The sequence below is a fragment of the Candidatus Eisenbacteria bacterium genome, from assembly GCA_005893305.1.
GTDB lineage: Bacteria > Eisenbacteria > RBG-16-71-46 > SZUA-252 > SZUA-252 > WS-9.
In genome coordinates this window covers 1-57,671 of the sequence record VBOZ01000030.1, presented here as the reverse complement: position 1 = coordinate 57,671, position 57,671 = coordinate 1, and the positions used below count along the sequence as shown (strand labels likewise).

Genomic DNA, 57,671 nt, shown 5'->3' with positions numbered 1-57,671 from the left:
GACCGCTACGGACCCGGAAGGGGACGCCCTCACATACTCCTGGACGCCAAGCGGCGGCAGCATCACTGGGAGCGGCGCGAGCGTCACCTTCACACCGCCACGGGTGCCCACGGTGACGACCTTTACATTCTCGATCGCCGTGACCGACGGCCATGGCGGAACCACCACCGGCAACACCTCGGTCAAGGTCTCGCGCCAACACAACGCGCCACCCCAAATCATGACCGCGCCCGCAGCGAGTCCGGACTCCATCACCGATTTGCAAACGAGCGCGATCACGGCTGGCGCGACCGATGCGGATGGTGACGCACTGACCTATAGCTGGACGGCCAGCCGGGGAACATTCTCCGGGAGCGGATCGAGCATCACCTTTACCCCCGCCGCGGTGGATACGCCGACCGACGTCACGATCTCCCTCGCGGTGGGCGACGGACATGGTGGCACAACGACCGGCCACGTCATGGTCAATGTGAGGCGGGAGCACAACACGGCTCCGCAGCTTGCGTCGGGACCGATAGCCAACCCCAACTCGATCAACTCGATGCAGAGCTGTATGATTACCGTAGATGCCACAGACGCTGATGCCGAGTCGGTGCTCTTCTACGCGTGGACCGCGAGCGCAGGAACGCTCACGGGCGGAGGTGCCACCGTGTCGTTCAAGCCGCCGGATGTGACCGCGCCCACGCCGTTCACCGTCTCGGTACTTGTCACCGACCCGATGGGAGCGACGGTATCGGGTGACGTGGTGGTGAACGTCTCACAGGCGCCCGTTACGGGCGTGGGGGACACCGGCGGGGAGCTTGTCACCGGATTCAGGCTCCGGAGCGCCAACCCAATTCACGACCGCGCCGAATTTGCCTTCACGGTCGCGCGGGAGGGACACGTTTCAGCGATCGTCTATGACTTCCATGGACGGGTCGTCGCGGTAATTGTGGACGAGCGGGCGCCGCGTGGCGTGCGTGCGCTCCATTGGGACGGCCGGACCGTCTCGGGACAGCGGGCTGCCTCGGGGACGTACTTCGTGCGGGCACAACTCGACGGCCGGACGATTACAACCACCCGTCTCACCATCCTCCGCTGAGAAGCCGGAAAAAGTTGCAAGGCGCTTCACCGGTGCCGATCTTGATGTGGAGTTGTTCCACTTGGGGGACTCCTTCATGACGTCGACACGACGCGCGCGGCGCACGCTTGCCGCTCTGAGCTTGGCGATCGTAGCTCTGTGCTGCGCGATTCCAGCCGCGGCTCAGTCGGACGCCACGCTTTTGGTCTCCTGGACCGCGACCGGAGACGACGGATCGAACGGACAGGCGTGGCAGTATGATCTCCGGTACTCGACAAGTCCCGTCGGCAGCTCGATCGCGGCGTGGTGGAACCAGGCGACTCACGTGATTGGTGTACCCCAGCCCTCGATGCCCGGCGCCCTCGATTCCGTGCTCGTGACGGGCCTCTCTCCCGGAACAACCTACTACTTCGTGCTTCGGGTCGCGGACGAAGCTCTCAATTGGTCCAGCTACTCGAATGTCGGCTCGGCGCAGACGACGGGAACTCCTCCGCCTCCTGGTTCACCTCTGGCGCCGGGCACCGAAGAAGCATCGGATCTCCGTGCCTTTCCAAACCCTGCGCCATCCGGCCCGATACGATTCGAGCTCCGCGTCGGCGGCACGGAGCCGCGGCTAGTCCGAATTCGCGTCTACGATCTGAACGGACATGTCATCGCCGACGTTGCCGACACGACCTACCCATCGGGCATCACGTCGATCACTTGGGATCGGCTCGCAACCTCCGGGAACCCGGTCGCCCCGGGCTATTACGAAGTCCTCGGAACGGTCGGGTCTTCCCGGGTGCGTGAGCGGCTCCTCCTCCTGCCCTAAGAACCGCCACCCTTTCTCCGCCTCTGCCCCTAGACCCGTCGACGGTGATCCATTGCCCCGCCGAAGGCCCGATCAGAGTACGTTCGAGGCAGATCCCGCCCGACGCGTGTCAGGAGAAAACCAAGTGAAGCTCTCGCGAAACCGTCTCGCCCCCATCGTGGCGCTCGAGCCATTGCTCGCTCTCTCGCGAGCTGCGCGGGCGCAAGTCCAGACGGCATCCCTCATGTATCATGAGATCCTGCCGGACGAAGACCCTCATGACGCTTGGACCGTGGTTCGAGAGACGGCGTTTCGGGCCCAGATGCTCTATCTCCGCGAGCGGTTTGATATCCTGAGCCTCGACGAGCTGCTCCGCCGGATGCGGGAACCCGGAAGGGGCAGGCGGTGCATGGCCGCAGTGACCTTCGATGACGGATACAAAGGGAACCGGGACGTCGTCTGGCCCCTCATTGAGAGGTTGGAGATTCCAATTACGATTTTTGTCGCCACGGGAGCCATCGAGGGCAATACCTCCCATTGGTTCGACCGCGTTATCGCGGCCCTTCTGTCGGAAGGCGCCGAAGAGATCGACCTTCGCGCATGGGGGCTGGGGACATACCGGCCCGGAGACGCCGGCGAGGGGGAGAGCAGATGGGTCGAGATTCAACGCGCCCTCGCCGACCTCAAGGGGCTTCCCCCCGCGGATCTGGATCCGGCGGTCCTGGACGTCCTACGCCAGGCGGGCGTTCAAGGGACACTCCCGCCGCTTCCACTGCTGTCCGTTCCCGACATCCAAGAAATGGCGCGGTCCCGGTTCGTCACGTTCGGTGCCCATTCGCACGGGCACGAAGTCCTACCCCTGCTCTCCCACGATGAAGTGCACGATAGCGTCCTCAAATCCAAGAAACTACTCGAAGAATGGACCGGAAAGTCCGTTCGGCACTTCGCCTACCCGCACGGAATGTTCACCCCTGAGATCGCGGGTATCGTCCGGGAGTGCGGCTTTGACAGCAGCCAGGCGACGCGACCGGGGCTCTGGAGAAAAGGGGATTCCGACCTCGCGGTCCCGCGGGTAGCGGTCGGGCGGTACGACTCGCTTGCTCTCTTCCGGATGCGGGTTAGCGGGATGCCTGGTTGGTGACCCCGGATCGATGAACGTTCTTTTCGTCATCGACTACTACGAGCACCCAAACGGCGGCACGGAGGGCCAGCTCCTGGAATTGATCCAGGGTCTCGCCCGCGCCGGGGAATCCCCGCGGCTCGCCGTGCTTCGACCGTCCCCGTTCACGCGGGAGCAGGGGAGTCGGATCTGCCCCATTTCGACGCTCGATGTCGGGCGCGTTCTCAGCGTGAAGACCCCGATCCGCCTGATCCGTTTCGCGCAATTCCTGCGTCGCGAGCGCATCGACCTCGTGCACGTCTTCTTCAATGACGCGGCCCTGATCGTTCCCATCTTCGCCAAGCTTAGCGGATGCAAGGTGATCGTCTCCAGGCGTGACATGGGCCTTTGGTACTCTCCCGCCAAGCTATTCCTGGCGCGCCTGGCCAATCCGTTTGTGGATCGCATCGTCGCGAACAGCCGCGCCGTGGCGGATCACGCCGTTCGGCACGAAAAGGTACCGCCGAAGCAGGTGGAGGTGATCTACAACGGCTATTCCACGCCCCGCATCGCCGAGCCGGCCCAGCCGGACCTGCGGGAGCGGCTCGGGATCGGCAAGGACGATCCAATCGTCGGGATGGTCGCGAACCTCAGACCCGTCAAACGTCCCGCCGATGCGATCCAAGCATTCGCGAGGGCTCATCACGATCACCCATCGGCGCACCTCGTTCTGATCGGGGAAGGCACGCTCGAGGCCGACCTGGAGGCGCTGGCGGAGAGACTCGGCGTGCGCCCGTTCCTGCATCTGCTCGGGAGCCTGCCGGACGTAATCCCCGTCGTGAAACACTTCCGCGTCGGCCTCCTCTGCTCCGAATCCGAGGGGTTCTCGAACTCCTTGCTTGAGTACATGGCGTGCGGCGTCCCCCCGGTCGCGACCCGAGTGGGGGGCAACGAGGAGCTGATCGAGGATGGCAGGACGGGTTATCTCGTCCCGACCGGCGACGTGCCGGCGCTCGCTTCCCGGATAAGCGCTCTCCTCGCGGATGGAAACCTCCGCGATCGCATGGGGGCGGATGCGCGTGCCTCCGTGGAGCGATTCAGTATCGGAGCCATGGTCTCCGCGCATCTCGCGACCTACCGGCGTCTCCTGGCCGGAGCCAAGCCCTGATGCTTCGCGTCGAGCGGGCTGACGTGGACCGGCTCCGTGAAATTCGCGCGGAGTGGAACGGCCTCGTCGCGGCCATGGCCCGCCCGTCGACCTTCTCCACCTGGGAATGGATCGAGGCCTGGTGGAGGCACTTCGGGGACGCCTACGAGCCCGTGCTGCTCCACTTCTATCGGGGGGAAACACTCGTGGGGATCCTCCCCCTCGCTTCCCGCTGGATGATCGTGGAGGACGCGGCTCTCCCAACACGGACGCTCCTCTACTGTGGAAGCCGGGAGCTCGGGTCCGACCACATCGACCTCATCGCGTCCGCGTCGGACGCGGCCGAATGTCTGGCTGCCGCCGGGACCTACTTGCAGTGGGAATTCCGCGATTGGGACCTGCTTCATTTCTCCCACGTCGCCGAGGATTCGCGTTTGCTGGAATGGGCAGAGGGAAACACGGTTCCGTTTCCCGTGGACTCGCGGGTCGTGTCCGCCGCTCCCTACGTCGACCTGAGCGTTGGCTTCGACTCGTATCGCATGAGCCTTCGGAAGAAGAAACGAAAGCACCTGGAGGGCCTGGCCGGCCAGCTTTTCGGCGGAATGGGCGTGGAGTACTGGAAGTGCGATCCGGTTGAAGCCAAGAACGCGGTGCGACAACTGTTCGATCTCCACCGCCTGCGCGCTGCCAGCTTGAAGAGGGCCACGGTATTCGAGGGAGAGCGGCTGATCCGATTCCATGAGGATATCGCGGTTCGGCTCCAGCAGCAGGGGCAGCTGCGGCTCCGATTCCTACGCCAGCGCGGAGTTCCTCTCTCCGCTTGGTACTGCTTCGAGTGCCACGGGCGGGCCTTCGCCTACCAGACGGGCATGGATCCGGCGTGGGAAAAGTACGGCGCTGGAAATCTCCTCTTGTACGAGGTCATCAGGGAATCCTCCGAAGAAGGACTGAAGGAGGTCGACCTCCTGCGAGGCGGCCACTACAAGGGCCGATGGACGAAGCGGAGCCGCGCGCTATCGACCATCAATATGTACAACGACACGGCACTCGCGCGTCTCGCGAGATGGGGCGCCAGGTGGCGAACAGACTTCGTTCATGCAGTGAAGCAGAGATCGCGTCGGCCCACCCCCCAGAACCGCGAGGGCGAGATCGCGCCTGAGGAGATGTAGGACTCGCCTCGCCTGATGTAGTCCTTCTGTACCCGCTCGTACGGCGCGCGTACGAAGACGACTCCCCGAGGCCGGTGCCGATCGGCGCCCCCCTCGTGCAGTCCTGCCCGTCCGCAACTGCAAATCTGGCCGTGCCCGTTGCACACAACAGCACTGACGCGATGTAGGTGCACGTGAAGCCCATCGGATACGACCCGAAGCGGCCATGCGCAACGCAACATGTTGTGTGGCATGGATCGTGCTCGACAGCGAATCGGGGAAGGGCTTACCGCAATCCATGTTCAGAGCAAACTGTCTGAAAGGGCAGGGCGCAGAGTCACGGGGCTAACGGTCGCGGGCTTCGGGAACAAGCCCGGAAACGACCCACGCCGGCCGGACCGCCATGGATCACAGGGGTCAGTGGCGGCCTGGCTACGGGAGCCGGACGCCCCTCCGGATGGGGAGGACAACATGCGCCAGCACCGCTCCGCAAGCTTCACCACCCCCGGCCACGCCGGGAGCACATCACTCTGGTACCTCATTGCAGCGTACATGGCCGGGTTGGTCCTGCTGTGTTTGATCGCGCCGACGGAAGCGCGCGCTCAGACCGCGGCCGATTCGACCGCCGTGCTTCGCTGGACCGCGCCGGGAGACGACGGAACGGTCGGACGCGCGACGAGCTACGCGCTTCGCTACCGGAACGCCGCGATCACGGGCACGGACACGCTTGGATGGTGGAACGCGGCGACGCAGGCTACCGGCCTTCCGGTACCCGGCGTCTCCGGCTCCACGGACTCGGTGCGCGTCCGCGGGCTCACTCCGCTGACGACGTACTACTTCGTGGTCCGGACCGCGGACGAAGTGCCGAACTGGTCGGGATTCTCGAACGTGGCCGTCGTGACCACGTCGGGCGACGCGACCGCCCCGGCCGCGATCGCTGACCTGTCGGTCACCGGCTCCACCGGAAACAGCCTCGCGGTTCGCTGGACGTCGCCCGGTGACGACAACAACACGGGTACCGCCACGTCCTACGACATTCGCTACTCCACCTCACCCATCACCTCGACCAACTGGACTTCCGCGACGACGGTAACCGGTGAGCCGACCCCGCTGGTCGCGGGCACGGTCCAGACCTACACGGTCACCGGCCTTCAGCCGAGCCAGACCTACTACGTGGCCATGCGGGCGTCCGACGAGCGAAGCAACGTATCGAGTCTCTCCAACGTGGTGAACGGCTCGACGCTCGACACGGTCCCGCCCGCTCCGGTTCGGGATCTCTCGTACGGGGATCTGGGCTCCTGGACCACCGAGCAGATCGCTTCGGCCGACTTCGAGGGGATGAGCAACCGCGATGCACGGTAAGAAGCGGTATCGACACCTGAACCTCGTTCCGCGGACGCTTGGAGCCGCGATCGCACTCGCGATCGCGCTCCTTGCCCCGCGGGCATTGAACGCGGCTTCGATCGCGCTCCGCTGGACCGCGCCCGGCGACGACGGCAACGTCGGACGGGCCGCCAACTACGAGCTGCGATACTCGGAGTCCACGGTCGCCTCCGCGGACACAGCCACCTGGTGGTCCGCCGCGACGTCGGCAGGAACGCTTCCGACTCCCAGAATCGCCGGGAGCCAGGAATCGTTCACGGTAGCCGGCCTCGACTCGGGGAAGACGTACTACTTCGTCATTCGCACCGCCGACGAAGTGCCCAACTGGTCGGGCTACTCGAACGTGGCGGCAAGGTCGACGGGCACCGGCGGGGGAGGCCTCCCGACGCCCGCGAATTTTGCCGGGGTTCCGGTGACCGGAGGGGTCCGCCTCACGTGGAACGCGGTGACGACCGGGGGCGCAACCGGCTATCACGTATATCGCGGAGCGGCCGGCGTCACGATTGGTACCCTGATCCACACCGCGACGATCACGGAGACAGCCTGGATCGACACCACGGCCCTGAGCGGTCAGGCCTACAAATACAGCCTGACGAGCTACGCCGGCGCCAATGACAGCGCCCCGACGGAGTACAACGTCTCGGTACCCGCGGACGGCGTTGTCGCGGCCCCAGGGGAATTGCTCGGGTACCCCAACCCGGCGAGCGGGAAAGTGACGCTCCGCTTCATGGCCGGCACGGCCAGCGGCGCTTCGGGCCGAGTTCGCCTCGTGATCTACGACCTGACCGGACACCTGATCAGCGAGCTGATCAACGAAGACATGCCCGCGGGGGAAACAGCGGTGGACTGGCTCTGCCAGTCCGACCACGGCAACAAGGTGGCTCCCGGTCTCTACAACGCGATCCTCGACACTCCGCTCGGACGTAAGGTCACGCGACTCGCGATCGTGCCGTAAGCGCGAGCGGCCGCACCGGCCGCGGCCGAGTTCGTCCTTCCACGATCCTCCCTCCAAACGTATGCTTCAGGCTGCGTGCCCGAAGCTCCGTTCGCATTCAGCGTCGACGTAGAGGACTATTTCCAGGTGCAGGCCTTCGCGCACATCGTGCCGAGGGAGACCTGGGAGAGCTGGCCGTCGCGCGTGGAGCAGAACACCCGCCGGATCCTCGAGCTTCTCGATCGGGCCGGTTCCCAGGCCACGTTCTTCACCCTGGGGTGGGTGGCCCGTAGACATCCCGCGCTCGTGAAGGAGATCGCATCCCGGGGCCACGAGGTCGCTTCCCACGGCATGTTCCACCAGATGCTCACCGAGCTCACTCCGGAGACCTTCCGCATGGACGCGCGTGACTCGAGGGCGGCCCTCGAGGATGTCTCCGGAGTCCCCGTGATCGGCTTTCGCGCCCCGAGCTATAGCGTCAACCGATCGACGCTCTGGGCGATCGACGTCCTGGCGGAATGCGGCTACGAGTACGATTCGAGCGTCTATCCGATTCGCCGGAGACGATATGGCTACCCGGACGGGCCGACCCGGCCGGGCGTCCTGCGCGGCGCCCGGCACTCGCTCGCGGAGTTTCCTCTTCCCACCGTGGGGTTGGGGCCACTTCGCATTCCCGTTCTGGCCGGGGCGTATCTCCGGCTCCTGCCGTCCGTCGTCTCCGTTCAGGCGGCACGACACCATCTCGGGAGGCACCTGCCGCTCGTCGTGAACGTCCACCCCTGGGAACTCGATCCGGGGCAGCCCACGGTGGGACCAAGCCGCGGCCCCTGGACCCACTATGCCCGGCTTGGTCGCACCGAGGCGATCATCCGGCGCATCCTGGCGTGCGCCCCGTTCCGAAGCGTGGCGACACGATTGCGTGAGATCGGCCTCCTCGCCCCGGCACCCGCGCGTGAGAGGGAAGGGGCCCGGTGAGCTTCGACATCCTCATCCTCGTATCGGGTGGGATCCTCGCGATACTCGGTGGAGGACTCCTGGTCTTCATGAGCCCGGGACGATACCCATCCCTCATCGCCGCAGCGGCGCTGGCCTCCCTTGGGCTCTTGCAGTTCGGTTGGGCACGGGCGATCTACGACGTCCTGGGCCCAGGCGGGGAATCGTGGTTCGAGCTCTCGCTCGCTCTCGCCCTCCCGGTCTCCCTCTGCTGGATGCTCCTGTCCCGCACGCTCGGCGTCGGGACGAATCCCGGCCAGCTCGGCGGCTGGCGGTACTACATCGTCGCGCAGGCACTCCTCTCGATTTGCGGTCTTGTCGCGGTCGGCGCATTCCCGCCGCGCGCGACGCTTGCATTCGATCTGAACGGAACCAGCTTCCCGCTTCGACCGATCTGCACCGGGATGCTCGTCGCGATCCTTCTCAACCTGATCCTGCTCACGGCGAGCTTCGAGTCGACGTACCTCACCTTCCCACGCGCGCAGCGCCACGCGTTTCGCCCCGGCCTCGCGGGGATCCTCCTTGCTTCCGGATTCTTCACCTATGCCTCGGTGAGCAGCGTTCTGGCGGGCCGGGTGACGGCGGCCGACCTGAGCCTCGGCGCGATCCCGATCGCGTGCCTCTCACTCCTCCTTCCGGTATCGCTGATTCACGGTCGGATCGGGGAGGCGCGCACGCGGCGGGCCGATCGCTCCCTTACGAGGACGGCGTCGCTGACGATCGCGGTGGGATACCTGGTCGCCGCCACCGCGCTGATCGCGATTACCCGCGCCACAGGGTGGAGCGTGGCGCGGGGCCTCTGGCTCCTGGTCGCCCTCGGAGGCGCCTTGGGAACCGCCGCTCTAGCGGTGTCAAATCGGCTGCAGCGCAGGGTCAGGCGGCTGGTCGACCCCCACCTGCTCGCCAGGCGGGGCGAGTACTACACGCTCTCGGCACGCGCGGCGGAGTCGGTCCAACCGACCCGGTCGATCGCCGAGCTTTGCGACCTGATCCCTCCAAACGCGCGCGAGCTGGTCGGGGCGGATCCGGTCACGCTCTTCCTTGCCGACGAGCAACAGGCTCGGTTTGTCGTCGTAGCGAGCACCCTGGACCCGGCTCCGGCCGTGTCCGTGAGGGACTCCGACCCGCTGGCGAGGGAGCTCATGCGGACCGGCCGGTCCATCCAGCTTCGGGGACGAACCGACGATCTCGAGTTCATCCCCATCTACGTGGAGAATGCCGCACAGATCGCCGCCTGCCGGGCGACCTCCGCCGCGCCGATCACACGGGAGGAGGAACTCTATGCGTTCCTTCTCTGCGGCGATCCGGCAGGAGGGGAGGGGATCGCCCGCCGGCCGCTCCTGCCGCTGCTGGACCTGGTCTGCCGCCGGTACTCGGCTCAGGTAGATCGGCTGGTCCCGGGTGGCTTCCGGAGCCGCCCATCTCCAGACGAGGATATCTGACGGTTATGTAACGTAGTGCGTGCAAATATGTTGAGCCGCTACCTGGACGCATCACTTGAAGGCTCGCCCCGCCCTGCCCGGCCGCCTTGACACCCCGACCGTAGCACCCTATGGTCTGAGCGCATGATTCGCTCCAGAAACGCTGGTCTACTCGTCCTCGCTGCCCTCGTCGCTTCCTTCCCGCATCCCGCGTCAGGACAGGCCCAGGGGGGAAGCCAAACCCCCAAGCCTGGCCAGGCCTCAGCCGATTCGAAGGTTCGGGGGGCAGGGGTCCTGACCCTGGTCACGGAGCCAAAGGGCGCGATCCTGTCCCTCTCCGGCTCATCCGGCATCACGGGACGCACGCCGATCGACATCCCCGCGTCGATCAGCGGCCGCTACAAGATTGTGGTGCAGGGGGCCGGGTTCTCTCGAACGCAGGGGGCGATCTACATCCCCAACGGAGCGCTACCGTCCGTGGCGTCGGAGCCGCGGGGGATCTCGCCAGGACTCATCCTGAGGGGCTTGAACTATCCCGGCCTCCCGGACATCACGAGCGGTCACCAGGCGCGCGGCGCAGCGCTCGGGATCGCCGGCACGAGCGCCCTGGTCATGGCCGGCGTCTCGCACTTCACCTATCGTAGGCGCCTCGACGACGTCGGGAGGCTGGCCCTTGATCGCGCTCAGGAGGCGAGACGGTTCCGGGACGCCTGGGTCGTATATGGGGCGGCGGTGCTGAGCGCCTCCGCATTCGATTACTGGATTCGATCCCGGATCGATCTCAGGGAAACAACCCCGACTCGCCTGACGTTGGACGTGCCCACGGTGACCCGTGGCGGTGCCGTCTGGCGCTCGTTATTCCTCCCTGGAGCGGGGCAGGAGTTCGCGAATCACCGGACCCGCGCCGCCGCCTGGCTCGGAGTGGCTCTCGTCACAGGCGCGGGCATTGTCGTCGCGGACAACAAGGTTCAACAGGACGCGACCGACTTGAAGTGGGCCAAGATCGACCTGAGCAACGCCGCGCCCTCGCAACAGGCCCAGAGCCAGCTCGAGGTGGATCAGGCGCGCCGGAATCTCCAGGCGAGCGACGATCTCCGCCGCGGATTCGTGACGGCCACGGTCGCACTTCACGTTCTGAGCCTACTCGACGCCATGGTCATGCCCGTTACGCCCACGGCGGCGCCCGCATCGAAGACGTCCTCCATCGCCCCGATTCTGAGTCCAAGCGCGGCAGGCATAGCCGTTAGCGTTCGCTTCTAGCGCCCGCAGCAGCACCAGCCCCTCGGCCTCTTCCTGCCATTCGGCGTTCGCATTTTGCTGGCCAAGTTCGTCCGATGAATGATGCGATCTGCCCGCGATCAGAATTCCTCGCCAGACGATTGCCCCTGCACGGATTTCCCACTGTTCGAGCGTGCGGAATGAGATTCCGCTCCGGCACGGTACCTGCTCAAACACGCCTACGTCCCCCCGCGTATGTCCTACACCGCGTCGGGGAGAACTACGGGAACGGGACCGCAGCCAGGGGGAAAACATCATGCGAAGGCCACTCCCAGGGGTTTTGAGAGCGAGGCGCCCACTCTCCACGGGCCTCCTCGCCCTTAGCCTCTTCGCCTCAACCTTGTACCTGGGCGTACGCCCAGCGTACTCAGACGTCTCCGTCGGCGGCAACTCGGGCAGCTTTTTGCAGTTCGAAATTGGGGGCCGCCCCAGCGGAATGGGTGGCGCGCAGGTGGGGTCCGCGGCCGGCATCATGGCTCAGTACTGGAACCCGGCCGCCCTCGCGTCGCTCGAGCAACAGCAGGTGGGCGCCATGCACGCCGCGTGGCTTCAGGACCTCAAGTACGAGTGGCTCGGCTACGCGCGGCCACTCAGCCCCAAGCTCGGCGTCGGATCGGTGAGCCTCGCTTATTTCCATCTGCCCAGCATCAACGGCACGGATGCCTTCGGAAATCCTACCGGTGACTTCAAGGTCTACGACATGGCCTTCACGATTGGCCTCGCGCGAAACCTGGCGCGAGGGATCTCGGTCGGAGCGAACGTCAAGGCGATCCGCCAAAACCTGGCCTCGGTCTCCGCGATGGGACCGGCCGTCGATCTCGGCGCCATGGCCACGTGGCGTGGCACCTCGTTCGGCGTCGTGGAGCAGAACATAGGCCCGAGCCTCTCGTTCGACGGCTCGACCTCGTACCCACTCCCGCATCAGCTCCGGCTCGGCCTGAGCCGCTCCGTCGCGGAAGGACGCGTGCTCCTCGCGACGGACTACAACATGCCGAGCGACTACTACAAGGATGTGAGGGTCGGCGCCGAGCTCAGGGCGCACCCGAACATCTCGCTTCGTCTCGGCTATCGCCGTGAGATCGGAGCAGGGGACGACCCCGGGAACGGGATGTCGTACGGCCTTGGAATCAACTTCCGCCAGATGAACATCGACTACGCGATGACGCCGGACAATCAATTCGCGGACGTGCACCGGCTTTCGTTCGGATACAGCTTCGGAAGCGGCGCGACCGAGAAGGAGCCCAAGCCGAAGAAGAGGCCTGAAGACAAGAAGCCCGCGCCGCCGGCACCAACCGGTCCTCCGGTGATCGCCGAGGTCGTACCCAAGCCGGTCGAGCCAAAGCCGGTCAAGGCGACGGAAGTAACGCCGAAGACGGTGGCACTCGCGACGCCGACACCCAGCCCGATCGCCCAATCTCCGGCGGCCTCGGCCCCTCCGGCGGCGTTCTCGGACTTCGTGATCGTGCTGCCCGGGTTCTCCTCGAAGGAGACCGCGCAGGCCGAAATCAAAGCACTCGATCTTCTCGGCTTCAGGACAAAGGATGCCCGCATCGAGAAGGATGCGAGGCGGGGCGGCTACTCGATCACGCTGACGCGAATGAATTCGAAGGGGAAGGCCGACGAAATGGCGGCCTCGCTCCAACGCATGTCCTTCCGGGCCGTCGTAGACCTGGCTCAGAAGTAGTAAACAAAGAGCGACGCTTCACGTCGCACTGTTGACGGAAGGCGAGGGGGAGATTGCCCCCCTCGCCTTCTCGTTTCATGGCTGTAACACGAACAGTCAAGGGAAGATACCATCGCCCTTGAAACCCGCCGCCTGCTTTGGTAGACTTCGTTCGTTGGTGGGGGGCGTGCGAAGGCGCGGTATTGCCGCGTTGGCCCCGCGAAGTCTCACCGTCATCTCCACCACCCAGCCCCGATCGGTGCCGGTGCAGCGTGAGGGGTTGCGCCCAAGCTCTCGCCCGTCCTTCAGACGGCTGCGATCTTAAGGCCACAAGAGCAAGGCCACCGGCGCAACGAATAGGATGTGACGGCGTTGAGCATGATGATCCTTCCATCGGAGCTGATTGCCAGGCGCAAGCGCTCCGAAGACCGCTCGGAACCACCTCGCCGTTTACTCAAAAGAAGCTTCGACTTGATCGTTGCGGGCCTCGGCATGGTGATCTTGGTGCCGGTCCTCGCGATCATCGGCACGCTCATCATCCTCGACAGCCGGGGGCCTATTTTCTATACGCAAGAGCGCATAGGAGTGAATCGGCGCCGGTCCCGAAACGGCGGCCCGCCCACCGGGACCGAACGGCGCAGAGCCGACGGCTTCGGCAGGCCATTCACGATCTACAAACTGCGCAGCATGGTGGTCGACGCCGAGCGGCACACCGGACCGATCTGGGCAGCAGCGAAGGATTCGCGGGTGACGCGCGTGGGCCGATTCTTGCGCAAGACCCGCCTGGACGAGACGCCCCAGCTCTGGAACGTGCTCCGCGGCGACATGAGCCTCGTCGGGCCGAGGCCGGAGCGCGCCGTGTTCATCCACTCGTTGGTCGAATCGCTGCCGGAGTATCCGAAGCGCTACCAGGCGCTGCCTGGAATCACCGGCCTCGCGCAGGTGAAATCGAGGTATGACTCCTCGATCGAGACCGTGAACCGGAAGCTCCAGTACGATCTCTATTACGTCCAGCACCGCCGACTTCTCCTCGACCTCAAGATCATGGTGGCCACGTTGAAGGTCGTCGCTCGCGGCGAAGGCGCGCACTAGAGAGCCCGCACGAGCCATTCACTCGGCGTCCAGATGGCCCGCCCCCTCGGCGGGCCTTTTGCTTGACCCCCGTCCGCGCCGGATGCTAGCGTGCGCGCGGGTCAACACCCGCAGAGGGAGCCTCCCGCTTTTGTTCGGGCGACGCCCCCGCCGGGCCCGGCCCCCCCAGCCCGTGAGAACGCCCACACGCCCGACCCAGACCCAGCGCGCCGCGTACGAGCGCCTCTGGCGCCGCGCCGAGGAGATCCGTCTCCTCTGCGGGCTGCCCCCGCTCTCGGGACTTGAGCCCGGCGCTCCGGACGGCCCCGACCCGCTCTCCCTCGAGGCGTTGGTCGAGCTTCTCCTTCGCGACCTCGAAGGCAACTTCCGGCGCGAGCTCGCGACCCGCGTGCAGCTCAAGGGCCTCGGCGAGCTCATGGCCTTTGCGGCGCTCGGCGCCGAGCCGGGGCAGTCGTACCGAATCCTCGTCAACTACCTCGCGCGCGCGCTCGATGAGCCGCGCCTCTGGCTCGGCGTTGTCGACGGGAACCCGCCCGCGTTCACCCTCTACGTGCCGGGAGATCCTGCGATCGTCGACGTGCGTCCCGAGCGGGTCCACGCGCAATGGCTCCAGCCGGACTGGCTCGAATGGGTCGCGCTTGGGCGGGGAAGCTCCCCGCTCTGGGTCGGCCCGACCGGATCTCGGGGTGGGGGACCGTGGCATCCGATCCCGATCCGCGGGGAGCTCGCCCCCGACCGGTTCACGGATCAGCTTCCACCGTGCCCCGGGACGATCTCCACCGGCGCGCTCTGCGCGCTCTCGGGGGCGCCGCTCGAGGAGATGGCCGGGGGGCACAGGGCCTGCGGCCGTTGTGAATTTCGGCACGTCGTCGGTCTTCTCGGGGTTGAAGGCCCCGACGCTCCCGACCGGATCGCCCCGCTCGAGGCGGTCGTTCCGTCACTGGGAGCGATCCTGGTCAGCCTCGGTCTCAAGGAGGCCCTCGACTTCGAGGCGCGTTTCCGCGACGAGGTAATCGAGAACCTTCCGCTCGGCGTGGTCGCCATCGATGCCCGGGAGCACGTTCTGGCATGGAATCGGGCCGCGGCGGCGATCATCGGGCTCTCTCGCGATGAGGTCCAGGCCCAACCCACGGCGCCCGCGCTCCGGGGACGGTCGTGGCACGACGCCTTGATCCGAAGCCTCGAGCAGGGGACCGAGGAGGGGAGGGAGCACCAGGTCTCGCGACCCGACGGGACGTCGTCTCCGGTCGAGGTTTCCACGGCCCCGCTCCGCGACGCCGAGGGCACGGTCCGCGGCGCGGTCGCCACCCTGGTCGACGTGTCGAGCATCAAGGGCATGGAGGAGCGGATCCGCCAGCTCGACCGCCTCGCCGCGCTCGGCCGGTTCGCGTCGAGCGTGGCCCACGAGATCAGGAACCCGCTGACCGGCATCGCGACCGGAGTGCAGTACTTGAGCCGCGGGTTCCCGGAGGGCGACGAGCGGAACGAGAGCGTGTCCTTCATTCTGCGCGAGGTCGTACGGCTCAACACGATCATCCAAGATCTCTTCACCGCGAGCAGGCCCCGGGATCTGAAGCTCGGGGCGGTAACGCTCGCGGAGGTGGCGGGCAGGGTGCTCCGCGGCCTCAAGCCGGCTCCGGAGGAGGCGGGGGTCACGATCGAGCTCGAGCATGCCGATACATGGCCCACGGTCACGGCGGACGCCGATCAGCTCCAGCAGGTCCTGCTCAACTTGATCCAGAACGCCGTTCAAGCCACCGCCGCGGGCGGCCGGGTGGCGATCCGGGCGCGCACCGAAGGGAACGGCCACGTGATCGAGGTGGAAGATACGGGGGCGGGAATCGCGCCCGAGCACCTGCCGCGGATCTTCGATCCGTTCTACACGACGCGCCCCAAAGGAACAGGGCTCGGCCTCTTCGTCGCGCATGCTATCGTCCAGCGGCATCGCGGCTCGCTCGAGGTGCAAAGCCGGCCCGGCGAGGGAACGCGGTTCCAGATCTTGCTCCCCATGAACCCCGCCTGAGGATTCCGGACGATGGCCAAGGCTTCCATCCTGCTGATCGATGACGACGAGACGATCCGGTATTTCCTGCCGCGCGATCTGGAAGCAGAGGGGTTCCAGGTCACGACGGCCGAGACCGGCCAGGCCGCCATTCGAGCGCTCGAGCGCGAGCCCGCGGAGCTGGTCCTCCTCGACATCCGGCTCCCCGACATGACCGGGATCGAGCTGCTCCAGCGAATCCGGGAGCAGTGGCCCGACTCGATCGTGGTCATGCTCACCGGAGAGCCCGACCACGAGACGGCCGTCCAGGCGATGCGATTGGGAGCCCGCGATTACCTCACCAAGGGGAAGCCCATCCGGGACGAGCTACTCCTCGTCCTCGAGCGCGAGCTCTCCTCCCAGCAGCTCGGGCGGGAGGTGCGCCACCACCGCAAGGAGCGGATCGAGAAGTTCTCCAAGGATTTCGTCCGCGGCGAGAGCGCGGCGATGAAGAAGGTCTACGACATCGTCGACCAGGTGGCGGGCAGCGATTCGACGAGCGTTCTGATCGAGGGCGAGAGCGGCACGGGGAAGGAGCTGATCGCGCACTGGATCCACGATCTCTCCGCGCGGCGGGACCGGCCCATGCTCGAGGTGAACTGCGCCGCGATCCCCCGCGAGCTCCTCGAATCGGAGCTCTTCGGGCACGAGAAGGGCGCGTTCACCGATGCGCGCCAGCAGAAGCAGGGCCTGCTCGAGCTCGCGAACGGCGGCACGCTCTTCCTCGACGAAGTGGGCGAGATGAGCCTCACGATCCAGGTGAAGCTGCTTCGCGTCCTCGAGCGGATGACCTTCAAGCGCGTCGGCGGAACGAAGGACATCACCGTGACCGTTCGCGTCATCTCGGCGACGAACCAGGATCTGGCCACGATGGTTCGAGAGCAGCGCTTCCGCGAAGATCTCTACTACCGGCTCAAGGTCGTGCCGATCCGCGTGCCCGCGCTTCGGGAGCGCCGCGAGGACATCCTCCCGCTCGCGAACCATTTTCTGAGCCAGTTCAATCGTGCCTTCAACAAGAGCTTTCAATCGATCGATCCCGAAGCCGACCGGATCCTCATCGCCTATCCGTGGCCGGGGAACATCCGCGAGCTTCGCAATCTCTTCGAGCGGATCGTCCTCCTGAACCAGGGGGATCGAATCCTCGCCCAGCACCTGAACGCGGCGATCGCCGTGCCGACGGCCCGACCCGGCTCCCGTCTGGAGAGTCTCCGCGAGGTGATTGAGTCGGGGCGTTTCCCAGAAGAGGGGATCGATCTCGAGAGCGCCTTGGGCGAGGTCGAGCGTCAGGCCATCGAGCGCGCGTTTCACTGGACGCAGGGAAATCAGAGCCGGACGGCGGCGCTCCTCCAGATGAAGCGCGACAAGCTTCGCTACCGGATGAAGCTCTACGGTTTCAACGATGCCACGACGAGCGACCTCGGCTAGCTGCCGCTGGCTGGGCGCGCTCCTCGTGGTCCTCGTCGCCTGCCCGCCCGGCTGCGGCTACACCGTCTCGAGCGTCCTCCCTTCATACATCCACACGATCGCGATCCCGACCTTCGCGAACAACACGGTGGAGCATGGCCTCGCCGACGACATCACCCAGGCCCTGATCAACTCCTTCCAAGCCGACCGACGCCTTACCTCCGAACGCGAGCGCGACGCCGATACGGTCCTGCGCGGCACCGTTCTCTCCTATCGGAATCGCGTTTATGCTTATACGTCTCAGGAGGTCGCGACCCAGTATGAAATACTACTTGCCGTGAAGGTGAGCCTTCACGACCAGGTGAAGAACCGCGAGATCTGGAAGGAGGATGCGTTGACCGTCCGCACCACCTACAGCGTCGTGCCCGTGGGCTCCGAGCCCGCCAAGACGGAGGTCGACGGCCGGAGGGACGTCATCCAGAAGCTCGCGGACCAGATCGTCAGCCGGACCGTCCAAGGATGGTGAGGCGCGGGGCGGCATCATGGTGATCCGGCGAGGAGCCCGGCTCGACGTCCCGCAGGCCGAGCGGCTTCTGGCAGGTCCAGCTTCGGGACTCCCTCCCCTCACGCTCGCGGCGGGGAGCGATGACTTCCTGAGAGACCGCGTGGTCGCCGCGTTCCGCGCCGGGGCCGCCGACGAAGGGGCCGATCTCTCCCGCCTGGAAGGGGACGATCTCTCCGCGGAGGAGCTGGCCGCGACCCTCACCTCGATCTCGCTCTTCAGCGATGCACGGCGAATTTGGATCCGCGAGGGATCGAAGATCGATCGGGCGACCGAAGAGGCGCTTCTGGCCTGGGTCGACGGGAGCGGGGAGGGCGTGCGCGTCCTCGTCACAACGACCCGCGAGATCTCGGAGCTGAAGCTCTTGCAATCCCTGGCCGAGAAGGCGGCGGTGGTCGCATGCGAAGCGGGACCCGCGGAGACACGCCGCTGGGTGGGGGAGCTGGCTCGAGAGGCATCGCTTCACCTCCCAGCGGGCGCCGCCGAGGCAATCGCGGCCCACGCCCCGAATCTTCTCGCGCTGAGCCGCGAGATGGAGAAGCTCCGGCTCCACGCGGCGGCGGACGGCAGCGTACCGGCCTCGGCCCTCAGCGTCCTCGCGGGCGCGCGCAGCGGAGCATCCGCGGAGCGGTGGGCCACGGCCGTCCTTTCGGGAGACGCGGCCCGCGCGCGCGCCGAGGCGGCGACCCTGGATGCGGAGGGCGTCGGGGGAACAAGCTGCCTCTGGGCGATCGCCGAGCGCGCCCTGGCAGCGCTCGACCCTCAACCCTCCTACGGGAGCTACCGGAAGGGCGGTACCAGTGGTGGGCCGGCGCTTCGGCCCGCGGAGGCCCGGAGGGCGCTCCACGTCGTGTACCAAGCGGACCGCGCGCTGAAGCGCGGGGAGATTCGGGACATGGAGATTCGGGACTACGTGGAGCACGGACTGACGGATGCCGGCCATGTCTGACGCGCGCGAGAAGACCCCGGCCTCGTCGCCTACCCCCGTCGAAGAGCACGACCGAACCGCGTACCCGTTCCGCGATATGGAGCGGCGCGCGCGCGCGCGCTGGCGCGACGAGGGCCTGTTCGAGATTCGCGACCCGATGTCGGCGAAGCGGCCCTTCTACAGCCTCAACATGTTCCCGTATCCCTCCGGAGATCTCCACGTCGGCCACGGGAGAAACTACATCCTGGGCGACGTCGTCGTGCGGCTGAAAACCATGCAGGGATACGACGTTCTCTCGCCGATGGGGTGGGACGCGTTCGGGCTGCCGGCCGAGAATGCGGCGATCGCCAATAACATCCCCCCCGCGATCTGGACCAAGCGAAACATCGCCCGCATGAAGGAGCAGCTGATCTCGTGGGGCCTGGTGTACGACTGGAACCGCGAGATCGCGTCCTACCTGCCCGATTACTACCGCTGGACGCAGTGGATCTTCCTCCAGCTCTACAAGCGCGGGCTCGCATATCGGGCGAAGAGCTCCGTGAATTGGTGTCCCACCGATCGGACCGTCCTGGCCAACGAGCAGGTGGTCGACGGGCGGTGCGAGCGGTGCGGCTCACAGGTCGAGACGCGCGAGCTGGAGCAATGGTTCTTCAAGATCACGGCCTACGCCGAGGCGCTGCTCCGGGATCTGGAAGGGCTGACGCACTGGCCCGAGAAGGTCCGCGTGATGCAGGCGAACTGGATCGGCCGGAGCGAGGGCGCCTCGATTCGCTTCGAGGTGAGCGGCTCGAAGGAGCCGATCGAGGTCTTCACCACGCGGCCCGACACGCTCTACGGGGCGACGTTCGTAGTGCTCGCCGCGGAGCACCCGCTCGTCAAGAAGCTCCACGACGGGGGCCAGCTGCCCGGTGAGGCTGCCGCGTTCGTCGAGCGCCTGCGCCGCCAGCGGGTCGAGAACCGATTCGCCGTGGAGACGGAGAAGGAAGGCTTCGCGACGGGACTCGCGGCCGTCCACCCTCTCACAGGGAAGCCGGTCCCTGTCTGGGTCGCGAACTACGTCCTGATGGGCTACGGCACCGGCGCGATCATGGCCGTCCCCGCGCACGATCAACGCGACTTCGAGTTCGCGCGCAGGTACGACCTACCGATCGTGGAGGTAATCCGGCCCGAGACCGGCGGCGGTTTCGACGGGAAGAGCGCGTACGAAGGGGAAGGCAACCTCGTGAACTCGGGCCCCCACGATGGGGTGTCGAGCGAGGAGGGGAAGCGCGCGGTGATCCGGGCCCTGGTTGAGAAGAAGGTCGGGGCGGCCAACGTGAACTACCGGCTCCGCGATTGGCTGATCTCCCGGCAGCGGTACTGGGGACCCCCGATCCCGGTGGTGTACTGCGCGAAGTGCGGCGTACAACCGGTTCCTGAGTCCGAGCTTCCGGTACTCCTGCCCGACCAGGTGGAGTTCAAGCCGACAGGGGAGTCGCCCCTGCTTTCGAACGAGAAGTTCCTGGCGGCGAAGTGCCCGAAATGCGGCGGTCCGGCCCGGCGCGAGACCGACACCATGGACACGTTCGTCGACTCGAGCTGGTACTTCCTGCGATTTCTGAATCCAAAGATGGAAGATGGTCCGTTTTCATCGGATGCAGTGAATCGGTGGCTCCCGGTCAACCAGTACATCGGGGGAGTCGAGCACGCCATCCTCCACCTGCTCTACTCGCGGTTCATCGTGAAGGTCCTCCGGGACATCGGGATGGTCTCCTTCGCCGAGCCGTTCGAGCGCCTCTTCACGCAGGGGATGATCACCAAGGCCGGGCACAAGATGTCGAAGTCCAAGGGAAACGTGGTCGCCCCGGACGCCCTGATCGAGCGGTATGGGGCCGACACGGTGCGGCTTTACACGCTCTTCATCGGCCCACCCGAGAAGGACGCCGAGTGGAACGACCGAGGCGTCGAGGGGGCGTACCGCTTCCTTACGCGGTACTGGAAGATGGTCGACCAATTCCTGGGGGCCACCGAGGATAAGGCCGCCGCAAGACGTCCCGCGACCGCCCGGGTCGCCGGGGTCTGGGCCACCGCCGGTCCCGCCCGCGACCTACGCCGCCGGGTCCATGAGGTGGCGACCCAGGTTCTGGACGACATGGACCGGCTTCACCTCAACACGGCGGTCAGCGGCCTCATGCAGCTAGTGAACGCGGTCCAGGACTACCATGCCACCGGGGGTGACATGCTGGCCCCCGAGGTCGCGGAGGCCGTGGATCTGGGGACCAGGCTCCTGGGCCCACTAGCCCCACATACGGCGGAGGGCGCCTGGGAGCGCCTAGGACACGCCGAGTCGATCTTCAAGGCACCATGGCCAGCGACCTCCCAGGAGGCCCTGGCGCGCGATCTGGAGCGCCTGGCGGTGCAGGTCAACGGGAAGGTCCGGTCCGAGGTCGAAGTCCCCGTAGGGGCTCCCACGGAGGCCATCCAGAAGACCGCCCTAGAGGACGCCAAGGTAAGGAAGTTCACCGAAGGCAAGGTAGTGGCTCAGGTGATCCACGTCCCAGGCCGCCTCGTGAACATCGTGGTGAAGTAGCGTCCGGAAGTCCGCCCAAGCACCAACTAGCTGTTCCACAAAGCAGGGCAGTCCACCGAGATACTATTAATGTCAACTTGCCCAACCCAAGGCTCCATGCCCGAGCAATCAGTTCTGGGCAAGTTGACATAATAGTTATTATACGACAAACACCGAGGTCAGACGCCCCCAGCGCCCGGCCGATCGTCGGCGCCGCCTCGCCCCGAGCTTCCCTCTGAGCCAGCCCCCGATTCCAGCGGCAGCCGGTCCCGTATCTGTTGGGCCAACGTGGTCAGCTTCTCGAGGACGTACCCGGTATGCCTCGTGTTCTCCTCGATCGCCAGGATCGCCTGAATCGACTGGGCCACCCAGAGCAGGTTCACGAAGATCAGGAGCCCCGATCCCGCGTAGCTGAGCCAGAAGACCAGCTCCTCGTGATTGCCTTGGAGAATGGCCCGGACGGCCGCCACCGGGGTGACCACGACGACGAGGGCCAGCACGATCCACGCGATCACCAGGAACACCTTGGAGAGCCGCCGGAGGAGCCAGAACCGCTTTTCGCCCGGGGTCGTCATTAGAATGGGACCTTTCCGATTGCGTCGCCCAGGTACGGGATCCGCGCCATCTCGCCGGTCGCGCCTTTGAGGACCCCGTAGATGGTCGCCGCGAGAAAGCCGAAGCCGAGAATGAACCGAGCCAGCGCGCCGATCAGAAATCCGAGGAGCGGAATGCGGCCCAGGGACGCGTCGTAGATCGCGAGCGCGACGCAGGCGATGACTTCGAGGAGGAAAAGGAGGAAACCCTGGCGGGCGTGAAAGCCGACGTAACGGTTGTCGGGCGCGCCGATGAGCCCGATAAAGCAGAGCCCGGGCAGGTACGCCACCGCGGCGAGGAGGCGGCCGCGTTCGATCTCCTCGCTGGAGATTGCTTCAGGGGACGGGTCCGTCGACACGGCGCACGAATAGCACGCCCCACCGAACGCGTCAAGGACACCGCCAGCGCCGTCAGCTCACGCGCGACTCTAGACGCAATCGGGACGGCCTAGACCTCAAACCATCCCGTGAGGGGCGCGACCTCCTCGGGTTCCCCGCCGCGTCTCAGCACGACACGAAATCGGACGCGATCGCCCGCCTCCGGGCCGAGCCGCGGGGCCGGAATCCGAATCTCGACCGCGTCCCCCACCGTGTACGTACCAGGCTCCGGTGCGCCGCCGGGCGGGCCCGCCTCCGTCCATTCGACCGGCCCCTTCCCAGCCTTGCCCAGAGGAGCCCGCGCCTCCCGCTCGGGCGGGCCCGCGAGCACGATCGCGACGGACGCGCCCGACTCTTCGCTAGCCTTCCGCGCCAGCTCGACCTGAATCCGGATCGCCTTCCCATCGGTGTCGTAGCGGATCGCGCGCACGGCCCCCGACACGCGGTGCGCTGTTCCCGCTGCCCCCTCCGGGCGATAAATCACCGCGGCCAACTTCCCGACCGGCGCCGCCTCGCGGAGGCTGGTTTGGAGCGAGGAAGGTGCATCCAGGCCGAGGGACCGGTACGCGCCGATCAACCTCGCGCGAAAGAGCCGGTCCAGCTCGTTCCGATGAGCGCTGGGATGGTCGTCACCGTACCACCAGAACCAATCGCTCCCTTCCGCCGCGTAGAGCTCCTCGAGCGCGCGCTCGGCCGCTTCTCGATTCGATTTCATGGCCGTGGCAACCGCGCCGCGAGCGGCGCCGAGCTCTTCCCACGCTCGGTTCTTTTCCGGGTGTCCGACCCAGATCCCGAGATCGGCGCGAATCCAAGAGCCGACCGGCACGCGCTCGAGTCGCTCCGTGGCGGGCACTCGCTCGAGCGCTTCGGACACCGTGACCGCCTCGATGTCCGGATCGTTCTGGAGTCGTTCGTAGAGCGCCGAGAGAAACGGGCGGCCGTCGTCCGGGTAGAACTCCCAGCAGTTCTCGCCGTCGAGAATCACCGTCACAACCGGCGACGAACGCGGCGGCACCGATCGCCCCGCTTCCCGCACGCGCCGCAGAAAATCGTCCGCGGCCTGCGCGGGATCCCAGCGCGCGTACGCAAAGCCGATCAGGTCGGACAGCGCGCGATCCCGAAAGACCATCCCGATCGGACCGGCGCCGGTCTCGACCCGGTACGGTCGATAGAGCGCGGCGGGCCAGTCCCGTCGCACTCCGTCTCGCTTCTGAAGCGCAGCCGAGAGAACCGCCTCGTCCGAAGCCGCCCACGCGAAGCCGGCCCCCGCGAGCACGGCGAGCGCCGCGTCGCTGACGGCTCCCTCCGGGGGCCACGTTCCGCGGGGAGCCGATCCAAACCGTCGCTCGTGGGAGGCACGCGCCCGACGCACCTGCTCGGCGGCGTCCTCGGGAGCGCGAAACGCCGGCGACGGGAGCCGCAGGGACGGCTCCACCTCCTTGGGGCTGTCGCTGTCGATCAGGAGCGGGAGAATCGGATGGTGATGGGCCGACGTGGAGAGCTCGATCTGGCCTGTGGCCGCGACCCCGCGATATTCGCCCGCGACATCGCGCGCGCAGGCGATCCCCCAATCGAGGAGCGCATTCTTTTCCGGTTCGGTGAATCCCCTTCCCTTCCGGAGGAGGGACCGGATCGGCTCCTCGTCGCGGTAGGAGGGATCGATCCAGGCGAGGTGGAACCAGACCTGGAGGTCCAGGAAATCCTGGGCTTCCCACGGGTCGCCCACGCGGCGGTGGAGGTCCCGATATGCTTCGTGCACCTCGAGCATGCGCTCGTGATTCAGATCGAAGAAACGCTCGCGGAGGAACCGGCGGTCATCCTCGCTCAGCTCCTTCGCGGAGCGGCGCGCCAGGGCGAGATAGCGGTCAGGCTCCCCTGCCCCGATCGCTTCGAGCTGATCGAGAAGGACAGGCGTGAGGTTGAACGTGGCGTGGACCCGCGGGTAGCCCCGGAGCAGGGCCGCCATGTCGCGGTAGTCCTTGGTGGCATGAAGCCGGGCCCACGGAAGCAGGAACGTCCCGGTCTCCGCGTCCCGGTAGCTCGGCTGGTGCATGTGCCACACCAGCGCGAGGCGGATCGGATCCGGCAAGGGCCGGCTCCGCTACGGAGTTTGTTGTGTCGCGGAGAGCTCGCCCAAGTGGACGTTCGCCGAGTCCAAGATCTGCTGCTCGACGCTCGGCAGATTCAAGATGGCGTGGTACACGTCCGAGGCCTTGGCCGTCTGGCCCGCGCGGAGAAGGCTGCGCGCTTGCGCGAGCATCGCGCGTCCCCGCTCGTTGTCCGTCTGGGAGCGACGGCCCGCATCGGCGTATGCGTTCGCCGCGGGTCCGAACTCGCCGGCGTCCTCGAGGGCGGTTCCGAGGGCGTAGTAGCCGAGCCGCGCCTTGGCGCGATCCCTGCCGGCCTTGTCGATGAACTTCCGATACCACGACACGGCTTCCGTGGGCTTCTTCTGCCCCATGTACGAGTCGCCCAGGTAGAGCATGGCTTCTCGGGCCGCATCGGTGCCCGGCTGGTTGTCGACGATCTCGCGAAGCATCGGCACGGCCGTGTCGTACTCGCCCTGATTCACCGCCAGCGACGCGCGGAAGAGATCGCCCGATGCCTTCTCCTCGGCCTTGGCCCGGGCCTGGCTCATGAAGAACGCGAGCAGCCCGAGGAGGGCCAGTGCGCCCCCCGCGACGAGGATGCGGCTCCCGTGGCGCTCCCACAGATCGGTCGCCTTGAACGCCGCGGTAACAAGCGGGTCTTCCTTCATCTGCCGCTTCGTGATCTTTTGGTGCTTCACGAGATGGGTGGACATGGTCCTCCTGTACGGGTCAGTTCCCTAGTCTACAGATGCGGTTCCTTGCCTGTCAAACCGCCTTCTGACCCCGAGACTCCGGCATGACGGAGAGAAGGGCCGCCGCGACCAGCCGCGCCTCGGTGTCGAGCGCGCGCTGGCGGACCGCCGCCGCGAGCTTTCGCTCCCAATCTTCCTTCAATTGAAGGATGCGCCCCGCTTCCCGGGCTTCGACGCGGCGGCGGCGGCCCGAGCGCTCCTCGGCGATCAGCGACCGGAAGTGGATGCTCAGGGTCCGCATCTCGCGGTGGAGCTCCCGCCGCATGCGATCCTCGTGGGGCCGAAGCTTGAAGCGGATGCGCGACTCGAGCTGCCGAAGCCCGCGGATCCAAGCGGCGGCGAGCAGCTCCGGGTCCGGGGCGGCAAGCGCCATGGCTTGCTCCGGCGTGGGCGGCCGAAATTCGCGATCGGCCGGGGCCCTCATTCCGCCGGCGGGGCCGACCGGGATTCGCTGGACGAGGAGCTCGTCCGCCAGATCGTCGCTGCCATAGCGGATCCGCCAGTGAAGTCGCACCCATTGGCGCTCCCGAGCGGGCGTCCCTTTCGGCGCCGGGACGCGCGCGAGGAGGCGGGTCACACACCCGTGAGACCGGCCCAGGAGCAGGATTCGCTCGGTCATCGCGGCGTCCATCTCCGCTCCCCGCGCGGCACGTCCGGCGGGAGCCGCGACCAACCGGACCCGGTCGGTCCCAAGGCTCTGTTCCAGATCCGCGGGGAGCAACGCCTCCCAGACCGAGCCGCGCTTCGCGACCGTGGCGCCCCTCGCCTCGAGAATCGCGGCCAGAATCTCCGGAAGCTCGCTCCGCGTATCCTGTCGCTTACGAATCGCCATCGTCCAACCCGTCGAGGAGCCGCCGGTCCAGCTCCTCCACAGCGTCGTATCGCTTCCGGCCGACCGAGAGCGCGGCGCCGAGCTTCCCGAACTCCCGCTCCATGTCGCGCTCGCCCCGAGCGTTCGCCCAGACGTTGAAGACCGCGTCATCGAACGACCCCGCCTCGGCGTACGGCCCCAGCACCATGTCCAGATCGCCGATCACGGAGCGGAACAGGTTGATCTTCTCGTGAACAATTTCCAATACATAGGCCTCGACCGTGTTTCGAGCCGAGAAATTGAAGACGTGCACGTCGTGCGTCTGTCCGAGCCGATGCAGCCGGCCGATCCGCTGCTCGATCCGCATCGGGTTCCACGGGAGGTCGTAGTTGACCAGGAAGTGGCAGAACTGGAGGTTTCGCCCTTCCCCGCCGGCCTCGGTGCTCACGAGGATCCGCGAGCGGTCGCGGAACTGCGCGATCGCTTCCTCCTTCTCGCGGAGGCTGAGGGCGCCGTGGAAGACGCTCGTCCGCACCCCCGCCGCCCGGAGGGAGCGCGCGAGGAACTCCAGCGTCGCGCGGAATTGCGTGAAAATGACGACCTTCTCCCGGGACGTCTCCACGAAGCGGGCGATTCCCTCGTACTTCGAGTTGGAGTCGATGGCGCGGGCCCGGCGCAGGAGCTCCTCCAGCTCCGTCCTGGCGGGGCCCGGCAGCTCGCGGACGAGAAGCTTTCCCAGCGTCGGCACGGCGGCGAAGGTGCTCGAGCCGATCTCCTTTTGGAGCGTGAGGAGCGTCAGCTTGATGGCGCCGCGGCGGGAATCCTTGTTCCCTTGAACCAGGCGCCGGACCAGGCGCGACACGTCGTCGTAGATCCCGCGCTCGGCCTCGGTCAAGTCGAAGAGGACGTTCGTCACCTCCCGCTTCGGGAAGCGGATCGACGTGCTCCTCCGCGTCGTCCGGATCATCGTCTCCCCCAGGAGCGTGGCGAGACGGCCGGTGTTCTGTGGCATCCGCCGGTCGCCGCGGCGCATGAACTCGCGTCCGAACGCCCTGTAGGTGCCGAGAAGCCCCGGGCGGAGGAGCTGGACCAGGTTGTAGAGCTCGTGGAGATCGTTCTGCACCGGCGTCGCCGTCAGGAGCAGGAGATAGCGCGGCGCGAGCCGGTCCAGGAATTTCCAGGCGAGGGTCTTCTGGTTCTTCAGCCGGTGCGCTTCGTCCACGATGACGAGGTCGAACGAGGCCGCCGCCACCTTGTCGCGATGGCGCAGGAGCTTGGCCGTGTCCATCGAGGCCAGCAGGAGCGGCTCCTCCCACCAGGCGGTCCCGTGCTTCAGCACCGCGAACTCCAGATCGAACTTCCGCCGGAGCTCCTGGTCCCACTGCTCGACCAGCGATGCCGGCACCAGGATGAGCGCGCGCTGGACGAGCCCGCGGAGCAGGTACTCCTTGAGGATCAACCCTGCCTCGATCGTCTTCCCCAGTCCGACCTCGTCGGCGAGAAGCGCGCGCCCGCGCATCCGGCGCAGGACCGTGATCGCTGCCTGGATCTGATGCTCGTACTTCTGGACGTCCCGGAGACGGTCGATGCAGAGGAGCCGGTCGAATCCCCTGTGGAGCGTGTACCGCTCGACCCGGAGACGAATCTCGTGATCCCGCGCCGGGTCGTACGGGCCCGCGACCAATCGCTGGAACAGCTCCTCGGCTCCCGCCGCGATCCGGAATTTCCCGCGGTTCGGAAACTCCGTGCCGAGGCGAAACGCCGGCGACGCGGAAGCGGCCGATACCGCCGGAGCCGAGGTGGCGCGCCCGACCCCGCGTGCCGGCTCGAGCGGGTAGAGCGACGTGAGTCTCCGGATTCCGTCGGCGAAAGCGATCTCGAGCACCTCGAAGCCGTCCCGCTCCCGCACTTCCACGATGAGCCCCTCGCCGAAGGCCCGGTGGATCACCCGATCCCCCACCCGGAAGCCCATCGATCGGACGCGGCCGCCGTCGCGCGTCAATGGAGCTCCCACGTCTCGCCCTCGTGCGGAATCCGGGCGAGGTCCTTGCGGGGGAGCCCGTCGCGGAGCGCTTCCGCGCGCTCCAGGTCGGCGTGCACGATCGCGATTCCCTTCGCCGCCCCGCACGAGGCCGCCTGCGCGACCAAATTGTCGTGGTCGGCGTGGGCGCTGAACCCGTTCAGGACGACCACCTTCGCGCGCACCGGGTGGAGCTCGCCGAAGATGCGCACCTCGGGCGCTCCTTCGACCAGCCGCCGTCCCAGCGTCCCGTCCGCCTGGTAGCCGATGATAACGACCGTGTTCCGTGGCTCTTCGATCGTATGCTTCAGGTGATGCAGGATCCGACCGCCTTCGCACATACCGGAGGCCGAGACCGTGATGAAGGTCCCCTTCTTGTCGTTGAGCTTCATTGAATCGGCGGCATCGCGGACCAGCGTCACGCGCCTGAGGCCGAGCGGATCGTCTCCCCGGCGAATCGCCGCGGCGGTCTCGTCGTCGAAGACCTCGGGGTGCATGCGCACGATCGACTGCACGTCCGCGGCGAGGGGACTGTCGACGTAGATCGGGATCTCCGGGAGCCGCTTGGCGCGGAAGAGCTGATCCAGCGCGTAGACCACATCCTGCGTGCGGCCGAGCGCGAAGGCGGGGATCACGATTCTCCCGGCCCGATCGAGCGCTTCCCGCACGACCGCCTCCAGCGAGGATCGGAGCTCCGCTTCTCCGGGATGCCGCTTCCCTCCGTAGGTCCCCTCCGTGATGAGGTAGTCGGCCTTGGGGAGCGGCACCGGATCCCGGAGGATCGGCCGTCCCGGACGGCCCATGTCGCCCGTGAAGACGAGAGAGCCGTCCGAGCCGTTCTCGCGCCACCGGAGTGAGACCGAGGCAGAGCCCGCGATGTGTCCCGCGTCGTGGAACGTCACGCCCAGGCCCGGGACCGGCTCGAACGGCTGCTCGTAGTCGTGGGAAACGAACCGGGTCAGGACCCGCGCCACGTCATCCAGGTCGTAGAGCGGCTCCACGAGCTGGCCGCGATTCCCGCGGCGGCGGCGGTTCAGCCATTCGGCGTCCTTGATCTGAATGTGGGCCGCGTCGGCGAGCATGACCCCGCAGAGATCGGCCGTCGTCCGCGTCGCGTGGATCGGCCCCTCGAACCCGCTCTTGCAGAGGAGCGGCAAGGCGCCGGAGTGGTCGATGTGCACGTGGGAGAGGACCACGGCATCGACCGCGGGGGCGGCGAACGGAAGCGCGCGGTTCCGGGCCTCCGACTCCGCCCTCCTGCCCTGGAAGAGGCCACAATCCAGGAGCACGCTCCCCGACCGTCCCGTCAGGAGGTGCTTGGAGCCGGTCACGGTGCGCGCGGCTCCCCAGAAGGTCACCCGCATCCCGGATCAGTCCCCGGGGTACAGGTGGATCCCCACGCAGATCTGCGCGAAGGATGTGAACTCGACGTTGCTGACCATCGCGTAGCCGCGGAGCGTGAAGTCGACGGAGAATCGCGGACGCACGAAGCTCTCCATGCCGGCGCCGGCGACCAGGTAGAGCCCCTCGTTCGCGCGGGCGCTCCCCAGCGATTTGTCGACGATATCGGGACTCGCATGGCCGAACCCCGCGATAAAGTACGGGTGGGCCTCCCGCTGCCGGTGGATGTAGAAGACTCCCTCCGCGGATACCGTGGTCATGACGACGACGCTGTCGCTCGCTCCGGGCGTCGTGGACGGACGACCACCCCGGTCATTGAACCTCTGGTTTTCAAAAGAGAACCCAAGCGCGAACGACGGCGTGATCATGTACCGGAAGCGAAACGCGTATCCCGGCCCGCTGTTGAAGCCGTCCGAGAGGCGCGACGTCCCGCGGACCACTCCGTAGGACCCCTGGATTCCGAGGCTGATCGTGTTCGGTCGTTGCCGGCGCAGGAGCGGTTTTCGCTCCGGCGTGACCGGGGCCGGCTGGTAGGCGTCCGACTCGAGGGCGAGCCAGTCGCGGCGAGGGCCTGGAGAGCCGCCCGCTTCCGCATGCGCAGCGCACGGAATCAGCACGGCCAGCGCGCCAAGCAGCAGCGCGCCGGCGCGCAAGCGCGCTACGACGAGAGCCCCTTCCACCATCATGAATTCCTCCGCATTCCGGCTTCGGGCTCAGGCCCTGGGGTGAAAGCGCGAGTGAACTTCCCGGAGATAGCTCCGGTCCAAATGCGTGTAGATCTGGGTCGTCTCGATCGAGCGGTGTCCCAGGATCTCCTGGACCACCCTCAGATCGCACCCGCCCTCGAGAAGGTGCGTGGCGCAGGAATGCCGGAGCGTGTGCGGAGAGACCGGTTGATCAATCCCCGCTGCGCGGGCGTACCCGCGCAGCAGCTTCCAGTACCCCATCCGGGTGAAGCAACGTCCCAATCGCGTCAGGAAGACCGCCCGCTCGCTTCGATCCCTGAGGAAGAGCGGGCGCGCCCCCTCCAGATACCGGACGAGCGCCCCGTGCGCCTTGCCGCCGTAGGGGACGATCCGCTCCCGCGACCGCTTCCCCGTGCACCGGATCAGCCGCTCCTCCAGGTCGATCTCCTCGAGCCGCAGTCGGACCAGCTCGGTGGCGCGAAGTCCCGTCGCATAGGCCACCTCGAGGAGGGCCCGATCGCGCGCCGCGGCCGGGGCCTCGCCGCGCGGAGCCGCCAAGAGCGCCTCCACCTGCCGCGTGTCGAGCACGTCGGGGAGCGGCCGCGTCCGGCGCGGCGACGCGACCTGCTGCGCGGGATTCTGCTCCGCGATTCCCCGCCGCCGGAGAAATTCGTGAAAGGAGCGGAGCGCGGCGATCTTCCTGGCGACGGTGGAGGCGGCCCACCCGGCGGCAGCCGCGTAATCCTCCACGTCGCGCGGCCGGATGGAGGCGATCTCCGAGATCCGCCTTCCGACGAGAAATCGATCGTACTGCTCGAGATCGCAGACGTAGGCGCGCACGGTGTTCTCGCTCAGACGGCGCTCCAGAGAGAGGTGGTCTCGAAAACGCGCGGCGTGGATGCCCAGCACGCTCTTTGGGCGGACGCGCTCCACCGTTTCACCAGGGGGACGCCTCATCGCTTGAAGAGAAACCGCCGGCGGGGCTTCATGGGAAGCTCCAGCTGACCGCGCTCCAGCTCGAGGAGGAACCGCTTCCAGGTGAGTCCTGATGAAAACCCGCCGATCGATCGATCGGCGTGAATGACGCGGTGGCAGGGGACGACGATCGGGACCGGGTTGGCCCCCAGGGCGTTCCCCACCGCGCGGGACGCGCGCGGGTAGCCGGCCAGGCGCGCCAGGTCCACGTAGGAAGCCGCGGTTCCATACGGGATCTTTCGGGCCGCTTCCCAAACGCGGCGCTGAAAGGGCGTGCCCGCCCCGAGATCGAGCGGGATTTCGAGACGCCGCTCGGTCCCGGTCAAGTAGCCCTCGATCAGACGGCGCACCGGATCGGTCCATCGCGGACGACGGATCAGCTTCCACCCCTTGGAGCGCATCTCGGCGCGCGTCGGGGCTTCCCGGCTCGAGAGACGGATCTCGCGTAGACCCGACTCCGTCGCGAGCACCCAGACCTTGCCCAGCGGCGCCCGGATCGTCGCCTGGGCCACCTCCTCGCGCTTCGCCTTCGCTTTCTTCTCGCTGGCACGCTTCGATTTCGCTTCCCGAGCACCCTTCGATTTCATTCCGCGCCCCCGCTCGCGCCCACCACCTCGAGGATGCGCGCCGCCATCCGCTCCCCGATCCCGGGCACCGCCGCGATGGTGCCGAGCGGCTGGCGCTTGAGCCGCGCCACCGAGCCGAACTGGCGCAGGAGGAGCGCGCGCCGCTTCGGCCCCAGGCCCGGGACGCGCTCGAGGGTGGACGTGCGGGCGGCCCGGCCGCGGAGCGACCGGTGATACGTGATCGCGAATCGGTGGGCCTCGTCGCGAATCCGCTGGAGGAGCTTGAGCGCGGGCGACCGACGCGAAAGCCGGAGCGGCTCGGTCCCCACTTGAACGATCTCCTCGAGACGCTTCGCGAGCCCGACGAAGGGCACGTTGGCCAGGGGAGAGCCCGCCGCGGCCTGGGTGGCCGCGTGGAGCTGCCCCATTCCCCCATCGATCAGCACCAGGTCCGCGGGTGCAATCTCCCCTTCGCGCACGCGGACCGCGTGCCTCGCGACCGCCTCCGCGATCGACGCGAAGTCGTCCTGGCCCTCGACGGTCCGGATCCGGTAGCGCCGGTATTCGTTCTTCGCCGGCTGCCCGTCCACGAACGTCACCATGGACGCTACGACGTGGGTTCCGAAGAGCTGCGACACATCGAAGCAGCGGATCCGCCGGGGCATCCGCTCGAGGTGGAGCGTGCGTTGGAGCTCGAGTGCCTCGTCGGCCGCGATTCCCTCCAAGGCCCGCCCCTTGCTCTCCCGTCCGCGGGAGACGAGGATGGCCGCGTTCCGCCGCGCGGTACGCAGCAGCGCGCGCTCCGCGGCGTCGCGGGGCTGGCGCACGCGCACCGGCGACTCCGCGACTTTGGAGAGAAACGCCCGAACCAGCTCCGCTTCCTCCGGATCGGTCTCCACCACCAGGGTCTCGGGGATCGACGCCGCGCTGGTGTACGCCAGGGTCACGTAGGCGCGAAGGAGATCGGCTTCCCCGGCGGCGGCGCCCCCGCGCAGCCACCGCACTTCACGCGCCACGACCCTTCTCTCCCGCACGCGCAGCACCACGACGGCACAGCGTTCTCCCTGCCGCGCGAGTCCCAGCACGTCCACCGAAGAGCCGCTCACGTCCACCATCCGCTGGCGCGCGAGCACCGATTCCAGCCGCCGCACTTGATCGCGCAGCTTCGCCGCTCGCTCGTATTCACGGCGCTCCGACGCCTCGCTCAACCACCCGCGGAGCTTCCCGACGACCTCCTCACGGCGCCCCGCGAGAAACTCGCAGAACTGGTCCACCATCGCGCGATATTCCTGGTGCGACTGGGCCGCGATGCAGGGCCCGGTGCAGTGGCCGATGTGGAACTCGAGGCATTCGCGCCGCGCGGCGATGTGGGCGTCGATGTCGGAGCACGACCGCATGGGAAAGATCGTCTGGGTCATTCGGAGGAGCTGGCGCAGCTCCTTCACCTCGGTGTAGGGGCCGAAGTACCGTGCCCCGTCCTTCTCCACGCGGCGGACGATCGAGAGCCGGGGATACGGCTCCTGCCACGAGACGCGGATGTAGGGATACCGTTTGTCGTCCTTGAGGTGGATGTTGTACGGGGGCTGCTGCTCCCGAACGAGCGTCGACTCTAGAATGAGCGCGTCGATCTCCGAGTCGACCGCGATGAACTCGACGTTCGCGACGCGGCGGATGAGGGCGACCTGCTTGGCACCGATGGCGGCGGGGTCTTGGAAGTGGGAGCGGACCCGCTGATCCAGCCGCTTCGCCTTTCCGACGTAGAGAAGATCCCCCCGCTGGTCCCGGAACAGGTAGACGCCGGGCTGGGCCGGGAGGGCCGCGATCGCGCGCTTCAGGTCGATCGAGACCGGATCGTCGGATTGGAGAGGGGGAGGAGCGTCGCCGCGCTGATTTGAGGAGCGCGATGGCATCGCGGCATTATATCACGCGGGCCCGGCTCCCTTGACAGGAGGGCGGAAGTCCTCTAGCCTAACGGACTTCGATGGCGTGTCCTCAACCCTTTCCGGAGGAATGAATGCCGCATCACAAGTCAGCGATCAAACGGATCCGCACCGCCAAGCGCGACCGGATCCGGAACACATCGATCAAGTCGGAGATTAAGAGTCTGCTTAAGAAAGCCCAGGAAAAGCCCGCCGATAAAGAGGTTGCAAGGCTCACGGTTTCCAAGCTCGACCGGGCCGTTCGGAAGGGCGTGATCCCGAAGGCGGTCGCGAATCGGAGGAAGTCCCGCCTCGCGCTGATGATCAACCGGGCTGGGAAGAAAGCTTCTTAAGCTCTTCCTTCACGCGGCGCTCGCACCGCTCCACCGCCTCGCCGACCGGCACGCGCTCGACCTCCCCGCTGCGCCGGTCCCTCAGCTCGACGATCCCGTCCTTGAGGCCCTTCTCGCCCACGGTCACCCGGAGCGGCATGCCGAGAAGGTCGGCGTCCTTGAACTTGGTGCCCGGCCGCTCATCCCGGTCGTCGTAGAGCACCTCGATCCCCCGCTCCGACAGCCCTTCGTAGATCGATTCCGCGGTGGTGCGGGTGGGCTCGTCTTTCAGATTCACCGCGACCACGTGGACCGCGAACGGCGCGATCGAAAACGGCCAGACGATCCCATTGTCGTCGTGGAGCTGCTCGATCACCGCGGCGACCGTCCGCGTGACGCCGATTCCGTACGTCCCCATCGTGATCGTCCGCTCCGCCCCCGCCGCGTCGAGGTATTTCGCCCCCATCGGCTCGGAATACCGCGTGCCGAGCTTGAACACGTGACCGACCTCGATTCCGCGGCTGACCCGCATCTCGTCCCCGCAGCGCGGGCATCGATCGCCGGCGCGCGCCGTCCCAAGATCGGCCCGCTCCTTGCCCTTCACGTCGCGGCCGACCCTCACGTTCAAGAGGTGCACGTCCTGTTTGTTCCCGCCGGTGACGTAGTTACGTCCTTCCGCGATCGCCTCATCCAAGATCGTCCGGATCTTGGCCTCGATTCCAACCGGCCCCGTGAAGCCGAGCGCCCCGCCCGTGAGCTGCTCGATCTCGGTCCCTGTGGCGAGGCGGATGGGCACTCCCCCGAGATACCGTGCGAGCTTCGCCTCGTTCAGGTCCCGATCGCCGGGAACGACGGCGAGCACCGGCTCGCTCCCCGCGAAGACGACGAGCGACTTGAGGAGACGGTCGGAGGCGACGCCCAGGAACGCCGCAACGTCCTCGACCGACTTCTTACCGGGCGTCTCTTTCGGTTCCAGCTTCCCTTCCGGCTCCGTGGCTGGCTTGGGCATCGCGTACTTCGCGCTGTCCGAGGAGGCCGCGTACCCGCAGGCCGACGAGAAGATCTGCGACTCGCCGGAATCCGCGGTGACCATGAACTCGTGGTTCACATCGCCTCCGATCGCGCCGGAGTCCGCTTCCACGACGACGAACGCTAGGCCGCAGCGCCGGAAGACGGCCGTGTAGGCCTGGCGCATCCGCTCGTACCCCTCGGCGAGCGACGCGTCGTCCGCGTGGAAGCTGTAGCCGTCCTTCATGGAGAATTCCCGGGCGCGCATGACCCCGAACCGGGGCCGCACCTCGTCCCGGAACTTGTCTTGGATCTGATAGAGGTTCATCGGGAGGTCGCGGTACGAGCGGACGTGGTTCCGCACGAGGTCGGTGATCGCCTCCTCGTGCGTCGGGCCGAGGACGAAGTCGCGCTGGTGCCGGTCGCGGATGCGGAAGAGCTCGGGGCCGTATTTCTCCCACCGCCCCGTCTCCATCCAGAGCTCCGCCGGCATGAGGATCGGCAGGTTGAGCTCCTGGCATCCCGCGCGATCCATCTCCTCGCGGATCACCTGCGCGACCTTCCGCGTCACACGCCAACCGAGCGGCAGCAGGCTGTAGATCCCCGCAGCGAGCTTGCGGAGAAGCCCCGCCCGGATCATCAGCTTGTGGCTGACGAGCTCGGCGTCGGCCGGATCTTCCTTGAGCGTGGGGATGAATGCCTGCGAGAAACGCATAGAGCAACGCCTATCTGGTCGGCGTTGCCGCGAGAGCGCTGTCCAGGAAGTCTACGTTCCGCCGTAGTTGCTCGATGCGAAGCAGCATCCGGACGATGCCTTCACGAGGCATGGGCATCCTCATGCCGGTCCGGGGGTTCCTCACAGTTCGTGTGGCGGCTTCGTGGATCAAACTCGAATCCGATGACACCTTTTCGCGAGGCGCCATGTTGCCCTCTACCACCCGCTTTCTCAGGGCAAGAAGCTTGGGCGTGGTCACCGGCATTCTGGAGTCCCAGGAGGCGAGCAGGCAATTCTGGAATTCGTCGAGGTAGTTATAGGCTTCGCGCAACCCTCCGGCGTAATTCCGCGCCCCCTTCTCGGACACATTCTTCCCTGTCCTCTTCTCGACAACCGCCCAAATCGCTTTCAGAGAATCCATATCGGCCGCGGTGTACGGTTGGGACAATCCCCTGCTCGACAGTCGATCCAGGGCCCGGGTCTCATCGTCCGACAACGCCGGCGGCCTCTCCACCGCATCCGGAGCCACATGCCTGCGGTCCAAAACGGCGTCCAAGTGGAATCTGACCGGCCGGAAGACCCGCCAGAGCACGCTCCCGATGAAGCCAAGCGTCGCGACCCCGGCGACAAGGATCACGGCCAACAGGGCCCTATTCACGCGCCCCCTTCCCGCAGCACGTCGTCGATCGTGTAGCTCCCCGGGGCGCGGCGGTGGAGGAAGCGCGCCGCACGGAGCGCGCCGCGCGCGAAGACCGAGCGGTCGTAGACCGTGTGAACGATCTCGAGCGTCTCCCCCGCGCCGCTCAGGACGACGCGGTGCGTGCCCGGGACGGTCCCCCCGCGGATCGAATGGATCGGGATCTCCCGTGCTTGCGGCCCCGCTCCCCCTCCCTCCGCTGGGCCACGCAAGAGCGCAGCAAGCGCCTTCGCGGTGCCGCTCGGCGCGTCCTTCTTCGTGCCGTGGTGGTGCTCGACGATCTCCGCCTGGAAGACCCCGCGCGCTGCAGGCGGAAGCGCGCGGAGAAGTGCCTGCGCGACGGCGATTCCGAGGCTCAGATTAGGCGCCCGGAGCACCGGCGCCCGCGTCGCGAGCGCCGTCAGCCGCGATTCGGTGGCCGCGTCCAACCCGGTCGTGGCGGCCACGAGCGCGTGCGGCCACTCCGAGAGGATCTCGACGAGCCGCGCCGTGCCCGCGGCCAGGCTGAAGTCGAGGATCACCAGATCGTCCGGGAGCCCGCTGCGCGACGCATCCTTCGAAAGCTCATCCGGCGTCAACCAGCTCGTGCCCCCCGAAGCAGGGGCCGCCGTCGGCTTTCGCGGGGCGACGCAGGCTCGAAGACGGAGCTCCGGGAACTCGGGAATGCACTCGCGCACGGCGCGCCCCATCCGGCCGGTCGCGCCGTAGAGGAGAAGCGGAACTTCGGCCACGCCCGGGGTCAGCCGGCCGCGCGCGCGGGCGCGCGAAGGCCGAGTTTCTCGAGCGTCTGGTCGATGGCGGTGGCCGTATCGGGGCGAACGGGGACGAGCGGGAGGCGAAGCTCCGCGGCGGTGAATCCAAGCCGCTCCAGCGCGTGCTTCAAGGGGCCGGGATTCGTCTCGATGAAGAGCGCGCGCAAGAGCGGGAAATACTTGCGATGAATCTCCTCGGCGTCCTGAACGCGCCCGGCGCGGAAATGGCGGTGGATCGCGACCAGCTCGGCCGGGATCAGGTGCCCCGCCACCGAGACGACGCCGCGCGCGCCGACCGCGAGGAGCGGGAGATAGAGCGAGTCGTCCCCGGACAGCACGGCGATGTCGCAGAGCGTGCGGATCGCGCTCGACTGGTCGAGCGATCCGCTCGCCTCCTTGATGGCCGCGATGCGGGGGTGCTGGGCCAAACGGGCGACCGTCTCGGGCGTGATCGACGCCCCGGTTCGCGAGGGAACGTTATAGAGAACGATCGGGCGGTCGATCGCGTCGGCGACGGCCCGATAGTGGGCCAGGAGCCCTTCCTGAGTCGGGCGGCAGGAGTAGGGCGTGATCACCATCACGCCGTCCGTGCCGAGCCGGATCGCCTCGCGGGAGAGCTCGATCGTCTCGTCGGTGGTCGCGGTTCCCGTCCCGGCGATCACCGACGCCTTTCCCTTCGCCGCTTCGATCACCGCCGCGATCACGCGCGCCCGCTCCTCCCGTGTCAGCGAGGTCGCTTCCCCGGTGCAGCCGCAGGGATAGAACGAGCGGATTCCCTTCTCGACCAGGTGCTCGGTCAGGCGCGCGAGGGCCGTGGCGTCCACGGCTCCCTTTCGGAACGGCGTCACCAACGCGACGCCGACTCCTTCGAACATGGTCTTGGGATCGGTCATGCTCTAGTCCTCGTTACTCGGGAGGAGGCGCGGCCCGCTCCCGGGCAGGTACGGAGCTGAAATCGAATTCGAACGGACCGTACTCCTCCTCGGGCTTCGCCTCGACCGGCTCGTCGCGCCGGAACGTGGGTCCCGGCTTCTCGTCTTCGGCCGCGGGCAACCGCGTCGCCGACAGCCGGTACGTCCCCGCCGGTACCCGGACCGCGTACGCGCCCGGGCCAACGCGCTCCACCCGCCGGAAGAGCGTCGAGTCCGTCGTCTCGACCGCCTCGATACGGAAGCGCGCGGTGGAGTCGGGCGTGACGATCTTTCCGCTCAGGATCGCCGGCGCCTTGGGATCGACCGCGACGATATTAATACTATCGGCTTCCATCCTCTCCGGCGTCAAGCGGATCGGAGAGGGGTAGCTCACGATCAGATCGGTCTCGGGATCGATCGACCCGTTCGAGTTGCGATCGTAGAACGCGTGGACCGTGAACCCGCGATTCGCGGGGAGACCTCCGAGCGAGTAAACACCCCCGGTGTCGGTCTCGGTCGCGTAGGTGGGAACGACCTCCATCGTGTCGGGGCGCGGCCCCAGCGAGTCCGGGAACGCGAGGATCGGAACTCCGGCCCGCCGAAGCGTCTTCGCCCGCAGCACTCCCGAGATCCTTCCCCGGTCGAGGGAATCGCCCGTGCTGAAGTGGAGCGTCACCGCGTTCCTCATCGGCACGCTCCGCGCGTCGCGGATCGTCCCGCTCAGGAGAACGATGTAGGTCGTGCGCTCGGAGAGCGGCCGATCCCACACGACCCGGACCCTCCGCCCGCTCCAATCGAAGGTCTGCCGTCCCACGGGCGGGTAGATTCGAAACCCGTCGCGGACGGTCGTCCGGTCCATCGTCTCCGAGAACGTGATCTCGACCGGCGAGTCGACCGGCAACCGAACCGCGCTGTCGGGAGGCGCCGCCGCGATCACGCGGGGAGCGATGACGTCGATCGGACCCCCGGGGGGGAAGATGGAGCGGGCGCATCCCCCGAGACCGCCGCCGATCAGGATCGCCGCGGCGGCAAGGAGGATCCGACCTCTCACCGGCGCCGGCGTCCCTTCGCGGCCGTCGGCTTCTTCTTCGCCTTCGTTGTCTTCGTTTTCCGAGGAGCGGCTGACTTGCCGAGCCACAGGTAGAGAATCGCCTTCTGGAGGTGGAGCCGGTTCTCGGCCTGATCGAATACCGCCGATTGCGGCCCCTCCATAACGTCGTCCGTGATCTCCTCGCCCCGGTGGGCCGGGAGGCAGTGGAGCACGACCGCGCCCGGCTTCGCGCGGCGGAGCAGCTCGGCGTTGATCTGGTAGGGACGGAAGATCGGGAGACGCCGTTCGCGCTCCGCCTCCTGGCCCATGCTCGCCCAGACGTCCGTGTAGAGGACGTCGGCCCCCTCCGCTGCAGCGGCCGGCGATCGGTGGATCTCGATCTTCCCCCGCCCCGCCGATTCCACCTGCGCGATCAGGTTCCGGTCGGGATCGTAACCTTCGGGGCATGCGATCCGGACGGTGAGCCCGAAGAGCCCGGCCGCCTCCACCCAGGAGTTGGCCACGTTGTTTCCGTCACCGATGTAGGCGACGACGATGCGGTCGAGGTTTATCTTCCTCTCGTAGAGCGTGAAGAGGTCGGCGAGGACCTGGCAGGGGTGGAGCCAGTCGGTCAGCCCGTTGATCACCGGCACGCTGGCGTGGCGCGCGAGGCCCACGGCGAGCTGGTGATCGAACGTCCGGATCATGATCCCGTCGACGTAGCCGGAGAGGACCCTCGCCACGTCCTGGACCGGCTCGCGGGAGCCGATCCCGATCTCGCGATCGGTGATGAACACCGATTCCCCGCCCAGCTGCGTCATCGCGACCTCGAACGACAGCCGGGTGCGGAGGCTGGGTTTGTGGAAGATGAGCGCCAGGGACTTCTGGGCCAGCTCCTGGTGCTTTCGACCCGCGCGGAGGTCGGCCTTGAGCTTGGCCGCGACCGAGAAGAGCCGGTCGACGTCGGCCCGGGTCAGATCGACAAACGACAAAAGGTCCGGATTCATGCGTCGCGCCCCCTGGGTGGTGGTTTCCGCGGCCGCGGCTTGCTCACGCCCGCGGGTGGGCCCGAGAGTAGGCCGCCTTGAGGCGGCGCCGCGTGACGTGCGTGTAGATCTGGGTGGTGGCGAGGTTCTGGTGGCCGAGCAGCTCCTGGACCGCCCTCAGATCGGCGCCGCGGTCGAGGAGGTGGCTCGCGAAGCTGTGGCGGAGCGCGTGGGCGTGCGTCGCGGCGCTAGGGCCCAGGCGGCCCAGGATCGCCGTCACGTCGCGCTCCAGCGTCCGCGCCGTCACGCCTCGCCCGCGCGCCCCCGGTAGGAGCGCCTCCGCGGGCTCGGGCACACGTCCCAAGGCGGCCCAGTAGCGATGGAGCGCCGCCACGGCGCGCCGGCTCACGGGGACGACGCGCTCGCGGCTTCCCTTTCCCAGGACCCGTACGAGGTGGCGCCGCTCGTCCAGCCGGTTCCGGGTGAGCCCGGCCAGCTCTCCCACGCGGAGTCCCGCGCCGTAGAGGCACTCGACGGTCGCGAGGGCGCGCAGCGAGCGGGAGTCGTCCGCAGGGATCCTCCCCGCGAGGTCATCGAGGAGGGCGTTCAGAGCCGTCTCCGAGATCGAGGCAGGCAGCGTCTGGGGCAAGGACACGCGCGGCAAGGCGCCGCGCGTCGTGGCGGTCGGGTGTCCGCGCCGCTCCATGAATCGGAGGAAGGAGCGCACCGCGGCGAGCGATCGCGCGAGCGTCCGCGCCGCGATGGGCCGCTTCGCGTCGGTCCGCTCGAGCGATCGGGCCGCGGCGTACGCGGTGACCAGCTCCGGCGTCAGGTCTTCCGGGACGCGGGCCGCCCGCTTGAGGCGCGACCGGGCGAACGCGTTGAGCCGGTTGAGCTCGTCCCGATAGGCGCGCACCGTCGCGCTCGAGCAGCGGCGGTGCTCCTCGAGGTGGCGGAGGTAATCAGCGATCCAGCGTTCCACTCAGCGCTTCCGTCGACTCGGTTTCGACACGGGTCTTGCACTTCGGACACTGGAGGAAGTCGCCCTTCGACTTGGTGTGCTTCTGGACGAGAATCGGCGAATCGCAATTCGGGCACTTCTGCTTCACGGGACGATCCCAGATCGCGAAATCGCACTCGGGATAGCGGCTGCATCCGTAGAACGGCTTTCCGCGCCGGGTCCGCCGCTCCACCAGCTCGCCCTGCACGCACTTCGGGCACGCGATCTGGAGCGTGAATGGCCGGGTCCCCTTGCATTCGGGATATGTCGAGCAAGCGAGGAATTTGCCGAAGCGACCGGTCCGGACCCGCATCGCGCTCCCGCAGATCGGGCAGAGCGCCGTGGGCGGCGCTTCGGCCGGCACGCCCTCTTCCTCGAGCGGCATCGTCGCCTTGCACTCGGGATATCGCGGGCACGCCAGGAACGGGCCGCTCCTCCCGAATTTCTTCACCATCTTCGAGCCGCACTTCGGGCACGGTGTCTCGGTCTCCTGGACGAGGGAGGCGCGGACCTTCTCTTGCTGGGACTCCGCCTTCGTGAGATCGCTCTGGAACGGCGTGTAGAAGCCCGACACGACGTCGGTCCAGGCGTCCTTCCCCGTCTCGATCCGGTCGAGCTGGCCCTCGAGCCGGGCCGTGAACTCCACGTCGAACACGTCCGAGAACATCTTGCCGAGAAGCTTCCAGACCGTCATGCCGAGCTCGGTAGGCACGAGCTTCCCGCGGTCCCGCGTCACGTAGTCGCGGCTCAGGATCGTGCTGACGATCGTCGCGTAGGTGCTCGGTCGCCCGATTCCCTTCTCCTCGAGCGTCTTGACGAGCGTCGCCTCGGTGTAGTGGGGCGGGGGCTCGGTGAAGTGCTGCTCGGGCAGAATCTCCTTCATGGCGAGCGCGTCGTTCACTGCGAGCGTCGGAAGCTTGCTCGCCTCAGGGCCCGTCTCCTCGATCAGGGTCGTCGAATAGGCCCGCGCGAAGCCGTCAAAGAGCACGCGGCTCCCCGACGCGCGCAGGAGATAGGAACCCGCGGTGATCTCGGCGGTCGTCGTGAGGACCAGGGCCGGGTTCATCTGCGAGGCGGCGAAGCGCTGCCAGATCAGCTCGTAGATCCGATACTGGTCATGGTCCAGATGGCTCTTCACCGAGGCCGGCGTGCGCAGGACGGACGTCGGCCGCACCGATTCGTGGGCATCCTGTGATGTCTCCCTCGAGCGGTACTGCCGGGGCTCGGCCGGGAGATAGGCGTCCCCGAACTGCGACCGGATGAAGTCGCGCACCTCGGCGAGCGCGTCCGGCGAGACGCGGGTCGAGTCGGTACGCATGTAGGTGATCAATCCCGTCGACCCTTCTGATCCGACGTCGATCCCCTCGTAGAGCTGCTGGGCGATCACCATCGTTTTCTGTCCGCTGTACTTGTAGCGCCGGAACGCCTCCTGCTGGAGCGTGCTCGTGATGAACGGCGGGAGCGGATTCCGCTTCTTCTCCTGGGTGCGGATGTTGGAAACGACGAAGCGCTCCTTACCGAGCGCCGCGGCCTCCGCCTTCGCCTGCGCCTCGTTCTCGAGCGCGAGCTTCTCGCCGCCCTTCTTCTGAACGCGGGCGCGAAAGACGTCGCCTTTCGGGCTCGCGAGGTCGGCGTCGATCGTCCAGTACTCCCTCTGCACGAACTTCTGGATCTCGTCCTCGCGCTCGCAGATGAGCCGCAGCGCGACGGACTGCACGCGGCCGGCCGAGAGCCCGTAGCGGATCGTCTTCCAGAGGAAGGGGCTGACCTTGTATCCGACCAGGCGGTCCAGGACGCGCCGCGCCTGCTGGGCGTGCACCTTCTGCATGTCGATGGTGCGGGGGCTCAAGAGAGCCGCCTCGATCCCGCGCTTCGTGATCTCGTAGAACGCGAGCCTCTGGATCTTGGAAGCGTCGCTGCCCAGGGTCTCGGCCAGGTGCCACGCGATCGCCTCGCCCTCGCGATCGGGATCGGGCGCGAGATAAACGGTCGAGGCCCGGTGGGCGCTCGCCTTCAGATCCTTGACGATCTTGGCCTTGCCCTTGATGAGAATGTAGGAAGGCTCGAAGCCATTCTCGATCTCGACGCCCAGCTTGCTCTTCGGAAGATCGCGCACGTGGCCGTTCGACGCCTTGACCTCGAATCCCGCCCCCAGATACTTCTGGATCGTGCGCGCCTTGGCCGGAGACTCGACGATCACGAGGTTCCGGCCGTTCCGGGCGGGTTTGCCGTTCGTGGCGGCGACTCTGGCCGCGGCTTTCCCCGCCGCGGACCCTTTCCGTTTCGCGGCCGCGCCGCGCACCACCCTGACGGCGGACGCACGCTCGGCCGGCTTCGCCGCGGGCGGCTTCGCCGGCGCCGTTGGCTTCGTCTTGGCCGCTGTCTTCTTCGCTTTGGGTTTCGGGCTCACGCTGTCAGTGCACCCAGGCCGAGGACGACTGGGAGAAGGAAACCCCGTTCTCGTCGTCGAACCACCGTATGAGGACGTCCGTCGCAAGCTCCTTCGCCTGAGTTTCGCTGTCCAGGGAGGAGCCCATCTCCTTCGCGCGGACCAGGATCTCCTCGAACTGCTCGGGCGTCACCTTCCCGCCCTCCAGCAGGCCGAAGAGGTAGCCGAATGCAGGATTCGTCAGCAGCAGGGCGCGCTCCGGGCCAGTGGGCACGCGGACGCTGGACCGCTCCTTCACGGCCTCCGGGACGTAGTCCTCCCGCGCGTACGGCTCGAGGGCGCTGAAGATCATCTCGAAGGCCCGGTTCACGACCTCGGCATCGAAGCGCCCGGAGTCGAGCACCTCGGTCAGCTCGAGGAGCGCGTCCTCGTTGCCTTCGACATACGCCTTCAGCTGCGTGACGATCACAACCATCATCTCCCGAATACTGTCATCCATGAGGCGTTCCCCCTCTCATTCAGGCACCGTGACATTTCTTGTATTTCTTGCCGCTGCCGCAAGGGCAGGGGTCGTTTCTTCCCACTTTCTCTTCCTGCGCCACCATCGGCGCCCGGCGCGCCGCGGGCGGAGCGGCCGGGGCCGCGGCGCCCGCTTGAGCCTCCGGCGTGCCGAAGGCGGTCACCGCCGCGTGCCTCGTCTCCTGCCTGGGGACGCGGACGCGGGGCGGCGGCGCCAGGTCGGGCCGCTCCGAGGCTCCCCCGCCGGACATCTCGCGGCCGGCGGAGCCGCCCACCGCGATCGGCCGGCCGGGCATCGGCTCCAGCACGAGCGTCGCGCGGAAGATCGTCCGCACCGTCTCCTCGCGGATCGAGCGCGTCAGCTCCTCGAACATCGCGAATGCTTCCCGCTTGTACTCCAAGAGCGGATCGCGCTGGCCGTACGCGCGGAGCCCGATCCCCTCGCGCATGTGATCCATCTCTCGAAGGTGATCCATCCAGTGCTCGTCGATCACGTCGAGAAAGACGTGCCGCTCCAGCTCGCGGAGGATCGGAGGCGATAGCTCCGTCTCCTTCTCGTCGTACGCCTTGCGGAAGATCTCCTGGAACGCCTCCGCGGCCACCGCCGGGGCCGGCATGCGGTCTCCCGAGCCCGGAATCACGGCGGGCCGAAGCAGGAGTTGGCTCAGATCGTTCCCGAGCCGCTTCCAATCCTCCTCGTCATACCGCTCCCCGCCCCCGAGGTAGGTTTCGACGCGCTCCTCCACGACCTCGTCCATCATCTCCAAGATTGTTTCCTTGAGATCCGCTTCCTCGAGGGCGCGAAGGCGCTGCGCGTAGATCACCGTGCGCTGGCGGTTCATCACGTCGTCGTATTCGAGAAGGTGCTTTCGGATGTCGAAGTTGTGCGCCTCCACGCGCCGCTGCGCGCGCTCGATCGCCCGCGTCACCAGCCCGTGCTCGATGACCTCGCCCTCCTGGACGCCCAGCTTCTCCATGATCCCCGCGATCCGCTCGGACCCGAAGAGGCGCATGAGATCGTCCTCGAGCGACAGGTAGAAGCGCGAGTGTCCGGGATCCCCTTGCCGCCCGCTTCGGCCGCGGAGCTGCCGATCGATCCGCCGGCTCTCGTGCCGCTCCGTCCCGAGAATGTGGAGGCCGCACGTGACCTCCTCCTTGCAGCGGGCCACGTTCTGCCAGACCCCGTTTCGCAGGCGGCTCTGCGAGCCCGCCATGCACTCGCGGTCGCACCGGATCACGCCGGTCTCGAGCTTGATGTCGGTTCCGCGGCCGGCCATGTTGGTCGCGATCGTGACCGCGCCCCGCCGCCCGGCGCCGGCGACGATCCCCGCCTCCTGCTCGTGGTACTTCGCGTTCAGGACGCTGTGGGGAACCCCTTTCCGCTTCAGAAGCCGGCTCAAGGTCTCGGACGCCTCGACGCTGATCGTCCCGACCAGCACCGGGACCTTCCCCTCGTGGAGCTCGGCGATCTCGTCGACCAGAGCGTTGTACTTCTCCCGACGCGTCTTGAAGATCACGTCGTTGGAGTCCTCGCGCCGGGCAGGTTGGTTCGTCGGGATCACGATGACGTCCCGCTTGTACGTGTGCCAGAACTCGTTCGCCTCGGTCTCCGCGGTTCCGGTCATGCCGGCCAGCTTCTCGTAGAGCCGGAAGTAGTTCTGGATCGTGATCGTCGCGAGGGTCTGCGTCTCACCCTCGACCTTCACGTTCTCCTTCGCCTCGATCGCCTGATGGAGCCCGTCGGAATAGCGCCGGCCCGGCATAAGCCGGCCCGTGAACTCGTCGACGATCAGGATCTTCCCGTCCTGGACAACGTACTCCACGTCCTTCTCGAAGAGCGAATAGGCCTTCAGGAGCTGGAGGACGTTGTGGACGCGCTCGCTCCGCTCTCCGTGGACCCGCTCCAGCTTCTTCTTTTCCGCGACCTTCTCGGCCGGCGAGAGCGACTCGCTCGCGTCGATTTCCCCGAGCTCCACCGCGAGGTCCGGCAAAAGGAACAGGTTCGCGTCCCGCTGCGAGAGGAGCAGCCTCCCCTTCTCGGAGAGGTCGACCGAATGGCTCTTCTCGTCGATCGAGTAGAAGAGGTCCTCGTCCACCTCGCCGAGCCGCTTGTCCCGGATGAAGTCGAGCTCGACTCGCTGGATGAGCCTCTTCAGCCCCGGCTCCTCGGCGAGGAGTTTGAGCAGGCGCTTGTTCTTGGGCGCGCCGCGCCTCGTCTGGAGCAGCTTCACTCCCGCCTCGTACTCCTTCTCGGGGTCTTTGATGAGACCCTCCGCCTCGGCGAGAATGCTGTTCGTGACCTGCATCTGGGCTCGCACGACGCGGTCGACGTCCGGCCTCATCTCGTCGTATTTCTGGAGGCTGTGCTCCACCGGGCCCGAGATGATGAGCGGCGTGCGGGCCTCGTCGATCAGGACCGAGTCGACCTCGTCGACGATCGCGTAGTGGTGCCCGCGCTGCACGCGATGGTCGCGGTGTCGGGCCATGTTGTCGCGCAGGTAGTCGAATCCGAACTCGTTGTTCGTGCCGTACGTGATGTCGCACGCGTAGGCCGCCCGCCTCTGGTTGAAGTCCATCGAGTTCTGGATGCACCCGACCGTGAGCCCGAGCGTCGTGAATACCGCGCCCATCCATTCGCTGTCGCGCTTGGCGAGGTAGTCGTTCACCGTGACCAGGTGCACTCCCTTCCCGGTCAGCGCGTTCAAGTAGATCGGCAGCGTCGCGACCAGCGTCTTTCCCTCGCCGGTGGCCATTTCCGCGATCTTCCCCTCGTGGAGCGCGATCGCGCCGAGAAGCTGGACGTCGAATGGGACCATGTCCCACGCGATCGGCTGCCCGACGACGTCCCAGGTCTTCCCGCAGAGCCGCCGGCAGACTTCCTTGACCACCGCGAACGCCTCGGGGAGAAGATCCTCGAGCGTCTCGCCCGCTTCGAGGCGGGCGCGAAATTCGACGGTCTTCCCCGCCAGGGCCTCGTCCGAGAGGGCTTGGAGCTTCTCGAACTCGGCCGAAATGGCCTCCACGAGCGGCCACATCCGCTTGATGTCGCGCTCGTGCTTGCTTCCGAAGAGTCGGGCGATCAGGTTGACGACCATGCCACCTTTAGATGCAGGGGATCCGCTCGGCGGGTCCCGAGGGGGGGTTCGAGGAGCCTTCCCAGACGCTTAGAGCCTGATACAGCGAAACCCCAGGGGCCTCCGGCCGCCGGGGTTGATCACTCAGGATGGTCCCTTTAAGTGATTGTATTTCGTGGACTTAGGCACATGCCTCCGGATTTGTCTGACGTGCGTTCGGGCAAAATGGTAGGGGCCCCCGGCCGGGGGTGTCAAGCGGGAAACGACCTATCTAAGTAGAAGCTCCATGGCGAAGCCCGCCGAAAGCGGAATCCGGAAGTTGTCGTCGAGGGGGATGGGGAGGAGCTCGAAGAGGGTGGCTGTCAGCGCTCCCACCAGACCCACCATCGGGGGCACGCCGGGCATGAGGAGGGTGAGCCCGAAGCAGACGAGGAAGCAGGCGATGCTGCCCTCGAGCGTTTTCCCACCGATGAGGCGCACCCGGCCAATCCACTTGCCCACGATCGCCGCCACCGTATCGCCCAGGATCAGGAACATGAGCGCGAGGACCGCGACCGGCTTCGGGAAGAGGTGGATCGTGAGGAGGCAGGCGATCAGGAGATATGTGGAGCCGAGCAGCGATGCCTCTTCGTGATTCCGGAGCAGCTCCCCGAAGAAGTGGCGGAAGACGTGGCGCGTCCGCGGGTGATTCAGCCGGAACACCTCGATCGCGAGCGACACGATGACCAGCGCGAGCAGGCCCCGCTCCCCGATGCGCATCCAGGAGTCCGGCGTGAGGTAGTAGCCGATGGGGATGGCGAGGGAAGCCAGGTGGATCGACTTCCTCTTGATCTCCGAAAGTAAGTGCACCCGGTCGGCCTAGAGCTGGTCCGCCGAGGGAACGCCGTAGAGCGCTTCGTAGCGGCGCCAGATGGTATAGACCTGCTTCACGTAGTCGCGAGTCTCCCGGTACGGGATGAGCTCCACCCACAGATCGTCCACCACGGGGCGGTCGCGGAGCCAGCGCCGCACCGCCTCCTCGCCCGCATTGTAGGCCGCCATCGCCGCGCGTGGGTCCCCAAACTCCGCGATCAATCCGCGAAGGTACCTCGCCCCGAGGCGGACGTTCAAGTCGGGGTCCGTGAGCGCCGTCTCGGTGACCGGCGAGCCGTTCAGGCGCGAGGCGGTCGACGGCAGGAGCTGCAGCAGGCCCCAGGCGCCGGCCTTCGAGCGCGCGGCGCGCTGGTAGGCGCTCTCCTGGCGCATGATCGCCCAGAGGAGGGCCGCGCTCAGGCTATCCCGCTTCGCCGAGCCGAGCACCGCGACCGGATAGGCCGGCGGATACTCGAGGCGCTGGGGGGGCGCGCCGTCGGAACGTCCCACCCGAAAAATCCCGATCTCCTCGAGGGCGTCGGTGCACGAGCGCGCCATCGGATCGTCCTCGCGCTGCGCGCGATCCCGAAGCTCGTCGACCATGAGGTCCGTGGCGCCCACGGCGCCCAGGAGGCGGATCGCGATCGGAAGCTCCGGGTCGAACCGCGGCGTCCGGACGCGGGCGCGGCTCGCCTCCCTCGTGCGGCCCTGTTTCTGGCCTCGGCGCGCCTTGGGGTCCGCGGCTCCTGCCGGATCGATTTCCCGCCGCTTCAGCTCCTCCGCCGCGCGGACACCCTCGTACGACCATGGATCGTCCAGGGTCACCTTCTGGAGCTGCGCCAGCGCCAGCGCGGTGTCCCCCTTCGCGAACGCGATGCGGGCGCGCCAGTAGTGCGCCGGATTCTGGTAGACGTCGTAGATGAACTGGAGAGCCGAGTCGGGCTGACCTGCCCGGATGCAGGCGATCGTGGCGTGGGCCATCAGGGCCTGCGTCGTCGCCGCGTCCCGGACATAGCGGCGCGCCCACGAGAAGATCCCGAGCGCCTCGGCCGGGGTCTTTCGATCCTCCCACTCTCGAGCCCGTTCCCAGGCCGCCGTGGCCCCGGCGGCGCTCATGGAATCCAGCGACACCGCGAGGAGGAAGTTGCGGTCCATCGCCTCGAAGTCGCCCATCCCCCGCCGGGCGCGGGCGAGACCGAGCGCGTACTTCGCGCGGGCGGGAGCGGGAAGGTCCTCGCGCGCGAGCAGCTTCGCGTAGGTGGCGGCCGCGTCGGGATTCCGCTTGAGCCGCGCCAGGAGAGACGCCTCCATCTCGGAGCGGGCCAGGGCCGCCGCGGCGTCGGGCGAGGGCGCGTGGCGCCGCTTGAAGAGCGAGAGCGCGGTCTCGGCCTCGCCCACGTCCCCCAGCATCCGGACCAGATCCATCCACATCGATTCGTCGAGCGAGTCGATCCGGGTACGAACCCAATCGGCGGCGCGCTTGACGATCGCGTATCGGGCGGCCGTCGCGATCTCGGGGTCCCGCGCGGCGTTCACCATCTGGACAGCGCCCCACAGGGTGTCGCGCATGGCGCCCGCGAGATCCGCCTTCAAGTTCACGAGCAGCACCTTCTCGTCGTCGCCGATGCCGTAGGCCTGGCTCAGGAGCTGCGCCGCGAGGCGGGGCTCGCCGTGAGCCACGAGCGATCTGGCGAGCCGGACTCGCGCGAAGGAGCGGAGCGAGGGTCGCGGCTGACTCAATAGCGTCCAGAGCGCGGCCCGCCGCGCGCGCGGATTCGTAACGGAGTCGGCGAGCTCGGCCGCCACGACGTGCGCGGCGTCGACCTCATCCCCCCGCGCCCTTCCGAGGAAATCCCAGCGGATCAGCCGGTCGCGGCCCTGGCGGCGGTCGGGGGGCCAACCCAGGAGAGCCAGGCCGGAATCCCTGGCGACGTGGAGCCCCACGGCGCGCGCCCGGATCGGAAACAACGATTGGTCCCGCCGCAGAGGCCCTTCCAGGAGGCGTATGGCCGCGTCGGAGCGGCCGTGCTCGATCAGATCGAGCGCGCCGTGACGCAGCGGGGCGTTGAGGGCGATCGACGCGTCGGCCGAGCGCCGCGCCGCGACGTTATCGCTCTTCGCCCAGGAGTCGAGCGCGTCGACGTAGGCGGACTCCGCGAGCGCGCTCCGCTCCGACGCGGCGACGATCTCGTCGATCGTCCCGTCCCACCGCGCTGCCCGGAGCTCTCGCCGCGCCGCGTCCCACGACCGGCGCTTCGCGAGCCATTCCGTGCCGCCGATCCGCGGCTTCGGCAAGGGCGACGGCGATTCCGCGAGGCACCGGCCGGCGGGAATCAACGCAACGAGGCATACGGCGAGAAGGACCGCTCGTCCGCGCGTCACGCGCCGCCTAACGGAGGAGCACCAATCGGACGCTCTCGCGATGCCCCTGGATGTCCACCTGAGCGAAATAGACCCCGGACCGGCATTTGTCGCCTCCCCTGTCCTGTGCGTTCCACGAGGCGCGGAATTCGCTGGGGACGAGGCCGTTCGCGCTAGCCTCGAGCGTGCGCACGAGACGCCCGGCGACGTCGTAGATCCGGACCTCGGGACGGAGCTCCGGATGCGGGAGGCCGTCCGGCGTGCTGAATCGGAACGTCAGTGCGCCGGGCGACGCTCCCTCGATCCGATAGGGGCTCGGTCCCGCGCGGAACGTCAGCCGGCGCGGCGCCGGCCCGGTCGAGGCGCGAGGCTGGACGAGCACGTCGTCCACGTACCATCCCTCGTAAGATCGCGCCTGCAGGCCGCTCGTGTTGAACGGAGCGTTGGAGACGTCGCTGGCGAAGCGGAATCGGACCCGCGCCGGCCCGGAGTAGCCGGAGAGGTTGGCCGTCACGCGCCGCCACGCCCGAGGCGAGCCGGAGAACACGTCGGCGCCGCGAAGCGCGGCATCCGAGTCGAACTTGATCTGGTTCCCGTAGCCGCCGTCCACCGCGAGCGGGAGCCATTCCCCGCCCGCGATCGAGATCTCGACCCGGCCGCCGTCGAACGCCTCCGTCCCGCCATAGGATTCGGCGTCGACGTAGGAATAGAAGACCAGCTCCGAGTTCGCTGCGAGATCAAACGCGGGCGAGAGGAGCGCCGCGTCTTCCCGGTCGGCGTAGGTCTGCGCCTCGTTCGTCCCGCTTCCGAGCGGAAGCGATGACCCCACCTTGGCGCTGTAGGTCCCTCGAGCGCGCGAGTCGGACGCGTGCCATTCGGTGGTGCTGCTTCCCGGGAGCGACACGCCCGCCCAGAATTGCCCCGGCTCGACACCCGACTCGAAGTTCTCGAACAAGCCGGACCCCATGCCCACGGTGACCGTGAAGTCGAATGATCCGGAGGCGCCACCTCCCTCGGTCCAGTTCACCGTGAAGACGATGTCGTGCGGGAGGGTCGCGATGCTCCCGATGTCGTACGAGAACGCCTGCGCCATGGCCGCGGTACCGCCGGGCCCGATCGCCGCCTGATTGGAAACGGAAGCCTGCGTGATGGTCACGCTCGGATCGGGGGTCGTGAGCACCAAGTTGATCAGCCCCGATTGGAGACCGACGTTCTTGAGCGAGAGCGTGAGCAGGTCGGTCTCGTTCGGATCGGCGTACCCGTCCCCACCCCCGTCGTTGATCGAGTATCCCGCGAGCCGCAGCTCCGCCTGGGACGAGACCCGAAGGTCGAACGACGCGGTGTCGGCGCCGTCCTGCACCCCCGCGATGTTCCAGATTCGGATCCCGGTGTCCGCGCCGCTCCACGACCGCGAGTTGGGCTGCGTCGCCTCGGTCATGCTTCGCTTCAGGAGCGTTCCCGGGAAGAAGTCGGCCGGGTCCCCATAGTTGCCGCCGTTCTCGAGCTGGAGCGGGTTCACGCTGTCGGCCTGAACCACCGCCACCCGGTAGCCCGGGTAGCCGTTCAGGTTGTCGATCTGGGTATCGTCGACGTGATAGACGAGCATCCCCTGGCCCGGCAGGAATCGATCCGAGCCTTCGCGGAGACGATTCTCGACCAGGTAATACTCGGTTCCACCGTCGCCGTTCGACCAGATGCGGCGCGACCCGCCCTGCCGCGAGACGGGCGGCAGCTCGTAGCGACCGGCGGCTTTGATCGGCACCGGGTCGTCGAATCCCAGGAACTGCCGGCACCACGCGTCCAGGTTTCCGGGGTTGGAGCCGAGCGGACCTCCGGCGGTATTCGGGTCGGAGTCATACGGAAGGTAATTCCCGAGGGCCATCAGGGAGTAGAAGCCGAGTCCGTTCCCTCCGACCGTGTCATAGAGATCGGGAAGGCCGAGCGTGTGGCTGAACTCGTGGAACCATGTGCCGCACCCTCCGTCGCCCGGGGAGTCGTTGTACTCGCTCACGAGCGAGTAGAGGAATCCGCGCACCTTCCCGGTCACGAAGCCGGGAAGGCACCCCGGGCCCCCGTTCGGACCCGGGCAGTTCGAATAGACCGCGATTCCTGACTCGTGCGACCAGAGTCGATTGCAGCCGACCGGGCCGCTGGCGCAGCTCGCGCTCGTCTCCGCGCCCTGCCCCGGAACGATCACGCTCACCGCGTCGATGTAGCCGTCGTCATCGCCGCTCGAGGGAATCCCATCGGGACCATCGTTGTCGAAGTACCGAAGGTCGCCGCCGAACATCAGCGCGGCCGCGGACATCGCGTCCTCGGCCAACTTCTGGGAAGAGTTGGGATATCCGCCGAAGTCCAGCCCCGCGTAACCGTTCGCGTAGTAATCGTACGAATGCGGCATGTCGACCCATTGCGGCGTGACCTGGCCCGAGATGATCAGCTTCCCGCGTGAGTTGGTCCGGTAGTACTCGCGGAGGCTGATGATCCCGTCGTTGGGATCGTCGCTGAAGAAATGCCGGTAGACGTAGTACGGCGTGGTTATCTTCGACGGCCCCGCCGCCGGCGCGCCCCCCTCCGCTGGGAATTTGCAGAGGACGACGAGGATGTTCCGGTGCGCCACGCCCTCACGCGGGTACTTAGCCATGTCGAGCGCGAACTGGGGATAGATGCGGTCGACTCCCCCGCGGCGCAGGCTGTCGAGGGTCGTCTGGACGTGCTTCAGTGTCGCAAGGCGCTCGGCCGGGGCCATTCGCTCGTAGAGCTTGGGGGACGGAGCCGCGGCGCGCGCCCCGCGAGGCGAGGCGAGGAGCGATGCGAGGGACAAGATCAGGGCGAGCGTGACGATCGCCGCCCGGCTGCCGAATCGGTGGTAGCCCAAGGTTTTCCTCCCGTGTCCGGACGGCATTCTCAAACCGTGACCCTCACTCCCACTCGATCGTGGCGGGAGGCTTCGTGCTGATATCGTACACGACGCGACTGACGCCTTTGACCTCGTTCCCGATGCGCGACGACACGCGCGCCAGGAACGCTTCCGGCAGCCTCGCCCAATCGGCCGTCATTCCATCGCTCGACGTGACGGCGCGGAGCGCGACCACCTGGTCGTAGGTCCGGCCGTCGCCCATCACCCCCACCGTGCGCACCGGGAGGAGCACCGCGAACGCCTGCCAGACCTGGTCGTAGAGCCCCGCCTGCCGCAGCTCGGTCAGGAAGATATCGTCCGCGAGGGCCAAGGTCTCCACCGCTTCCTCGGTGATCGGGCCCAATATTCTCACGGCGAGCCCGGGACCGGGGAAGGGATGGCGTCCAAGGACCCCCTTGGAGAGCCCCAGAAGGCCGCCCAGGCTTCGCACCTCGTCCTTGAATAACTCCCGCAGGGGCTCCACCAGTTCCAAATTCATGCGCTCCGGGAGCCCGCCCACGTTGTGGTGCGACTTGATCTTGGCCGAAGGCCCCCGCGTGGACGTGCTCTCGATAACGTCCGGGTAGAGGGTGCCCTGGGCCAGGAGCTGGGCGCCGCCCATCTCCTTCGCCGCCTCCTCGAATACCTCGATGAACACCCGGCCGATCGTCTTCCGCTTCTCCTCGGGGTCCTCGATTCCCCTCAGCTCCCCGAGGAATCGTCTCTTCGCGTCGACCGTGACGAGCTCGTTCCCGATGACCTCGCGCATCGACTCCGCCACCTGGGCCGCCTCGCCTCGGCGAAGCAGGCCGTGGTCGACGAAGACCGACCGCGCCTGCCCCGGGACCGCACGGTGGAGGAGCGCCGCAACGACCGAGGAGTCCACCCCTCCGCTCAGACCGCAGATCACCCGCCGCGTTCCCACCTGCGCCCGGATCCGCGCGGTCTGCTCTTCCAGGACTTGCCCCATGGTCCAGTCCCCGGCGAAGCCGCAGATGTCGAAGAGGAAGTTCTTGTAGATCCGCGTGCCGTGCTCGGTGTGCGCGACCTCGGGATGAAATTGCACGGCGTAGATCTTCCGCTTTGGATCCTCGGCCGCGGCGAGGAGGCCTTCCCCGCTCGTGCCGAGGAGCGTGAATCCGGGCGGCAGAGCCTCGACGAAGTCGCCGTGGCTTGCCCAGACGCGGCTCTCCTTGGGGAGCCCCGCCAGAAGCGTCCCGGCGCGCGTGACCGTCAAGGTCGCCTTGCCGTACTCCCGGCGGTCGCTCGGACGAACCTGCCCGCCCAGCTCCTTGGCAAGGAGCTGCATGCCGTAGCAGACGCCCAGGACCGGCGCCCCGCGATCGAGCACCGCGGGCGGAATTCCCGGCGCGCCCGGCTCGAGCACGCTCGCGGGTCCGCCCGAGAGGACGATGCCCTTCGGGTCGAGCGCCTCCAACTCGGCTGAAGAGATCGTCGGCGCGTGGATCTCGGCGAAGACGCCCAGCTCGCGCGTCCGGCGCGCGATCAGCTGCGTGTACTGCGACCCGAAATCCAGAATGAGAAGCCGCTGGTGGCTCAATGGAGGAAGCACCTCTCCCCGGTGTGCATCATCGCGATGCCCGCCTTATCGGCCGCGGTAATCGACTCGGCGTCCCGGACGGAGCCGCCCGGATGTGCGATCGCGGCGATCCCGGCCTTGGCCGCGATCTCAACCGAGTCGCCGAACGGGAAGAAGGCGTCCGAGCAGAGCGCCGCGCCGCGCACGTCGTGCCCGGAGCGTTCCGCCTTTGAAAGCGCGAGCCGCACCGCATCGACGCGGGAGGACTGCCCCGCGCCGATCCCCAGCGTCCGGCCACCCCGCGAGATCACGATCGCGTTCGAGATCGTGTGCCGCGCGACGCGCCAACCGAACTGAAGATCGGCGAGCTGCTCCTTCGTCGGCGCCGCCTTGGTCACCGGCTTCCACTCGGAGAAGCGGGGCGCGCCCGGATCCGTCTCGGCCAGGAGGCCTCCAAGCATCGTGCGGGCGCCAAAGCCCATCCGCGCCCGGCGCAGGAGGTCGGGCACCTCGAGGAGCACGAGATTCTTCCGGAGCAGGGCGAGCTTCTCCTCCGGCGCCGTGATCGAGGGAGCGAGCACCACCTCGAAGAAGAAGTTCCCGATCGCCTCGAGCGCGGCCGCGTCGAGCGGCCGGTTCAGGCCGAGGATCCCGCCGAACGCGGAGAGCGGATCCCCGTCCCTCGCCAGCGCGACCCCTTCGGCCGCGGACCGCGCGACCGCGGCGCCCGAAGGGTTCCGATGCTTGACGACGACCACGGCCGGATCGGAAAACTCGTGGAGGAGCCCGAGGGCCGCCTCGACGTCCAGGAGGTTGTTGTACGAGAGCGTCTTTCCGCGGAGCTGCGTGAGGGCTTCGACGGCGCCGCCCCCCGCCGGAGCGTAGAGCGCTCCTTCCTGCCCGGGGTTCTCGCCGTAGCGAAGCCGCTGGCTCAACCGGTACCGAAGGTCGATCGTCGCGGGAAGCGCGCCCGCGGCATCCTCGTTCGCCCCGCCCGCCCGCTCGATCACGCCCGGCAGTCCCGCGGCGGCGGATTCCCCGGCGGGCTCCGGCGCTTCCCCTTCCGCGAGGTATCGCGCGATCGCCGCGTCATAGGCGGACGTCCGCTCGTACGCGCGGCGCGCCAGCCTCCTCGCGGTCTCGACAGGAACGCCGCCGAACCGGTCGAGCGCGCTCAGGATCTCGCCGTACTGGCCGGGGTCGGTCAGCACCACGACGTGGTCGTGGTTCTTGGACGCGGCGCGGATCAGGGCGGGGCCGCCGATGTCGATCTGTTCGACCGCGTCGGCGTGGGACGCGTCGCCGGAGGCCACCGTCCGCTCGAAGGGATACAGGTTCACGGCGACCAGATCGATCGAGACGATCCCGTGCTTGTGCCGATCCTCCTCGTCCGACGCGAGGCCGCGACGATAGAGGATCCCTCCGTGGATCGCGGGATGGAGCGTCTTCACGCGGCCGCCGAAGAGCTCGGGGAAGCCGGTCACTTCGGAGACGTCGCGCACCGAGACGCCAGCCTCCCGGAGCGCGACGGCGGTTCCGCCGGTGGAGAGGATCTTGACGCCGTGCCGCGCGAGGCCGTGCGCGAACTCGACCAGGCCGGTCTTGTCGGAGACCGAGAGGAGTGCCCGGCCGATCCGGATCGGTGTCACCTCGCCGCGCCAGCCCCCGTGATGAGCGCGAGGGCTTCCTCGTACCGGCGTCCGGCCTTCTCCACCACCGCCTCGGGAAGTTGCGGCGGCGGCGGGTTGTGGTCCCATCCGACCGAATCGAGATAGTCGCGGATGACCTGCTTGTCGAAGCTGTCCTGCGCCACGCCTTCGCGATAGGTGTCGGCCGGCCAGTACCGGGAGGAATCGGGCGAGAGCGCCTCGTCGATCCACACGATTGATCCGTCCCGGTCGCCGAACTCGAACTTGGTGTCGGCGAGGATGAGCCCGCACGATTCGACGTGCTTGGCGGCCGCGTTGTAGATCGCGAGGCTCAACGCGCGGAGGCGCTCGGCCGTCTGGCCGCCGACGATCGAGACCATCCGGTCGAAGTCGATGTTCTCGTCGTGCCCCTCGGAGGCTTTGGTGGCCGGCGTGAAGATCGGCTCCGGGAGCCGGGAGGAGAGCTTGAGTCCCGGCGGAATCTTGACGCCGCAGACGGTGCCGGAAGCCTGGTACTCCTTCCACCCCGACCCGGCGAGGTAGCCGCGAACCACGCACTCGACGTCGAACCGCTTCGCGCGGGTCACGAGCATCGACCGGCCGTCGAGGATGTTCCGGTGCGCGGCGAACGGCTGCGGGAATCGCGCCACGTCGGTCGAGACGTAGTGGCTCGGTGCGATCTCCCGGAGCTTCTCGAACCAGAAGCGGGAAACCTGGGTGAGGACGCGCCCCTTTCCGGGAATCCCCTCGCCCAGCACGACGTCATAGGCGGATACCCTGTCCGTCGCGACGATCAGGAGCAGCCCGTCCAGCGCGTAGAGATCGCGGACCTTCCCTTTGTAGTCCGGCGCGCGGCCCGGGATCACCACGTCGCGCAGAGCGCGCTCGGCTGTCTTCACGGCCCCTCCTCTTGGATTTTTCGTATCGCCTCCACGTACAGCCGGTGCTCGAGCGGGAGCAGGCGCTCCGCCAGCTCGTCCGGGGTCTCGCCTGGAAAAATCGGAACCGCCTCCTGAAGCACGATTCGCCCCGTGTCCACGCCAGCGTCGACCAAGTGCACCGTGGCGCCGGTCGTCTTGACCCCCGCCTCGATGGCCTTCCGCTGCGCGTTCAGCCCGGGAAATCGAGGGAGAAGCGACGGGTGGACATTGAGGATCGGGACGCTCATGCGCCCGAGAAACGGAGCGCTCAGCAGGCGCATGAACCCGGCCAGCGCGATCAGGTCCGGCCCGTCCTCCCGGACGATCTGGAGGAGCCGGTCCTCCGCCTCGGGCG

Annotated in this window: 45 protein-coding genes and 1 riboswitch (1 of these 46 running past the window's edge); of the genes, 17 read left to right on the top strand and 28 right to left on the bottom strand. The window is 67.5% G+C overall.

Going from position 1 to position 57,671, the window contains the following annotated elements:
* The 16 genes from E6K79_09975 to E6K79_09900 all read left to right on the top strand — a co-directional run.
* Positions 1 to 1,081, top strand: part of the annotated coding region (locus E6K79_09975) for a hypothetical protein (protein ID TMQ63562.1) (this coding region is incomplete at its 5' end). Its footprint begins 476 nt before the window's first position; 1,081 of its 1,557 annotated nt are in view.
* 626 nt (positions 1,082 to 1,707) lie between these two features.
* On the top strand, positions 1,708 to 2,991 hold the full coding sequence (locus tag E6K79_09970) for a hypothetical protein (protein TMQ63561.1): 1,284 nt from the start codon (positions 1,708 to 1,710) through the stop codon (positions 2,989 to 2,991).
* Between the two features lie 10 nt (positions 2,992 to 3,001).
* Positions 3,002 to 4,117: a glycosyltransferase gene (locus E6K79_09965; GenBank protein ID TMQ63560.1), complete on the top strand. Its 1,116-nt coding sequence runs from the start codon at positions 3,002 to 3,004 to the stop codon at positions 4,115 to 4,117.
* The gene (locus tag E6K79_09960) at positions 4,117 to 5,265 is read left to right on the top strand and encodes a GNAT family N-acetyltransferase (GenBank protein ID TMQ63559.1); all 1,149 of its coding nucleotides are present in this window, start codon (positions 4,117 to 4,119) and stop codon (positions 5,263 to 5,265) included. The genes E6K79_09965 and E6K79_09960 overlap by 1 nt, the downstream gene beginning before the upstream one ends.
* 275 nt (positions 5,266 to 5,540) lie before the next feature.
* Positions 5,541 to 5,650: riboswitch (cyclic di-GMP riboswitch) on the top strand.
* Positions 5,651 to 5,715: 65 nt separating this feature from the next.
* The gene (locus tag E6K79_09955; protein ID TMQ63558.1) at positions 5,716 to 6,606 is read left to right on the top strand and encodes a fibronectin type III domain-containing protein; all 891 of its coding nucleotides are present in this window, start codon (positions 5,716 to 5,718) and stop codon (positions 6,604 to 6,606) included.
* The gene (locus tag E6K79_09950; GenBank protein TMQ63557.1) at positions 6,596 to 7,582 is read left to right on the top strand and encodes a hypothetical protein; all 987 of its coding nucleotides are present in this window, start codon (positions 6,596 to 6,598) and stop codon (positions 7,580 to 7,582) included. Before E6K79_09955 ends, E6K79_09950 begins: the two co-directional genes overlap by 11 nt.
* 75 nt (positions 7,583 to 7,657) lie before the next feature.
* Positions 7,658 to 8,536: a DUF3473 domain-containing protein gene (locus tag E6K79_09945; GenBank protein ID TMQ63556.1), complete on the top strand. Its 879-nt coding sequence runs from the start codon at positions 7,658 to 7,660 to the stop codon at positions 8,534 to 8,536.
* Positions 8,533 to 9,996, top strand: coding sequence for a GAF domain-containing protein (locus E6K79_09940; protein ID TMQ63555.1), 1,464 nt, complete (start codon positions 8,533 to 8,535; stop codon positions 9,994 to 9,996). The genes E6K79_09945 and E6K79_09940 overlap by 4 nt, the downstream gene beginning before the upstream one ends.
* A gap of 123 nt (positions 9,997 to 10,119) precedes the next feature.
* Entirely contained in the window at positions 10,120 to 11,235 is a 1,116-nt protein-coding gene (locus E6K79_09935) for a hypothetical protein (protein ID TMQ63554.1), read from the top strand.
* Positions 11,236 to 11,509: 274 nt separating this feature from the next.
* Entirely contained in the window at positions 11,510 to 12,937 is a 1,428-nt protein-coding gene (locus tag E6K79_09930) for a PorV/PorQ family protein (GenBank protein TMQ63553.1), read from the top strand.
* Between the two features lie 357 nt (positions 12,938 to 13,294).
* The gene (locus E6K79_09925; protein TMQ63552.1) at positions 13,295 to 14,008 is read left to right on the top strand and encodes a sugar transferase; all 714 of its coding nucleotides are present in this window, start codon (positions 13,295 to 13,297) and stop codon (positions 14,006 to 14,008) included.
* A gap of 82 nt (positions 14,009 to 14,090) precedes the next feature.
* Positions 14,091 to 16,031 (top strand): PAS domain S-box protein, encoded by a 1,941-nt coding sequence (locus tag E6K79_09920; GenBank protein TMQ63551.1) that lies wholly within the window; start codon positions 14,091 to 14,093, stop codon positions 16,029 to 16,031.
* Positions 16,032 to 16,043: 12 nt separating this feature from the next.
* The gene (locus E6K79_09915; GenBank protein ID TMQ63550.1) at positions 16,044 to 17,474 is read left to right on the top strand and encodes a sigma-54-dependent Fis family transcriptional regulator; all 1,431 of its coding nucleotides are present in this window, start codon (positions 16,044 to 16,046) and stop codon (positions 17,472 to 17,474) included.
* Positions 17,449 to 17,979 carry a hypothetical protein gene (locus E6K79_09910; GenBank protein ID TMQ63549.1) on the top strand — a complete coding sequence of 177 codons (531 nt, stop codon included), beginning with the start codon at positions 17,449 to 17,451 and terminating at the stop codon, positions 17,977 to 17,979. The genes E6K79_09915 and E6K79_09910 overlap by 26 nt, the downstream gene beginning before the upstream one ends.
* A 16-nt stretch (positions 17,980 to 17,995) precedes the next feature.
* Positions 17,996 to 18,964, top strand: coding sequence for a hypothetical protein (locus tag E6K79_09905; GenBank protein ID TMQ63548.1), 969 nt, complete (start codon positions 17,996 to 17,998; stop codon positions 18,962 to 18,964).
* The gene (locus tag E6K79_09900; protein ID TMQ63547.1) at positions 18,948 to 21,512 is read left to right on the top strand and encodes a leucine--tRNA ligase; all 2,565 of its coding nucleotides are present in this window, start codon (positions 18,948 to 18,950) and stop codon (positions 21,510 to 21,512) included. The genes E6K79_09905 and E6K79_09900 overlap by 17 nt, the downstream gene beginning before the upstream one ends.
* A gap of 158 nt (positions 21,513 to 21,670) precedes the next feature.
* Here E6K79_09900 and E6K79_09895 read toward each other — a convergent pair whose 3' ends face one another.
* The 11 genes from E6K79_09895 to uvrC all read right to left on the bottom strand — a co-directional run bounded on the left by E6K79_09895 (position 21,671) and on the right by uvrC (position 33,673).
* A complete protein-coding gene (locus E6K79_09895; protein ID TMQ63546.1) occupies positions 21,671 to 22,066 on the bottom strand; it encodes a hypothetical protein in 396 nt (131 codons plus the stop codon).
* Positions 22,066 to 22,443 carry a hypothetical protein gene (locus E6K79_09890; protein TMQ63545.1) on the bottom strand — a complete coding sequence of 126 codons (378 nt, stop codon included), beginning with the start codon at positions 22,441 to 22,443 and terminating at the stop codon, positions 22,066 to 22,068. Before E6K79_09890 ends, E6K79_09895 begins: the two co-directional genes overlap by 1 nt.
* A gap of 89 nt (positions 22,444 to 22,532) precedes the next feature.
* Positions 22,533 to 24,551, bottom strand: a complete 2,019-nt coding sequence (locus E6K79_09885) for a hypothetical protein (GenBank protein ID TMQ63544.1) — start codon at positions 24,549 to 24,551, stop codon at positions 22,533 to 22,535.
* Positions 24,552 to 24,563: 12 nt separating this feature from the next.
* On the bottom strand, positions 24,564 to 25,265 hold the full coding sequence (locus E6K79_09880; GenBank protein ID TMQ63543.1) for a tetratricopeptide repeat protein: 702 nt from the start codon (positions 25,263 to 25,265) through the stop codon (positions 24,564 to 24,566).
* Between the two features lie 52 nt (positions 25,266 to 25,317).
* The gene (locus E6K79_09875; protein TMQ63542.1) at positions 25,318 to 26,136 is read right to left on the bottom strand and encodes a hypothetical protein; all 819 of its coding nucleotides are present in this window, start codon (positions 26,134 to 26,136) and stop codon (positions 25,318 to 25,320) included.
* Positions 26,123 to 28,117, bottom strand: a complete 1,995-nt coding sequence (locus tag E6K79_09870) for an ATP-dependent helicase (GenBank protein TMQ63541.1) — start codon at positions 28,115 to 28,117, stop codon at positions 26,123 to 26,125. Before E6K79_09870 ends, E6K79_09875 begins: the two co-directional genes overlap by 14 nt.
* Positions 28,114 to 29,499 (bottom strand): MBL fold metallo-hydrolase, encoded by a 1,386-nt coding sequence (locus tag E6K79_09865; GenBank protein TMQ63540.1) that lies wholly within the window; start codon positions 29,497 to 29,499, stop codon positions 28,114 to 28,116. The genes E6K79_09870 and E6K79_09865 overlap by 4 nt, the downstream gene beginning before the upstream one ends.
* 6 nt (positions 29,500 to 29,505) lie before the next feature.
* Positions 29,506 to 30,222: a porin family protein gene (locus E6K79_09860; protein ID TMQ63539.1), complete on the bottom strand. Its 717-nt coding sequence runs from the start codon at positions 30,220 to 30,222 to the stop codon at positions 29,506 to 29,508.
* A gap of 27 nt (positions 30,223 to 30,249) precedes the next feature.
* On the bottom strand, positions 30,250 to 31,179 hold the full coding sequence (gene xerD, locus E6K79_09855) for a site-specific tyrosine recombinase XerD (GenBank protein TMQ63538.1): 930 nt from the start codon (positions 31,177 to 31,179) through the stop codon (positions 30,250 to 30,252).
* Positions 31,176 to 31,784: a methylated-DNA--[protein]-cysteine S-methyltransferase gene (locus E6K79_09850; GenBank protein ID TMQ63537.1), complete on the bottom strand. Its 609-nt coding sequence runs from the start codon at positions 31,782 to 31,784 to the stop codon at positions 31,176 to 31,178. The genes xerD and E6K79_09850 overlap by 4 nt, the downstream gene beginning before the upstream one ends.
* Positions 31,781 to 33,673 carry an excinuclease ABC subunit UvrC gene (uvrC, locus tag E6K79_09845; protein ID TMQ63536.1) on the bottom strand — a complete coding sequence of 631 codons (1,893 nt, stop codon included), beginning with the start codon at positions 33,671 to 33,673 and terminating at the stop codon, positions 31,781 to 31,783. The genes E6K79_09850 and uvrC overlap by 4 nt, the downstream gene beginning before the upstream one ends.
* A gap of 104 nt (positions 33,674 to 33,777) precedes the next feature.
* Between uvrC and rpsT the strand changes: the two genes are divergently transcribed.
* Positions 33,778 to 34,035 carry a 30S ribosomal protein S20 gene (rpsT, locus tag E6K79_09840; GenBank protein ID TMQ63535.1) on the top strand — a complete coding sequence of 86 codons (258 nt, stop codon included), beginning with the start codon at positions 33,778 to 33,780 and terminating at the stop codon, positions 34,033 to 34,035.
* On the opposite strand, the gene E6K79_09835 is transcribed toward rpsT, so the two are convergent.
* From E6K79_09835 to E6K79_09755, 17 genes are all read right to left on the bottom strand, one after another.
* Entirely contained in the window at positions 34,007 to 35,737 is a 1,731-nt protein-coding gene (locus tag E6K79_09835) for a proline--tRNA ligase (protein TMQ63534.1), read from the bottom strand. The two genes, rpsT and E6K79_09835, sit on opposite strands and share 29 nt — an antisense overlap.
* 10 nt (positions 35,738 to 35,747) lie before the next feature.
* Positions 35,748 to 36,395 (bottom strand): hypothetical protein, encoded by a 648-nt coding sequence (locus E6K79_09830; protein TMQ63533.1) that lies wholly within the window; start codon positions 36,393 to 36,395, stop codon positions 35,748 to 35,750.
* Complete coding sequence (gene dapB, locus E6K79_09825) at positions 36,392 to 37,165, bottom strand: 4-hydroxy-tetrahydrodipicolinate reductase (protein TMQ63532.1); 774 nt, start codon at positions 37,163 to 37,165, stop codon at positions 36,392 to 36,394. Before dapB ends, E6K79_09830 begins: the two co-directional genes overlap by 4 nt.
* An 8-nt stretch (positions 37,166 to 37,173) precedes the next feature.
* On the bottom strand, positions 37,174 to 38,061 hold the full coding sequence (locus E6K79_09820) for a 4-hydroxy-tetrahydrodipicolinate synthase (GenBank protein TMQ63565.1): 888 nt from the start codon (positions 38,059 to 38,061) through the stop codon (positions 37,174 to 37,176).
* 31 nt (positions 38,062 to 38,092) lie between these two features.
* Entirely contained in the window at positions 38,093 to 39,595 is a 1,503-nt protein-coding gene (locus E6K79_09815; protein TMQ63531.1) for a hypothetical protein, read from the bottom strand.
* Positions 39,145 to 40,134 carry an ornithine carbamoyltransferase gene (gene argF, locus E6K79_09810; GenBank protein ID TMQ63530.1) on the bottom strand — a complete coding sequence of 330 codons (990 nt, stop codon included), beginning with the start codon at positions 40,132 to 40,134 and terminating at the stop codon, positions 39,145 to 39,147. Before argF ends, E6K79_09815 begins: the two co-directional genes overlap by 451 nt.
* A gap of 43 nt (positions 40,135 to 40,177) precedes the next feature.
* Entirely contained in the window at positions 40,178 to 41,095 is a 918-nt protein-coding gene (locus E6K79_09805; GenBank protein ID TMQ63529.1) for a tyrosine recombinase XerC, read from the bottom strand.
* Positions 41,076 to 43,415 carry a type I DNA topoisomerase gene (gene topA, locus E6K79_09800; GenBank protein TMQ63564.1) on the bottom strand — a complete coding sequence of 780 codons (2,340 nt, stop codon included), beginning with the start codon at positions 43,413 to 43,415 and terminating at the stop codon, positions 41,076 to 41,078. Before topA ends, E6K79_09805 begins: the two co-directional genes overlap by 20 nt.
* Before the next feature lie 112 nt (positions 43,416 to 43,527).
* A complete protein-coding gene (locus tag E6K79_09795; GenBank protein ID TMQ63528.1) occupies positions 43,528 to 44,001 on the bottom strand; it encodes a hypothetical protein in 474 nt (157 codons plus the stop codon).
* Positions 44,002 to 44,020: 19 nt separating this feature from the next.
* The gene (gene secA, locus E6K79_09790; protein TMQ63527.1) at positions 44,021 to 47,116 is read right to left on the bottom strand and encodes a preprotein translocase subunit SecA; all 3,096 of its coding nucleotides are present in this window, start codon (positions 47,114 to 47,116) and stop codon (positions 44,021 to 44,023) included.
* Between the two features lie 246 nt (positions 47,117 to 47,362).
* Positions 47,363 to 47,944, bottom strand: coding sequence for a hypothetical protein (locus E6K79_09785; GenBank protein TMQ63526.1), 582 nt, complete (start codon positions 47,942 to 47,944; stop codon positions 47,363 to 47,365).
* 9 nt (positions 47,945 to 47,953) lie between these two features.
* Positions 47,954 to 50,329 carry a hypothetical protein gene (locus tag E6K79_09780; protein ID TMQ63525.1) on the bottom strand — a complete coding sequence of 792 codons (2,376 nt, stop codon included), beginning with the start codon at positions 50,327 to 50,329 and terminating at the stop codon, positions 47,954 to 47,956.
* Positions 50,330 to 50,336: 7 nt separating this feature from the next.
* The gene (locus E6K79_09775; GenBank protein TMQ63524.1) at positions 50,337 to 53,213 is read right to left on the bottom strand and encodes a M6 family metalloprotease domain-containing protein; all 2,877 of its coding nucleotides are present in this window, start codon (positions 53,211 to 53,213) and stop codon (positions 50,337 to 50,339) included.
* A gap of 16 nt (positions 53,214 to 53,229) precedes the next feature.
* A complete protein-coding gene (gene guaA / locus E6K79_09770) occupies positions 53,230 to 54,768 on the bottom strand; it encodes a glutamine-hydrolyzing GMP synthase (GenBank protein ID TMQ63523.1) in 1,539 nt (512 codons plus the stop codon).
* On the bottom strand, positions 54,765 to 56,396 hold the full coding sequence (gene purH / locus E6K79_09765; GenBank protein TMQ63522.1) for a bifunctional phosphoribosylaminoimidazolecarboxamide formyltransferase/IMP cyclohydrolase: 1,632 nt from the start codon (positions 56,394 to 56,396) through the stop codon (positions 54,765 to 54,767). Before purH ends, guaA begins: the two co-directional genes overlap by 4 nt.
* Positions 56,393 to 57,274, bottom strand: a complete 882-nt coding sequence (locus E6K79_09760; GenBank protein TMQ63563.1) for a phosphoribosylaminoimidazolesuccinocarboxamide synthase — start codon at positions 57,272 to 57,274, stop codon at positions 56,393 to 56,395. The genes purH and E6K79_09760 overlap by 4 nt, the downstream gene beginning before the upstream one ends.
* A 17-nt stretch (positions 57,275 to 57,291) precedes the next feature.
* A partial coding sequence (locus E6K79_09755) for a phosphoribosylglycinamide formyltransferase (GenBank protein TMQ63521.1) occupies positions 57,292 to 57,671 on the bottom strand: 380 nt, incomplete at its 5' end.

What these genes read in the sequence shown, in the direction of transcription:
- E6K79_09970 (TMQ63561.1), top strand. Translation starts at nt 1,708, where the DNA reads ATGTCATCGCCGACGTTGCCGACACGACCTACCCATCGGGCATCACGT.
- E6K79_09965 (TMQ63560.1), top strand. Translation starts at nt 3,002, where the DNA reads ATGAACGTTCTTTTCGTCATCGACTACTACGAGCACCCAAACGGCGGC.
- E6K79_09960 (TMQ63559.1), top strand. Translation starts at nt 4,117, where the DNA reads ATGCTTCGCGTCGAGCGGGCTGACGTGGACCGGCTCCGTGAAATTCGC.
- E6K79_09955 (TMQ63558.1), top strand. Translation starts at nt 5,716, where the DNA reads ATGCGCCAGCACCGCTCCGCAAGCTTCACCACCCCCGGCCACGCCGGG.
- E6K79_09950 (TMQ63557.1), top strand. Translation starts at nt 6,596, where the DNA reads ATGCACGGTAAGAAGCGGTATCGACACCTGAACCTCGTTCCGCGGACG.
- E6K79_09935 (TMQ63554.1), top strand. Translation starts at nt 10,120, where the DNA reads ATGATTCGCTCCAGAAACGCTGGTCTACTCGTCCTCGCTGCCCTCGTC.
- E6K79_09930 (TMQ63553.1), top strand. Translation starts at nt 11,510, where the DNA reads ATGCGAAGGCCACTCCCAGGGGTTTTGAGAGCGAGGCGCCCACTCTCC.
- E6K79_09925 (TMQ63552.1), top strand. Translation starts at nt 13,295, where the DNA reads ATGATGATCCTTCCATCGGAGCTGATTGCCAGGCGCAAGCGCTCCGAA.
- E6K79_09920 (TMQ63551.1), top strand. Translation starts at nt 14,091, where the DNA reads ATGCTAGCGTGCGCGCGGGTCAACACCCGCAGAGGGAGCCTCCCGCTT.
- E6K79_09915 (TMQ63550.1), top strand. Translation starts at nt 16,044, where the DNA reads ATGGCCAAGGCTTCCATCCTGCTGATCGATGACGACGAGACGATCCGG.
- E6K79_09910 (TMQ63549.1), top strand. Translation starts at nt 17,449, where the DNA reads ATGCCACGACGAGCGACCTCGGCTAGCTGCCGCTGGCTGGGCGCGCTC.
- E6K79_09905 (TMQ63548.1), top strand. Translation starts at nt 17,996, where the DNA reads ATGGTGATCCGGCGAGGAGCCCGGCTCGACGTCCCGCAGGCCGAGCGG.
- E6K79_09900 (TMQ63547.1), top strand. Translation starts at nt 18,948, where the DNA reads ATGCCGGCCATGTCTGACGCGCGCGAGAAGACCCCGGCCTCGTCGCCT.
- E6K79_09895 (TMQ63546.1), bottom strand. Translation starts at nt 22,066, where the DNA reads ATGACGACCCCGGGCGAAAAGCGGTTCTGGCTCCTCCGGCGGCTCTCC.
- E6K79_09880 (TMQ63543.1), bottom strand. Translation starts at nt 25,265, where the DNA reads ATGTCCACCCATCTCGTGAAGCACCAAAAGATCACGAAGCGGCAGATG.
- E6K79_09875 (TMQ63542.1), bottom strand. Translation starts at nt 26,136, where the DNA reads ATGGCGATTCGTAAGCGACAGGATACGCGGAGCGAGCTTCCGGAGATT.
- E6K79_09865 (TMQ63540.1), bottom strand. Translation starts at nt 29,499, where the DNA reads ATGCGGGTGACCTTCTGGGGAGCCGCGCGCACCGTGACCGGCTCCAAG.
- E6K79_09860 (TMQ63539.1), bottom strand. Translation starts at nt 30,222, where the DNA reads ATGATGGTGGAAGGGGCTCTCGTCGTAGCGCGCTTGCGCGCCGGCGCG.
- xerD (TMQ63538.1), bottom strand. Translation starts at nt 31,179, where the DNA reads ATGAGGCGTCCCCCTGGTGAAACGGTGGAGCGCGTCCGCCCAAAGAGC.
- E6K79_09850 (TMQ63537.1), bottom strand. Translation starts at nt 31,784, where the DNA reads ATGAAATCGAAGGGTGCTCGGGAAGCGAAATCGAAGCGTGCCAGCGAG.
- uvrC (TMQ63536.1), bottom strand. Translation starts at nt 33,673, where the DNA reads ATGCCATCGCGCTCCTCAAATCAGCGCGGCGACGCTCCTCCCCCTCTC.
- rpsT (TMQ63535.1), top strand. Translation starts at nt 33,778, where the DNA reads ATGCCGCATCACAAGTCAGCGATCAAACGGATCCGCACCGCCAAGCGC.
- E6K79_09835 (TMQ63534.1), bottom strand. Translation starts at nt 35,737, where the DNA reads ATGCGTTTCTCGCAGGCATTCATCCCCACGCTCAAGGAAGATCCGGCC.
- E6K79_09820 (TMQ63565.1), bottom strand. Translation starts at nt 38,061, where the DNA reads ATGTTCGAAGGAGTCGGCGTCGCGTTGGTGACGCCGTTCCGAAAGGGA.
- E6K79_09815 (TMQ63531.1), bottom strand. Translation starts at nt 39,595, where the DNA reads ATGCCCCGAAGGTTACGATCCCGACCGGAACCTGATCGCGCAGGTGGA.
- argF (TMQ63530.1), bottom strand. Translation starts at nt 40,134, where the DNA reads ATGAATCCGGACCTTTTGTCGTTTGTCGATCTGACCCGGGCCGACGTC.
- E6K79_09795 (TMQ63528.1), bottom strand. Translation starts at nt 44,001, where the DNA reads ATGGATGACAGTATTCGGGAGATGATGGTTGTGATCGTCACGCAGCTG.
- secA (TMQ63527.1), bottom strand. Translation starts at nt 47,116, where the DNA reads ATGGTCGTCAACCTGATCGCCCGACTCTTCGGAAGCAAGCACGAGCGC.
- E6K79_09775 (TMQ63524.1), bottom strand. Translation starts at nt 53,213, where the DNA reads ATGCCGTCCGGACACGGGAGGAAAACCTTGGGCTACCACCGATTCGGC.